At 70.1% G+C, this 55,826-nt stretch carries 52 protein-coding genes (1 of these 52 running past the window's edge); 26 read left to right on the top strand and 26 right to left on the bottom strand.

Annotated features, from left to right (window positions below; genetic code table 11):
* Positions 1–1,295: the 3' portion of an ABC transporter substrate-binding protein gene (locus tag AC2YHJ_RS22295; RefSeq protein WP_487398379.1), read on the top strand. Its footprint begins 289 nt before the window's first position; only the last 1,295 of its 1,584 coding nucleotides appear in the window; the start codon falls outside the window, past its left edge; it ends in the stop codon at positions 1,293–1,295.
* A gap of 73 nt (positions 1,296–1,368) precedes the next feature.
* Here the strand turns inward: AC2YHJ_RS22295 and sugE are convergent, their stop codons facing one another.
* The 4 genes from sugE to aroQ all read right to left on the bottom strand — a co-directional run bounded on the left by sugE (position 1,369) and on the right by aroQ (position 4,090).
* Positions 1,369–1,689 carry a quaternary ammonium compound efflux SMR transporter SugE gene (gene sugE / locus AC2YHJ_RS22290; RefSeq protein ID WP_487398378.1) on the bottom strand — a complete coding sequence of 107 codons (321 nt, stop codon included), beginning with the start codon at positions 1,687–1,689 and terminating at the stop codon, positions 1,369–1,371.
* 106 nt (positions 1,690–1,795) lie between these two features.
* Positions 1,796–3,142 carry an acetyl-CoA carboxylase biotin carboxylase subunit gene (gene accC, locus AC2YHJ_RS22285; RefSeq protein WP_487398377.1) on the bottom strand — a complete coding sequence of 449 codons (1,347 nt, stop codon included), beginning with the start codon at positions 3,140–3,142 and terminating at the stop codon, positions 1,796–1,798.
* A gap of 34 nt (positions 3,143–3,176) precedes the next feature.
* Positions 3,177–3,641, bottom strand: a complete 465-nt coding sequence (gene accB, locus AC2YHJ_RS22280) for an acetyl-CoA carboxylase biotin carboxyl carrier protein (protein ID WP_487398376.1) — start codon at positions 3,639–3,641, stop codon at positions 3,177–3,179.
* Complete coding sequence (aroQ, locus tag AC2YHJ_RS22275) at positions 3,638–4,090, bottom strand: type II 3-dehydroquinate dehydratase (protein WP_487398375.1); 453 nt, start codon at positions 4,088–4,090, stop codon at positions 3,638–3,640. Before aroQ ends, accB begins: the two co-directional genes overlap by 4 nt.
* Before the next feature lie 131 nt (positions 4,091–4,221).
* On the opposite strand from aroQ, the gene thiS reads away from it, so the two are divergent.
* The 3 genes from thiS (at position 4,222) to AC2YHJ_RS22260 (ending at position 5,833) form a co-directional block, all read left to right on the top strand.
* On the top strand, positions 4,222–4,434 hold the full coding sequence (gene thiS, locus AC2YHJ_RS22270) for a sulfur carrier protein ThiS (RefSeq protein WP_487398374.1): 213 nt from the start codon (positions 4,222–4,224) through the stop codon (positions 4,432–4,434).
* A gap of 4 nt (positions 4,435–4,438) precedes the next feature.
* A complete protein-coding gene (locus AC2YHJ_RS22265; RefSeq protein WP_487398373.1) occupies positions 4,439–5,236 on the top strand; it encodes a HisA/HisF-related TIM barrel protein in 798 nt (265 codons plus the stop codon).
* A 162-nt stretch (positions 5,237–5,398) separates the two neighbouring features.
* Positions 5,399–5,833: a VOC family protein gene (locus AC2YHJ_RS22260; RefSeq protein WP_487398372.1), complete on the top strand. Its 435-nt coding sequence runs from the start codon at positions 5,399–5,401 to the stop codon at positions 5,831–5,833.
* Between the two features lie 135 nt (positions 5,834–5,968).
* On the opposite strand, the gene AC2YHJ_RS22255 is transcribed toward AC2YHJ_RS22260, so the two are convergent.
* The 11 genes from AC2YHJ_RS22255 to atpH form a co-directional block, all read right to left on the bottom strand.
* On the bottom strand, positions 5,969–6,835 hold the full coding sequence (locus tag AC2YHJ_RS22255) for a sigma-70 family RNA polymerase sigma factor (protein ID WP_487398371.1): 867 nt from the start codon (positions 6,833–6,835) through the stop codon (positions 5,969–5,971).
* Positions 6,835–7,293, bottom strand: a complete 459-nt coding sequence (locus AC2YHJ_RS22250) for a carboxymuconolactone decarboxylase family protein (protein WP_487398370.1) — start codon at positions 7,291–7,293, stop codon at positions 6,835–6,837. The genes AC2YHJ_RS22255 and AC2YHJ_RS22250 overlap by 1 nt, the downstream gene beginning before the upstream one ends.
* 71 nt (positions 7,294–7,364) lie before the next feature.
* Positions 7,365–8,036 carry a leucyl/phenylalanyl-tRNA--protein transferase gene (gene aat / locus AC2YHJ_RS22245; protein WP_487398369.1) on the bottom strand — a complete coding sequence of 224 codons (672 nt, stop codon included), beginning with the start codon at positions 8,034–8,036 and terminating at the stop codon, positions 7,365–7,367.
* A 32-nt stretch (positions 8,037–8,068) separates the two neighbouring features.
* The gene (locus AC2YHJ_RS22240) at positions 8,069–8,539 is read right to left on the bottom strand and encodes an Lrp/AsnC family transcriptional regulator (RefSeq protein WP_487398368.1); all 471 of its coding nucleotides are present in this window, start codon (positions 8,537–8,539) and stop codon (positions 8,069–8,071) included.
* A 218-nt stretch (positions 8,540–8,757) separates the two neighbouring features.
* Positions 8,758–9,888, bottom strand: a complete 1,131-nt coding sequence (locus AC2YHJ_RS22235; RefSeq protein ID WP_487398367.1) for a type III PLP-dependent enzyme — start codon at positions 9,886–9,888, stop codon at positions 8,758–8,760.
* A 378-nt stretch (positions 9,889–10,266) separates the two neighbouring features.
* The gene (locus AC2YHJ_RS22230; protein WP_487398366.1) at positions 10,267–11,127 is read right to left on the bottom strand and encodes a ferritin-like domain-containing protein; all 861 of its coding nucleotides are present in this window, start codon (positions 11,125–11,127) and stop codon (positions 10,267–10,269) included.
* Positions 11,128–11,342: 215 nt separating this feature from the next.
* Positions 11,343–11,753: an ATP synthase F1 subunit epsilon gene (gene atpC / locus AC2YHJ_RS22225; protein ID WP_487398365.1), complete on the bottom strand. Its 411-nt coding sequence runs from the start codon at positions 11,751–11,753 to the stop codon at positions 11,343–11,345.
* Between the two features lie 193 nt (positions 11,754–11,946).
* Positions 11,947–13,374, bottom strand: coding sequence for a F0F1 ATP synthase subunit beta (gene atpD, locus AC2YHJ_RS22220; RefSeq protein ID WP_487398364.1), 1,428 nt, complete (start codon positions 13,372–13,374; stop codon positions 11,947–11,949).
* A gap of 16 nt (positions 13,375–13,390) precedes the next feature.
* On the bottom strand, positions 13,391–14,275 hold the full coding sequence (locus AC2YHJ_RS22215) for a F0F1 ATP synthase subunit gamma (RefSeq protein WP_487398363.1): 885 nt from the start codon (positions 14,273–14,275) through the stop codon (positions 13,391–13,393).
* Positions 14,276–14,301: 26 nt separating this feature from the next.
* Positions 14,302–15,834 (bottom strand): F0F1 ATP synthase subunit alpha, encoded by a 1,533-nt coding sequence (atpA, locus tag AC2YHJ_RS22210; protein WP_487398362.1) that lies wholly within the window; start codon positions 15,832–15,834, stop codon positions 14,302–14,304.
* 1 nt (position 15,835) lies between these two features.
* Positions 15,836–16,435 carry an ATP synthase F1 subunit delta gene (gene atpH / locus AC2YHJ_RS22205; protein ID WP_487398361.1) on the bottom strand — a complete coding sequence of 200 codons (600 nt, stop codon included), beginning with the start codon at positions 16,433–16,435 and terminating at the stop codon, positions 15,836–15,838.
* Between the two features lie 227 nt (positions 16,436–16,662).
* Between atpH and AC2YHJ_RS22200 the strand changes: the two genes are divergently transcribed.
* The gene (locus tag AC2YHJ_RS22200) at positions 16,663–17,349 is read left to right on the top strand and encodes an RraA family protein (RefSeq protein WP_487398360.1); all 687 of its coding nucleotides are present in this window, start codon (positions 16,663–16,665) and stop codon (positions 17,347–17,349) included.
* On the opposite strand, the gene AC2YHJ_RS22195 is transcribed toward AC2YHJ_RS22200, so the two are convergent.
* Positions 17,336–18,103 (bottom strand): TSUP family transporter, encoded by a 768-nt coding sequence (locus AC2YHJ_RS22195; RefSeq protein ID WP_487398359.1) that lies wholly within the window; start codon positions 18,101–18,103, stop codon positions 17,336–17,338. The two genes, AC2YHJ_RS22200 and AC2YHJ_RS22195, sit on opposite strands and share 14 nt — an antisense overlap.
* A gap of 122 nt (positions 18,104–18,225) precedes the next feature.
* Between AC2YHJ_RS22195 and zapE the strand changes: the two genes are divergently transcribed.
* From zapE to AC2YHJ_RS22145, 10 genes are all read left to right on the top strand, one after another.
* Entirely contained in the window at positions 18,226–19,398 is a 1,173-nt protein-coding gene (gene zapE, locus AC2YHJ_RS22190) for a cell division protein ZapE (RefSeq protein WP_487398358.1), read from the top strand.
* Positions 19,399–19,528: 130 nt separating this feature from the next.
* Positions 19,529–19,957: a hypothetical protein gene (locus AC2YHJ_RS22185; protein ID WP_487398357.1), complete on the top strand. Its 429-nt coding sequence runs from the start codon at positions 19,529–19,531 to the stop codon at positions 19,955–19,957.
* 119 nt (positions 19,958–20,076) lie between these two features.
* Positions 20,077–21,030, top strand: coding sequence for a malate dehydrogenase (mdh, locus tag AC2YHJ_RS22180; protein WP_487398356.1), 954 nt, complete (start codon positions 20,077–20,079; stop codon positions 21,028–21,030).
* Between the two features lie 65 nt (positions 21,031–21,095).
* Positions 21,096–22,292: an ADP-forming succinate--CoA ligase subunit beta gene (gene sucC, locus AC2YHJ_RS22175; RefSeq protein ID WP_487398355.1), complete on the top strand. Its 1,197-nt coding sequence runs from the start codon at positions 21,096–21,098 to the stop codon at positions 22,290–22,292.
* A gap of 3 nt (positions 22,293–22,295) precedes the next feature.
* Complete coding sequence (gene sucD / locus AC2YHJ_RS22170; protein ID WP_487398354.1) at positions 22,296–23,192, top strand: succinate--CoA ligase subunit alpha; 897 nt, start codon at positions 22,296–22,298, stop codon at positions 23,190–23,192.
* A 154-nt stretch (positions 23,193–23,346) separates the two neighbouring features.
* Positions 23,347–26,220 carry a 2-oxoglutarate dehydrogenase E1 component gene (locus tag AC2YHJ_RS22165; protein ID WP_487398353.1) on the top strand — a complete coding sequence of 958 codons (2,874 nt, stop codon included), beginning with the start codon at positions 23,347–23,349 and terminating at the stop codon, positions 26,218–26,220.
* A 31-nt stretch (positions 26,221–26,251) separates the two neighbouring features.
* On the top strand, positions 26,252–27,487 hold the full coding sequence (odhB, locus tag AC2YHJ_RS22160) for a 2-oxoglutarate dehydrogenase complex dihydrolipoyllysine-residue succinyltransferase (protein WP_487398352.1): 1,236 nt from the start codon (positions 26,252–26,254) through the stop codon (positions 27,485–27,487).
* A gap of 275 nt (positions 27,488–27,762) precedes the next feature.
* Entirely contained in the window at positions 27,763–27,951 is a 189-nt protein-coding gene (locus AC2YHJ_RS22155; protein ID WP_487398351.1) for a hypothetical protein, read from the top strand.
* Between the two features lie 132 nt (positions 27,952–28,083).
* Complete coding sequence (locus AC2YHJ_RS22150) at positions 28,084–28,479, top strand: hypothetical protein (protein ID WP_487398350.1); 396 nt, start codon at positions 28,084–28,086, stop codon at positions 28,477–28,479.
* A 3-nt stretch (positions 28,480–28,482) separates the two neighbouring features.
* Positions 28,483–29,136: an HD domain-containing protein gene (locus AC2YHJ_RS22145; RefSeq protein WP_487398349.1), complete on the top strand. Its 654-nt coding sequence runs from the start codon at positions 28,483–28,485 to the stop codon at positions 29,134–29,136.
* 12 nt (positions 29,137–29,148) lie between these two features.
* Here the strand turns inward: AC2YHJ_RS22145 and AC2YHJ_RS22140 are convergent, their stop codons facing one another.
* Together AC2YHJ_RS22140 and AC2YHJ_RS22135 are read right to left on the bottom strand one after the other, a co-directional pair.
* On the bottom strand, positions 29,149–31,263 hold the full coding sequence (locus AC2YHJ_RS22140) for a hydantoinase/oxoprolinase family protein (RefSeq protein ID WP_487398348.1): 2,115 nt from the start codon (positions 31,261–31,263) through the stop codon (positions 29,149–29,151).
* Positions 31,260–32,903 carry a hydantoinase B/oxoprolinase family protein gene (locus AC2YHJ_RS22135; protein WP_487398347.1) on the bottom strand — a complete coding sequence of 548 codons (1,644 nt, stop codon included), beginning with the start codon at positions 32,901–32,903 and terminating at the stop codon, positions 31,260–31,262. Before AC2YHJ_RS22135 ends, AC2YHJ_RS22140 begins: the two co-directional genes overlap by 4 nt.
* A 98-nt stretch (positions 32,904–33,001) precedes the next feature.
* Between AC2YHJ_RS22135 and AC2YHJ_RS22130 the strand changes: the two genes are divergently transcribed.
* The 6 genes from AC2YHJ_RS22130 to AC2YHJ_RS22105 all read left to right on the top strand — a co-directional run bounded on the left by AC2YHJ_RS22130 (position 33,002) and on the right by AC2YHJ_RS22105 (position 38,373).
* Positions 33,002–33,940, top strand: coding sequence for an SMP-30/gluconolactonase/LRE family protein (locus AC2YHJ_RS22130; protein ID WP_487398346.1), 939 nt, complete (start codon positions 33,002–33,004; stop codon positions 33,938–33,940).
* 85 nt (positions 33,941–34,025) lie between these two features.
* Complete coding sequence (locus AC2YHJ_RS22125; protein WP_487398345.1) at positions 34,026–35,156, top strand: ABC transporter substrate-binding protein; 1,131 nt, start codon at positions 34,026–34,028, stop codon at positions 35,154–35,156.
* Positions 35,157–35,166: 10 nt separating this feature from the next.
* Positions 35,167–36,036: a branched-chain amino acid ABC transporter permease gene (locus tag AC2YHJ_RS22120; RefSeq protein WP_487398344.1), complete on the top strand. Its 870-nt coding sequence runs from the start codon at positions 35,167–35,169 to the stop codon at positions 36,034–36,036.
* Positions 36,033–36,908 (top strand): branched-chain amino acid ABC transporter permease, encoded by an 876-nt coding sequence (locus AC2YHJ_RS22115; RefSeq protein ID WP_487398343.1) that lies wholly within the window; start codon positions 36,033–36,035, stop codon positions 36,906–36,908. Before AC2YHJ_RS22120 ends, AC2YHJ_RS22115 begins: the two co-directional genes overlap by 4 nt.
* On the top strand, positions 36,905–37,663 hold the full coding sequence (locus tag AC2YHJ_RS22110) for an ABC transporter ATP-binding protein (RefSeq protein WP_487398342.1): 759 nt from the start codon (positions 36,905–36,907) through the stop codon (positions 37,661–37,663). The genes AC2YHJ_RS22115 and AC2YHJ_RS22110 overlap by 4 nt, the downstream gene beginning before the upstream one ends.
* On the top strand, positions 37,660–38,373 hold the full coding sequence (locus AC2YHJ_RS22105; RefSeq protein ID WP_487398341.1) for an ABC transporter ATP-binding protein: 714 nt from the start codon (positions 37,660–37,662) through the stop codon (positions 38,371–38,373). The genes AC2YHJ_RS22110 and AC2YHJ_RS22105 overlap by 4 nt, the downstream gene beginning before the upstream one ends.
* Positions 38,374–38,379: 6 nt before the next feature.
* Here AC2YHJ_RS22105 and AC2YHJ_RS22100 read toward each other — a convergent pair whose 3' ends face one another.
* The 4 genes from AC2YHJ_RS22100 to AC2YHJ_RS22085 form a co-directional block, all read right to left on the bottom strand.
* The gene (locus AC2YHJ_RS22100; RefSeq protein ID WP_487398340.1) at positions 38,380–38,913 is read right to left on the bottom strand and encodes a DUF5943 domain-containing protein; all 534 of its coding nucleotides are present in this window, start codon (positions 38,911–38,913) and stop codon (positions 38,380–38,382) included.
* Between the two features lie 81 nt (positions 38,914–38,994).
* Positions 38,995–40,389 (bottom strand): MFS transporter, encoded by a 1,395-nt coding sequence (locus AC2YHJ_RS22095; RefSeq protein WP_487398339.1) that lies wholly within the window; start codon positions 40,387–40,389, stop codon positions 38,995–38,997.
* Between the two features lie 22 nt (positions 40,390–40,411).
* A complete protein-coding gene (locus tag AC2YHJ_RS22090; RefSeq protein WP_487398338.1) occupies positions 40,412–41,404 on the bottom strand; it encodes an NADPH:quinone oxidoreductase family protein in 993 nt (330 codons plus the stop codon).
* Positions 41,404–42,369: a Bug family tripartite tricarboxylate transporter substrate binding protein gene (locus AC2YHJ_RS22085; RefSeq protein WP_487398337.1), complete on the bottom strand. Its 966-nt coding sequence runs from the start codon at positions 42,367–42,369 to the stop codon at positions 41,404–41,406. Before AC2YHJ_RS22085 ends, AC2YHJ_RS22090 begins: the two co-directional genes overlap by 1 nt.
* Positions 42,370–42,434: 65 nt before the next feature.
* Between AC2YHJ_RS22085 and AC2YHJ_RS22080 the strand changes: the two genes are divergently transcribed.
* A complete protein-coding gene (locus tag AC2YHJ_RS22080; protein WP_487398336.1) occupies positions 42,435–43,550 on the top strand; it encodes a CaiB/BaiF CoA transferase family protein in 1,116 nt (371 codons plus the stop codon).
* Complete coding sequence (locus AC2YHJ_RS22075) at positions 43,547–44,812, top strand: hydantoinase/carbamoylase family amidase (protein WP_487398335.1); 1,266 nt, start codon at positions 43,547–43,549, stop codon at positions 44,810–44,812. Before AC2YHJ_RS22080 ends, AC2YHJ_RS22075 begins: the two co-directional genes overlap by 4 nt.
* A gap of 4 nt (positions 44,813–44,816) precedes the next feature.
* On the opposite strand, the gene AC2YHJ_RS22070 is transcribed toward AC2YHJ_RS22075, so the two are convergent.
* Positions 44,817–45,791 carry a Bug family tripartite tricarboxylate transporter substrate binding protein gene (locus AC2YHJ_RS22070; RefSeq protein WP_487398334.1) on the bottom strand — a complete coding sequence of 325 codons (975 nt, stop codon included), beginning with the start codon at positions 45,789–45,791 and terminating at the stop codon, positions 44,817–44,819.
* Between the two features lie 193 nt (positions 45,792–45,984).
* Here AC2YHJ_RS22070 and AC2YHJ_RS22065 point away from each other — a divergent pair, with 193 nt between their 5' ends.
* From AC2YHJ_RS22065 to pbpC, 3 genes are all read left to right on the top strand, one after another.
* Positions 45,985–46,962, top strand: a complete 978-nt coding sequence (locus AC2YHJ_RS22065) for a hypothetical protein (RefSeq protein ID WP_487398333.1) — start codon at positions 45,985–45,987, stop codon at positions 46,960–46,962.
* A 117-nt stretch (positions 46,963–47,079) separates the two neighbouring features.
* A complete protein-coding gene (locus AC2YHJ_RS22060) occupies positions 47,080–52,185 on the top strand; it encodes an alpha-2-macroglobulin family protein (RefSeq protein WP_487398332.1) in 5,106 nt (1,701 codons plus the stop codon).
* A gap of 268 nt (positions 52,186–52,453) precedes the next feature.
* Positions 52,454–54,478: a penicillin-binding protein 1C gene (gene pbpC / locus AC2YHJ_RS22055; RefSeq protein ID WP_487398331.1), complete on the top strand. Its 2,025-nt coding sequence runs from the start codon at positions 52,454–52,456 to the stop codon at positions 54,476–54,478.
* A 34-nt stretch (positions 54,479–54,512) separates the two neighbouring features.
* Here pbpC and AC2YHJ_RS22050 read toward each other — a convergent pair whose 3' ends face one another.
* From AC2YHJ_RS22050 to AC2YHJ_RS22040, 3 genes are all read right to left on the bottom strand, one after another.
* Positions 54,513–54,815, bottom strand: coding sequence for an AzlD family protein (locus AC2YHJ_RS22050; protein WP_487398330.1), 303 nt, complete (start codon positions 54,813–54,815; stop codon positions 54,513–54,515).
* Positions 54,812–55,519: an AzlC family ABC transporter permease gene (locus tag AC2YHJ_RS22045; protein ID WP_487398329.1), complete on the bottom strand. Its 708-nt coding sequence runs from the start codon at positions 55,517–55,519 to the stop codon at positions 54,812–54,814. The genes AC2YHJ_RS22050 and AC2YHJ_RS22045 overlap by 4 nt, the downstream gene beginning before the upstream one ends.
* Positions 55,516–55,826: RecX family transcriptional regulator (locus AC2YHJ_RS22040; protein WP_487398328.1), on the bottom strand; the 311-nt coding region annotated here is incomplete at its 5' end. The genes AC2YHJ_RS22045 and AC2YHJ_RS22040, both read right to left, overlap by 4 nt.

Below are 55,826 nucleotides of genomic sequence, written 5' to 3'. Positions count from 1 at the left end.
ACGGGCGCGACTTCACCGCCGACGACGTGGCCTTCAGCATCGAACGCGTGCCGACCGTGCGCAACAGCCCAGGCACCTTCGCCGGGCTTGTCCGCGCCATCACCCGGATCGAGGTGGTGGACCCGACCACCATCCGCTTCCACACCGCCTCGCCGCATCCGCTGTTGCCGATCGAACTCGCCTCGATCCAGATCATCTCCCGCCACGCCGGCACGGGGGCGGAGACGGAGCAGTACAATTCCGGCCAGGCGGCGATCGGCACGGGGCCGTATCGTCTATCCGCCTATCGCTCCGGCGACCGGACGGAATTCACGCGCAACGACAGCTATTGGGGCGGCGCGCAGCCCTGGTCGCGCGTGTCCTACCGCTTCATCGCCAACGACGCGGCACGCACCGCGGGGCTGCTCGCCGGCGATGTGGACCTGATCGACCAGGTGCCTTCCAGCGACCTCGCCCGGCTGCGCCGCGAGCAGCGCATCAGCGTGTTCGAGATCCAGGGCCTGCGGCTGATCTACCTGATCCCCGACTTTTCCCGCACCGACAACCCGGTCCTCGTCACCGACAACAACGGCCAGCCCCTGGCGCGCAATCCGTTCCAGGACATCCGCATCCGCCGCGCCATGTCGATCGCGATCGACCGCACGGCGCTGGCCGATCGCGTGATGGAAGGCACCGCGCGGCCGACCGGTCAATGGCTGCCGCAGGGCGCCTTCGGCTACAATCCGGACGTCCCGGTGCCGGCCCACGACCCGGAAGGCGCGCGCCGGCTGCTGGCCGAAGCCGGCTTCCCGCAGGGCTTCCGCATCACCCTGTCCTGCCCCAATGACCGCTACCCCAACGATGCGCGCACCTGCCAGGCGGTGGCCCAGATGTGGACGCGCATCGGCGTGCGCACGGAAGTCCAGGCACTGCCTTGGGCGACCTATTCCGCCCGCACCTCGCGCCAGGAATTCAACATGCGCATGGGCGGCTGGGGCAGCGTGACCGGCGAGGCGTCCTACATGCTGGTCAACATCTTCGGCACCTATGACCGTGAACGCCGGCGCGGCGCGTCGAATTCGTCACGCTGGTCGAGCGCAGCACTCGACACCCTGACCGAACGCGCGGCGGCGACGCTGGATGACGAGCAGCGCGAGGTGATGCTGCGCGAGGCGGTGCGCATGGTCGCGGTCGATGATGTCGCGATGCTGCCGCTGTTCCAGTTGGTGAACTTCTGGGCGGCGCGGCGCGGCATCACCTACGATGCGCGGATGGATGAGCGCACCACCGCGATGGCGGCACGGCCGGCGCAGTAGCGCGTCCTGGAGAGGGGCTCCGCCCCCCTCCAAACCTCACCTCGCCAGGGGGCAGTGCCCCCTGGACTGCCGGTTACGTCGGGCTGGCCAGTTTCAGGCCGACAATGCCAGCGAGGATCAGGCCGACACAGGCGAGGCGCATCACCGTCGCGGCCTCCCCGAGCAGCACGATCCCGAGCACCACGGTGCCCACCGTGCCGATGCCGGTCCAGATCGCATAGGCGGTGCCGAGCGGCAGGGTCTTCAGCGCGAGGCCGAGCAGGAACAGGCTGACGATCATGCTTGCCACGGTCAGCACTGTCGGCAGCGGGCGGCTGAAGCCCTCGGTGTATTTCAGCCCGACCGCCCAGCCGATTTCCGACAGCCCGGCGCCCAGAAGATAAATCCAGCCCATCACAGGTCCCCTTTGGTCCTGTGGCAGGGTCGTCCCCACCGTTGCGAATGAGGCGCCGGGGTCGTCCCCGGCGGTGATGCCGGCGGCGGACCGCCGGCATGCAGGTTCAGCCCTGGCGGGACGCCACGAAGCGTTCCAGCCAATGGATGGTGTAGTCGCCCGACTGGAACTCCGGATCGTCCATTACCGCCTGGTGCAGCGGCAGCGTCGTGCGGATGCCCGCCACCACCATCTCGTTCAGCGCGCGGCGCATGCGCGCGATCGCCTCGGGGCGGGACGGCGCATGCACCACCAGCTTGGCGACCAGGCTGTCGTAGTGCGGCGGCACGGTGTAGCCCGAATACAGCGCGCTATCGACCCGCACGCCAAGGCCGCCCGGCGCGTGATAGGTGTTCACGCGACCCGGGCTCGGCGTGAAGGTCTCGGGATCCTCCGCGGTGATGCGGCATTCGATCGCGTGACCGCTGAACTCGATGTCCTTCTGCGTGTAGCCAAGCGGTTCGCCCGCCGCGATGCGGATCTGTTCCTTCACCAGATCGATGCCGCAGACCATCTCAGTCACCGGATGCTCGACCTGCAGGCGCGTGTTCATCTCGATGAAGGCGAACTGCCCGTCCTGCCACAGGAATTCCAGTGTGCCGGCATTACGGTAGCCGAGCTTCGCAAGCCCAGCCGTCACGCGCGCGCCGAGCGCCTCGCGATCCGCCGCCGTCAGCACGGGGCTGCCGGCTTCCTCGACCAGCTTCTGGTGGCGGCGCTGCAGCGAACAGTCGCGCTCGCCGAAATGCACGACATTGCCGTGAGTGTCCGCCAGCACCTGCAATTCGATGTGGCGCGGCCGGTCGAGATACTTCTCAAGATAGACGCTGTCATCGCCGAAGGCCGACTTCGCCTCGGTGCGGGCGACGCGCCAGGCTTCCTCGATCTCGGAGGCGTCGCGCGCCACCTTCATGCCGCGCCCGCCGCCGCCCGCGGCCGCCTTGATCAGCACGGGATACTTGATCTGCTCCGCGATGGCGCGCGCTTCCTCAAGCGATTCCAGCGCGCCGGGCGAACCCGGCACCAGCGGCACATCCAGCCGGCGCATCGCGTCCTTGGCCGCGATCTTGTCGCCCATCATGCGGATATGGTCGGGCGACGGGCCGATGAACTTCAGCCCATGCGCCTCCACCATCTCGGCGAAGCGGGCATTCTCCGACAGGAAGCCGTAGCCGGGGTGCACCGCATCCGCGCCGGTGATCGTCGCGGCGGACAGGATGGCTGCGACGTTCAGGTAGGAATCGCGCGCCGCCGGCGGGCCGATGCACACGCTTTCGTCCGCGAGGCGCACATGCATCGCCGTCGCATCCGCCGTGGAATGCACGGCGACGGTGCGGATGCCCATCTCCTGGCAGGCGCGATGGACGCGCAGCGCGATCTCGCCGCGGTTCGCGATCAGGACCTTGCCGAACATCAGGCGCGTCCCGCCATGCTTGTCGTCGCGCGGCTCATTCGATGATGATCAGCGGCTCGCCGTATTCCACCGGCGTGCCGCTCTCGACCAGGATGCGCGTCACCGTACCGGCGCGCGGCGCCTTGATCTGGTTGAAGGTCTTCATCGCCTCGATCAGCAGCACCGTCTGGCCCTGCACGACCTTCGCGCCCACCGTGACGAACTGCGGCGCACCGGGTTCGGGCGCGAGGTAGGCGACACCCACCATCGGGCTGGTCACCGCGCCGGGATGGTCCGCATCCAGGGTTTCGGCCGGCGCGACGGCGGCCGCCACGACCGGGGGCGCGGCGGCGGCGACCGCAACCGGGGCCATGACCGGTGCCGCGACGACCGCCTGGCGCACCACACGCAGCCGCGCCTCGCCGTCGACCAGCTCGATCTCGGTGAGGTCGGTCTCCCGCAGGATCTGCGCCAGCTCGCGGATCGCGGCGGCATCGAATTCGATAAAGTTGCCCATCATTCCTCGTCCTGCTCGACCAGGTCGGCCATGGCGCGCATGGCGAGCGCATAGCCCGTCACGCCCAGCCCGCAGATCACCCCGGTCGCCGCCTTGGAGATAAAGCTGTGATGCCGGAATTCCTCCCGGCGGTGGATGTTCGTGATGTGGACTTCGATCACCGGCACTTCGACGGCGAGCAAGGCGTCCATCACGGCAATGGATGTGGTGGTGTAGCCGGCGGGGTTGATGATGATCCCCGCGGCCCGGCCCCGGCATTCCTGCACCCAGGTCACCAGTTCCCCTTCGGAATTGGTCTGGCGGAAATCGATCGCCAGGCCGAATTCCTCCGCCGTCTCGGCGCACAGCGCCTCGACGTCGTCCAGCGTCGAGGAGCCATACTTTTCGGGCTCGCGCACGCCGAGCATGTTCAGGTTCGGACCGTTCAGCACGGCGATCAGGGGGGGTGTCACGGACGATTCCCGCCAAAATGGGGCGGGACGGGCTAGCACGGGGGGTTTGCAGGGGGCAAGCGGCGGGGCACGCCAGCCATGCAGGCCCCCGGCTTGCCGCGGCCCCTGCCCTTCGCCACATTCCGCCCAGCATGTCCAAGACCATAGCCATCACAGTGAACGGCGAAACGCGGGAGGTCGCGGCGGGTGAAAGCCTCGCCGCCCTGCTGCGCGCCATCGGGCTCGACACCCGCAAGGTCGCGGTCGAGCGGAACGAGGAAATCGTCCCGCGCTCGACCTATCCCGAGGTCGCGCTCGCCGCCGGCGACCGGCTCGAGATCGTGCATTTCATCGGCGGAGGCTGAAGCCATGGACGGAACCCCCGCCACGACGGGCGATGACACCTGGGAGGTGGCGGGCCGCCGCTTCCGCTCCCGCCTGATCGTCGGAACCGGCAAGTACAAGTCGCTCGAGGAGACCGCCGCGGCGATCGCGGCATCAGGAGCGGAGATCGTCACGGTCGCGGTGCGGCGGGTGAACCTGTCCGACCCGAACGCGCCGATGCTGCAGGATTTCGTCTCGCCCAAGGACTACACCTACCTGCCCAACACCGCCGGCTGCCACACGGCGAACGAGGCGGTGCGCACGCTGCGCCTGGCGCGCGAGGCGGGCGGGTGGAACCTGGTGAAGCTCGAGGTCCTCGGCCCGCCGCCCTACCTGTACCCGGACATGGAAGGCACCTTCGAGGCCGCCAAGGCGCTGATCGCCGATGGCTTCGAGGTGATGGTCTATTGCGCCGACGACCCGGTCGCGGCGAAGAAGCTCGAAGACCTCGGCTGCGTGGCGATCATGCCGCTCGGTGCGCCGATCGGCTCGGGGCTGGGGCTGACCAACCCCTTCATGATCCGTTCCATCAAGCAGAACGCGAAGGTGCCGGTGCTGGTCGATGCCGGGATCGGCACGGCGTCGGATGCGGCAAAGGCCATGGAACTGGGCTGTGATGCGGTGCTGCTGAACTCGGCGATCGCGCATGCCAAGGACCCGGTGCGGATGGCGGTCGCGATGAAGGCGGCGGTGGAGGCCGGACGGGGCGCCTTCCTGGCGGGGCGGATGCCGTGGAACTACAGCGCGGATGCGTCGAGCCCGATGACAGGGCTGATCCGGTAGGGCCGCAAAGGTCGGGGGAGAGAACTCCCCCGAACCCCCTCCTTTTTCTGTCTGTTGGGCTGGCGCGCGGCGCGGCGGAGACGCTCGATCGCGGCGGGCTGGCGTTGCCTTGTTGCCGGCTGCTTCGTTAGAACGGAGCCGCAACAAGAGGGGTGACGCCACATGCTGCGGCACTTCGACCACCTCACCATCGTGGTGCGGGATCTGACGCAGGCGAAGGCCTTCTTCGCGGCGCTGGGCTTCAGCGAGGCCCAATCCGTGGTCATCGAAGGGGAGCCCTTCGCCTCCTACATGGGTGTCCCCGGCATCAGGGCGGATCACGTGACACTGGTCCTGGACGGCGCATCACCGCGCACCGAGATCCAGTTGCTGCATTACCTGTCTCCGGATCCCCTGCCCGATCCGCACATTCGCGACCTGAACAAGCTTGGCATGAACCACATCTGCTTCGCCGTGGACGATGTCGCGGCGGAGGTGGCGAAGCTGAAGGCGCTCGGCTTCCACACGCGCAACGAGATCATGGACTTCCACAAACGCAAGCTGGTCTTCATCGATGGCCCGGAAGGGGTCACGATCGAGTTGGCCGAATGGCACTAGGGTCGGAGAAGTGGGGCGCGGCGCGACCAGCCGCACTCCGTGCCCCACACCCACCGCATAGCGCCAAGTAACGGTTTCCAAAGGCCTTTCGGCCTTTGGCGGGGTGGTTTGGAGGGGCGGCGCCCCTCCAACCTTTCACGCCAGCAACCCCCGCAGCTTCTCCGGATTCCGTACCACATAGACCGCCCGGATCAGCCCCGCCTCGACCTCCAGCGCCGTCGTCTGCACCGACCCATCGTCGAAACGCGTGACATAGCCTGGCAGCCCGTTGATCCAGGCCATCTCGTGCACCCGCCCCAGCCGTGCCTTGCGCGCCAGACCGGCGAAGAACCGCGCGACGCGGTCGCGACCCAGCACCGGGTTGATCGCCGCCGAGACCACCCCGCCGCCATCCGTGCGCAGCACCGCGCCCTCGGCCAGCAGCCGGCCAAGGGCCGCCGCGTCGCCGGTCTCGATCGCCGCGCGGAAGGCGCCGGCAATGCGCTGGCCTTCCTCAGGCGTCACGGGAAAGCGCGGTCGCGCCTCCTGCACATGGGCCCGTGCGCGGGCGGCGAGCTGCCGCACCGCCGCGGGCGTCCGCCCGAGCGTGGCCGCCACGTCCTCGAAGCCCGAACCGAACACGTCGTGCAGCAGGAAGGCGGCGCGCTCCAGCGGGGACAGCCGCTCCAGCGCGAGCATCAGCGCGACCGACACTTCCTCCGCCGCCGCGCGTCCGGCGAGCGGGTCGGTCTCGACCACCGGCTCGGGCAGCCAGGGGCCGATATAGGTCTCCCGCTTGCGCCGCGCCGATTTCAGCTCATCAAGACAGAGCCGCGCGACGATCCGCAGCAGATACCCCTCGGCATCCTCGACGGCATCACGATCCGATCCCTCCCAGCGCAGCCAGGCGGCCTGGACCACATCCTCGGCATCGGCAACCGAGCCGAGGAAGCGGTAGGCCAACGCCCGCAGCCGGGGACGCAGGGCGACGAAGGCCTCGGCCCCGGCGGCGGCGCCCGACATCAGGCCGCGACCTTGCCGCCGCGCGCCGGTTCGGCCCGGAAGCCGACGGCGAAGCGGTTCCAGCCATTGATGGTCACGATCGCCAATGTCAGCGCCACCTGTTCCTCCGGGCTAAACTCCGCCGCCAGCGCCGCATGCGCCGAATCGGGGGCGCCAGTCGCGGCCAGCAGCGTCAGCGCGTCGGTCCACGCCAGCGCCGCCCGCTCCCGCGGGGTGTAGCAGGTCGCTTCCTCCCAGGCCGAGAGCATGTAGAGCCGCTCCTCCGTCTCCCCCGCCGCGCGGGCTTCACGGGTGTGCATGTCCAGGCAGAAGGCACAGCGGTTGATCTGGGAGGCGCGGGTCTTCACCAGTTCCAGCAGGGACGGCTCCAGGCCGTTGCTGCGGGATGCCTTTTCCAGCGCCAGCATGGCCTGCATCACCTTGGGGGCCACGGTCCAATGGTTCAGTCGGGTGGTCATCGGTGCTCTCCTGCATCCGGGGTTCGGAAGCAGGACGAGGCAGCCACCGCCCCTGTGACATGGCGCGACGATTATTCCGTACCGGCAGCGCGCAGGCCTCTGATCTCGGCCTCGATGCGCTCGGCCGGCCATTCGGGCTGCCAGCGGGCCGGGACCTCAAGTGCTGCGGCCAACCGGGCCTTGTACTCGGCCTTCGGGATCTCGACCGCGCCGAAGCGCGCCAGGTGGGTCGTCAGGAATTGCGTGTCGCACAGCACGTAGCCGCCCAGGCGCAGCCGCGCGACCAGATGCACCAGCGCGACCTTCGACGCGTCGGTGACGCGGGAGAACATGCTCTCCCCGAAGAAAGCCCCACCCAGGGCGACGCCGTAGAGGCCGCCGACCAGCCGGCCATCGAACCAGGTTTCGACCGAATGGGCGTAGCCCCGGCGGTGGAGGTCGAGGAACAGCCGCTCGATCTCCTCGTTGATCCAGGTGTCGGCGCGGCCCGGCGCGGGTTCGGCGCAGCCGCGAATGGCACCGGCGAAGTCGCGGTCAGCGGTCACGGTGAAACGCCCGGACAGGGCGGTGCGGCGCAGCCGCCGCGACAGATGGAAGCCGGCATCGAGCGGCAGCACGCCGCGCAGCGCCGGGTCCAGCCAGTACATGCGGTCCGACCCGCGGCTTTCGGCCATCGGGAAGACCCCGGCGGCATAGGCACGGAGCACCAGGTCGGGTGTCACCTCAAGCTGCCGGCGGCTCATGGACGAAGCCTGCACCAGCAGCGCGGCACGCGTCACTCCTCGTCGTCGTCGGGCGGGGCGACTGGCAGCATGGCGGTTTCCTTGGCCGTCAGCAGGGCGATGACGGTCTCGGTCCGCTCCACCCCGGCGCGGCGGCGGATATCCTGGGCGACGAAGGTTTCCAGTTCGCGTAGCCCGGCGGCGCGCAGCTTCAGCATGTAGGACCAGGGGCCGGACACGGCGTGGCATTCCAGCACGTGCTCCAGCGGCAGTACCGATTCGCGGAACTTCGGATCCTGCGCGCCCGCGCGGAGTGCCACAAAGACCCAGGCGAGCAGCGGGCAGCCCACCGCGGCGGGGTCGAGATCCGCCCGCCAGCCGCGAATCGTGCCGCGTTCCTCCAGCCGCTTGACGCGTTCCGCCGTGGCGGAGACCGACAGGCCGGCGACCTTGGCGAGTTCCGCCAGCCCCGCCGCACCGTCGTGCTGCAGCGCGACCAGGATGTTCCGGTCTATGCTGTCCATGACCGCATCCTATCCGGCGACGTGGCGGAATGAAACGCGAAATCGGGCGCGGGGTTTTACTGACGGTTCCCGCACGCCAGAATCAACGTGGCCCGAGGCATTCGCCTCGGGCCAGGAGCGCACGGCGCGACCGCGCCCAGACTGTCATCCGCCGCCAGCGCGGCAGTGCATGGCGCGAAGGCAAGCCGGCCGGATGGCCGCCGCCCGCCGTCTGAGGGTCAGATATAATATTCGGCCAGCGGCCGAAATCCGTTGAAGTTCTGCGACGCGTAGCTCGTGACATAGGCCCCGGTCGCCAGCAGTTCGACCCGGTCCCCGCTTTCGAGCGCCAACGGCAGCCGGTAGTTCGACTTCTCGTACAGCGTGTCGGTGCTGTCGCAGGTCGGCCCGGCAATGGTCACGGGGCCATCCGCGCCGCCGTCATGCGGCGTGCGGAAGGTGTATTTGATCGCCTCGCCCTCGGTCTCGGCCAGGCCGCCGAAGCGCCCGATGTCGAGATAGACCCAGCGCACCGGATCGTCCTTGCCCTTGCGGGAGACGAGCACGACCTCGGCGCTGACCACGCCGGCATCGCCCACCATGAAGCGGCCCGGCTCGATCAGCATCTCCGGCAGGTCGTTGCCGAAATGCCGGGTCATCGCACCCATGATCGCCATGCCGAAATCATCGATGCCGGGCACCTCGGCGCGGTAGCGCACCGGGTAGCCGCCGCCGAGATTCACCATGCGCAGCTTCACGCCGGCATCCTTGAGGTCGGTGAACAGCATGGCGACGCGCGCGATCGCCCCTTCATGGGCGGCCGTGCTGGTCTGCTGGCTGCCGACATGGAAGGAGATGCCATAGGGATCGAGGCCGAGCTCGCGGGCCTGCACCATCAGGTCGCGCGCCATGTCCAGCTCGCAGCCGAACTTGCGGCTGAGCGGCCATTCGGCGCCCTTGTTCTCGACCAGGATGCGGCAATAGACGCGCGCGCCCGGGGCGTGCTTCGCGATCTTCAGCAGCTCCGGCTCGCTGTCGAAGGCGAACATGGTCACGCCGGCCTCATGCGCAGCCTTGATGGCCGAGACCTTCTTGATCGTGTTGCCGTAGGAGATCGCCGACGGCGCCGCCCCGGCAGCGAGGCACGCCTCGATCTCCTCCCACGACGCAGCGTCGAAGGAGGAACCGAGGCCGGTCAGGCGCTCAAGGATCGGCGCGGCCGGATTGGCCTTCACCGCGTAATAGATGCGCGCGAGCGGCAGCACCTCATTCAAGCGGCGATAATTCTGCTCGACGCGATCCACATCGACCACGAGGCACGGCGTCGCGGGCACGGATTCGCGCAGGTACTCAGCGATCTTCGGCGTCATCGCCGCACACTCCAGGCTCCGGTGGGTCGCCTGTCACGGCGACGACCCAAGGTTGACGAAACGGTCGAACGAACCAGCGACCAAAGTGGGCCGCCCGGATGCCACCGGACGGGGTTGCCAGAACGCTTGACGTCGTTGCGTAAACCCTTTGGCCGGGACGGCCGGGGGCCAGAGGCACGTGCGTACTGCGTCTAGGGACGCGCATATAGGACCGGCGCGATCGGCCGCAAAGCGAAAAATCCGGCGGGGCCGAATTTTTTTCTCAAACCCGGCGTGATGCCCGGAAAGCGGCCAGGGGAGTTGCGAGGCGCCGGGTGTTTCGACCCGCAGGGGCTACGATTCGCAGGAACCTTGCCGGTCGTTCATGCGGGGTGCCAATCAGGCCGCCTCGGCCTGCGCGCCCGCATTCTCGTTCGCCGCGCGGCGCAGCGCCTGCTGGTAGCGGTCCCGCCGCCAGCACAGCAGCCGCCAGGCGCCCTTCGCGGCGATGTCCGACATACGCCCGCGCGGTTCCAGGCCGACCGTCTTGAAGATCATGCCCATCGCGCGTTCGATATGGCGGAAGCGGTAGAAGCCCATGGCCCGGCCCATGTAGCCGCTGATGCAGCGGTCATGGTTGTAGGGCACGTCCTCGCCCTCATTGCCGCAATGGAAGGCGTAGGCGAGCTCATCGTCCTCGCTTTCCCCGATGCGGCCGAGCGCGATGCGCAGCCGCTTCGGGAAGGACAGGTTCTCGCGCGCCAGGTAGCGCTTCATGTGGTCGTAGAACAGCTTGAAGTGGCGGTATTCATCCGCCGCGATCAGCCGGCAGACCTGCTTCAGCGCGGGCTCGTCGGTCGAGTCGCCAAGGGCCGAATAGTAGGAGGAGGTCCCCGTCTCCACCATGCAGCGCGCGATCAGTTCCCCGGTTCGGGACCCGCGGATCGAGGCATCGGCATCGAGCTGGATCTTGTAGCCGGCGCGGTAGCGCGCGAAGGCCGCCTGGAAGTTCCAGCCGGGATCGGCGATCTCGCCCCAGCGCCCCAGGGCATCGCCATGCTGGGTTTCCTCCACGCCCCAATGTTCGGCCGCGGCGCGGAAATCGGGGTCGTCGACGAAGACGCGGGTCAGATAGGTCACGTAGTCGGCGGCGTTGCGCTCCACCATCGCCGCCGCCTTCACCAGCGGGATGATCTGCGGATCGACCTTCGAGGGATCGAACTTGTCCCAACCCACCTCGTCGATATGCCAGTGCTTCATGCCTACCTCGCGCGCGGGTGGATCGGGACGGAGCGGAATGCCGTCACGGCATTCTGGTCCGGGCCATACCAGTTTCAAGACGGCCTGTCACAAACCGTTCGAGGCGCCAGGCAATGCCCGACGCCTCGCACTGGCCTTCGCAGGGAAATATGCCAGCGGCGTGGCGAAACCGCGCCACCCGAATCACGGTGCCGGCATCGGCACCGGCGGCCGCGTCAGGCCGCCTGGGCGGCGGCCAGCATGGCCCGGGCCGCGAGCAGGCGGGCCATGGCGGCGTCGCGCTTCTCGGGGGTTGCATCCTGGGCCTCGGCGAGCACCTTCTCGCATTCGGCGATGCGCGCCTCGGCATCGCCGCGGGACAGCGAGGCGACCGGCGTCGCTTCATCGGCGAGGATGGTGACGCGGGTCGGCGTCACCTCGGCGAAGCCGCCGGCGACATAGAGCTTCTCGGTTTCCTGCCCGTTCTCACGGACGGAGATCACCCCGCCGCGCAGCGCGACGATCATCGGCGCATGGCCGGGCAGCACGCCCATCTCGCCTTCGGCGGCGGGCAGCACGGCCATCTCCACCGGACGCGAGAGCAGCAGCTTCTCGGGGGAGACGAATTCGAGCTGGAAGGTGGCCATCGCAAACGCTCCCGAACCTACTGTGTAACAGGTGGGCCCGCGCAAACCGGGCACCGCCCTTGGAGGATCCGGCCGCACAGCGGCCGGCGCCGCCCATAAGACTTACCCCCAGGCGCGCCAGCGATGCGGCGGAAGCCAAGGCGGCCGGATGGCCGCCGCCCGGCGTCTGAGGGTCAACTAAAGAAGACGCCGCTCACGCGGCAGCCTTCAGTCCTTCTGCCTTCTTGGCGGCGTCTTCAATCGTGCCGACCATGTAGAAGGCGGCTTCCGGCAGGTGGTCGAACTCGCCCTTGCAGATGGCGGCGAAGGACCGGATCGTGTCCTCGAGCTTCACGAAGACGCCCGGGGAGCCGGTGAAGACTTCCGCGACATGGAAGGGCTGCGAGAGGAAGCGCTGGATCTTGCGCGCGCGCGCCACAACCAGCTTGTCCTCTTCCGACAGCTCGTCCATGCCAAGGATGGCGATGATGTCCTGCAGCGACTTGTAGGTCTGCAGGATCTTCTGCACTTCGCGGGCGGTGTTGTAGTGCTCCTCGCCCACGATGCGCGGGTCCATCGCGCGGCTCGTGGAGTCGAGCGGGTCCACCGCCGGGAAGATGCCTAGCTCGGCGATCGAACGGTTGAGCACCGTCGTCGCGTCAAGGTGCGCGAAGGAGGTCGCCGGCGCCGGGTCGGTCAGGTCGTCGGCGGGCACGTAGATCGCCTGAACCGAGGTGATCGAGCCCTTCTTCGTGGAGGTGATGCGTTCCTGCAGCGCGCCCATGTCGGTGGCGAGCGTCGGCTGATAGCCCACCGCCGAGGGGATGCGGCCGAGCAGCGCGGACACTTCCGCGCCCGCCTGAGTGAAGCGGAAGATGTTGTCGATGAAGAACAGCACGTCCTGGCCCTGCTCGTCGCGGAAGTATTCCGCGATGGACAGGCCCGACAGCGCAACGCGCGCGCGGGCGCCCGGCGGCTCGTTCATCTGGCCATACACCAGGGCCACCTTGGACCCTTCGGTGGTGCCTTCGCCGAGCTTGATGACGCCGGCGTCGCACATCTCGTGGTAGAGGTCGTTGCCCTCGCGGGTACGCTCGCCCACGCCGGCGAAGACGGACACGCCGCCATGCGCCTTGGCGACGTTGTTGATCAGCTCCTGGATGGTCACGGTCTTGCCGACGCCGGCGCCGCCGAACAGGCCGATCTTGCCGCCCTTCAGGTACGGGGCGAGCAGGTCGATGACCTTGATGCCGGTGACGAGGATCTCGGCGGAGGTCGCCTGCTCATCGAAGGACGGCGCATCGCGGTGGATGGTGTAGGACTTCTCAGCATGCACCGGGCCGCGCTCGTCGATCGGCTCGCCGATGACGTTCAGGATGCGCCCGAGCGTCGCCGGGCCGACCGGCACCATGATGCCCGCGCCGGTGTCCACCACCTCGGTCCCGCGAACCAGGCCGTCCGTGGTGTCCATGGCGATGCAGCGCACCGTGCGCTCGCCGAGGTGCTGCGCCACTTCGAGCACCAGCGTGCGGTCCTCGACCTTGGTGTGCAGCGCGTTCAGGATGTTGGGCAGGTCCTGCGGGAACTGCACGTCCACGACGGCGCCCAGCACCTGCGTGACCTTGCCGACGTTGTTCTTCATCGTGCTGTGTCCCTGCTCAAACGGCTTCGGCACCGGAGATGATCTCGATCAGCTCCTTGGTGATGTTGGCCTGGCGTGTGCGGTTGTAGTTGAGGGTAAGCTTGTTGATCATCTCGCCGGCATTGCGCGTGGCGTTGTCCATCGCCGTCATCTGGCTTCCGTAGAAGCCGGCGTTGGTCTCCAGGATCGCGCGGTAGATCTGCACGGCAAGGTTCTGCGGCAGCAGCGCGGCGAGGATCTCGTCCTCGGCCGGCTCGTATTCATAGAGAGCCTGCGGGCCGGCGGCCTCGCCTTCGGCCTGCTCCGGCACCGCGCCGGGGATCAGCTGCTGTTCCGAGGGAACCTGCGTGATCACGTTGCGGAAGCGGTTGTACACCAGCGAGCAGACGTCGAAGGCGCCGTCTTCCAGCAGCTCGGTGATCTGAGCCGCGATCTCGGCCGCGTCATCGAAACCGACGACCTTCTTCCCGGCGAAGGAGATCTCGCCCAGGAAGCGCGAGGCGAATTCCCGCTTCAGGAAGGTCGCGCCCTTGCGGCCGACGGCGAGGATCTTCACCGTCTTGCCCTGGCCCTCAAGCTCCCGGATGCGGGTGCGCGCGAAGCGGCCCACATTGGTGTTGAAGGCGCCGGCCAGGCCGCGATCGCCACTGACCACCACCAGCAGGTGCACGGAATCGCCGCCGGTACCGACCAGCAGACGCGGCGCGTCCGGCTGTCCCGCCACCGCAGCGCCGAGGGAAGCGAGCATGCGCTCCATTCGCTCGGCATAGGGGCGCGCGGCCTCGGCGCGCTGCTGCGCACGCCGCAGCTTCGCCGCCGCCACCATCTTCATTGCCTGCGTGATCTTGCGCGTGGATTTCACGCTGTTGATCCGCATGCGCAGGGCCTTGAGGCTCGCCATCTATGGCTCTCCGCGACCTGCCCGTATCAGCCGAAGGACTTGGCGAAGGCGTCGAGGAACGCCACCAGCTTGTCCTCGGTCGGCTTCTTGATCTCGCGGTCGTTGCGGATCGCCTCGACGATGCCCGGCTCGCGCACCTTGAGGTCGGCCAGCAGGCGGCGCTCGAACTCGCCGACCTGGGCGACCGTGATGCGGTCCAGATAGCCGCGCGTGCCGGCGAACAGCGAGATCACCTGCTCCTCGACCGGAACCGGCTTGTACTGCGGCTGCTTCAGCAGCTCGGTCAGGCGCGCGCCGCGGGCGAGCAGCGCCTGCGTCGTCGCATCGAGGTCCGAGGCGAATTGCGCGAAGGCGGCCATCTCGCGGTACTGGGCGAGCTCGAGCTTGATCTTGCCCGCGACCTGCTTCATCGCCTTGATCTGCGCGGCGGAACCGACGCGCGACACCGACAGGCCGACGTTCACCGCCGGGCGGATGCCCTTATAGAACAGCTCGGTCTCGAGGAAGATCTGGCCGTCGGTGATCGAGATGACGTTGGTCGGGATGTAGGCCGACACGTCGCCCGCCTGCGTCTCGATGACCGGCAGCGCCGTCAGCGAGCCCGCGCCGAAATCGTCGTTCATCTTCGCCGCGCGCTCAAGCAGGCGCGAGTGCAGGTAGAACACGTCGCCCGGATACGCCTCACGGCCCGGCGGACGGCGCAGCAGCAGCGACATCTGGCGGTAGGCGACGGCCTGCTTGGACAGGTCGTCGTAGAAGATGACCGCGTGCATGCCGTTGTCGCGGAAGAACTCGCCCATCGCGCAGCCCGAATAGGGCGCGAGGAACTGCATCGGCGCCGGGTCGGACGCCGTCGCGGCCACGATGATCGAATACTCGAGCGCGCCATTCTCCTCGAGCGTCTTCACCAGCTGGGCGACGGTGGAGCGCTTCTGCCCGACCGCGACATAGATGGTGTAGAGCTTCTTGGACTCGTCGCCCGACGCGTTGATCGGCTTCTGGTTGATGATCGTGTCCACGATCACCGCCGTCTTGCCGGTCTGGCGGTCGCCGATGATCAGCTCGCGCTGGCCGCGGCCGATCGGGATCAGGCTGTCGATCGCCTTGATGCCCGTCTGCATCGGCTCATGCACCGACTTGCGGGGAATGATGCCCGGCGCCTTCACCTCGACGCGGGTGCGCGTCACGTCGGTCAGCGGGCCCTTGCCGTCGATCGGGTTGCCGAGCGCGTCCACGACGCGGCCGAGCAGGCCCTTGCCGACCGGCACGTCCACGATCGAGCCGGTGCGGGAGACGGTGTCGCCTTCGCGGATGCCCTTGTCGTCGCCGAAGATCACGACGCCGACATTGTCGGCTTCGAGGTTCAGCGCCATGCCGCGCAGTCCGGCGCCGGGGAATTCCACCAGCTCGCCGGCCATCACGTTCTGCAGGCCATAGACGCGGGCGACGCCGTCACCCACGGTCAGCACGGTGCCCACCTCGGCGACATTGGCCTCGGCGTCGAACCCGGCGATCTGCTGCTTCAGGATCTCCGAGATTTCCGCGGGACGGATGTCCATATCAGGCGGCCCCCTTCATGGCGTACTGCAGGCGCTGCAGCTTGGATTTGATGCTGTTGTCGTAAAGGCGGGAACCGATCCGGACGATCAGCCCACCAAGAATGGACGTGTCGATGCTTTCGGACAGCCGCACGCCGGAATGGCCGGCTTCGGTCAGCCGGGCGACGATGGCCGCGCGCTGCGTGTCCGTCAGCGGATGGGCGGTCACAACCTCGGCCGTCTGCTGGCCGCGGCGTTCCGCGAGAAGCGCGCCGAAGGCCTGCGCCACGGCGGGAAGCTGCGACAGGCGGCGGTTGGTGATCATCACGCCGATCAGGTTGCGTACCTCGGCGCCAATGCCGGCGCGATCGAGGATGGCGAAGGCGCCGGCGCGCTGCTTCACCGCGTCAAGGCGCGGATCGGCGACGAAGTCGCGGAAGGTGGCATCGTCACGCCACAGGCCGAACAGGGCCTCGAGATCGGCGGCGATGCGGTCGAGCGCGCCGGGGTCGGCCTGGCGCTTGTCGTCGGCAAGGCCGAGCAACGCCTGCGCATAGCGCACGGGGGCACCCCCTGACTTGGGTGCGGAGGAGGCGGTCTGGATGGTCTCGGCGGCGGCCACGGGCGATCGCGGTCCTGTTTCTTGTTGGGAGCAGCGGCATACGACATGGCCGCGCGAGGAAGCCCCCGAGCGGCGGCGGGCGGATAACATAGGGATTGCCGCACCGCAACCGATCCCACCGCGATTTCGCGCCCCGCGGGTTGCGATTCCGCTCCGTCTGCCCATGGCGTCTGGACGCTCCGCCCGCCCCGCGCGAGGCTCCCCGGCCATAACCCAGGGGATCCGCCATGCTCGACAATCCGCCGCTGCTGACCATCCATCGCGGCCACAGGCGCCCCGACCCGGCCCTGGTCGAGGCTTTTCGCGGCGCCCAGACGTCCCATCTGGCCGATGCGATGGATGGGCGCGGGGCACTGGATTACCGGATCAAGCCGATGGACCCGGACAATGCGGCCTTCGCCGGTCCGGCGCTGACCGCCCTGTCGTACCCGGCGGATGTGGTGGGCGTCTTCGGCGCCCTGGCGGAGGCACAGCCCGGCGACGTCGTCGTCGTCGCCAATGACGGCTACACCGGCACGGCGGTGGTCGGCGACATCGTCGCGGGCATGATGAAGAACAAGGGCATCGCGGCCTTCGTGACCGATGGGCTGGCGCGCGACCGCGGCGGCATTGTCGCCGCCGGGATGCCGCTGTTCGCCGCAGGCATCAATCCTGCCTCCCCCGCCGCGAACGGCCCAGGAGTGGTCGGCGCGCCGGTCACGGTGGGCGGACAGCATGTCCGGCCCGGGGATATCATCGTCGGCGATGCGGATGGGGTGGTGGTGGTGCCGCTCGACCGCGCAGCGGCCGTGCTGGAGCGGCTTCAGGCGATCCGCAAGGCGGAAGCCGCGACCATGGCGCGAGTCGAAGCGGGCCTGACCGAGACCGACCGCATCCGCGAGCTCGTCGCTTCGGCGCGCATCATCGGCCCGTGAGCGGGTCCCACAGCGGCATGCCGAGCAAGGCCGCGGCCAGGATCAGGCCGTAGGCGGCGCGGCGGAAGGCGGTCTCGCTGGCCAGGCCGAACAGCGCCGACCCGCCCCACAGCCCGGCTGCGTAGGCCGGCCCCGCTGCCAGGGCGAGCCACAGGCCGCTCCAGCCGAACAGCCCGCGCCAGGCGAAGGCCGCGACGATGGCCGCCGTCAGGATGGCGAAATACAGGTTCATGCTGGCGCGCAGCACGCGGGCGGTGGCGCTGCGCCCCAGCCACCAGACTGCCGGCGGCACGCCTCCCAGCATCGCCGCCCCGCTCATCACCCCGCCCAGCGCGCCGACACCGAGGGTCAGCGGCACCTTCTCCGGCCCGCGATACCGCCAGCCGGAAGCCAGCAGCGCGACCGCGGCGAGCACCAGCCCCGTCAGCCCCCAGCGCAGCGTCACCGGGTCGCTATGCGCCAGGACCATGCTGCCCAACGGTACGGCGAGGATCGCGCCGACCGCCATCACCGCGACCTCCCGCCGGGCCGCATAGGCCCAGGCGCCGGGCAGGAACACCAGGCAGGACACCGTCTCGAGCAGCGCCAGCACCGGGATCGCGGCGCGCGGCCCGACGGCGGCGGACGCCAGCGGCACGAAGACCAGCGCCGCGCCGAAGCCGGAGAAGCCCCGCGACAGGCCGCCGGCCAGCGCCGCCACGGCGATGCCGGCAAGCGCGCCCAGGGGCGGCAGGTGGGTCAGCAGATACTCCATGGTTGCAGCCTCCGGCGCCCCGGGCACCACGTCCAGGGCGCGGCGGACATGGCCGGGCTGCGGTTGTCGCCTGACTTGGCGCGGGCTACAGCGGGCGCGCCATGACCCCTCCCCCGGACGCCATGTCCGCCGCCGCGGACGCGTTCCCGACCTCCGCCCGGACCGAAGGCCCGTTGCCCGCGCTGCGCGCGCGCATCGCCGCGGGCGCCATCGCGGCCGACCCGGCGCAGGAACTCGCCGCCGAGAAGCTGCAGGACCTGTGGCGCCGCACCCGCGGCTACGACCCCAAGGTGGAACCGCCGGAGACCGGCGGCTTCCTCGGCCGCTTCTTCCGCCGCAAGGCGGTGGAGGAGGCACCGTCGGACGCACCGCTCGGCCTTTACCTGGTCGGCGAGGTCGGTCGCGGGAAGTCCATGCTGATGGACCTGTTCTTCGCCTCGGCCGATGTGGCGCGGAAGCAGCGGCTGCACTTCCATCAGTTCATGCAGCAGGCGCACCGGCGCATCCATGCCTGGCGGAAGGAACACGGCGACACCGCGGACCCCATCCCGCCGCTCGCCGATTCGATCGTCGCCGAGGCGGCGCTGCTGTGCTTCGACGAGTTCCAGGTCCACGACATCGCGGATGCGATGATCCTCGGCCGGCTGTTCGAGGCGCTGTTCGCGCGCGGCGTGGTGGTCGTCGCGACCTCGAACACCGAACCGGACAACCTGTTCAAGGGCAAGCCGGGACGCGACGCCTTCCTGCCCTTCATCGCCATGATCAAGAAGCGGATCGAGGTGCTGCACCTCGAATCGGCGCGCGACTACCGGCGCGAGCGCATCCGCGGCCTGCCGACCTGGCATGTGCCGCCCGACGGCCGCGCCGAACGCGCGCTGGACGCCGCCTTCGCCGAGTTGACCGGAGACACGCCCGCCGCGCCGACGAAGCTGACCCTGCTCGGCCGCGCGGTGGAGGTGCCGCAGGCCGCGCGCGGTGTCGCGCGCTTCGACTTCAACGACATCTGCGGCAGGCCGCTCGGCCCGGCCGACTACCTGGCGGTGGCGACGCATTTCCACACCATCGTGCTGGATGGCATCCCCCGGCTCGGTCCGGAGAATTTCGACAAGGCGCGCCGCTTCATCACGCTGATCGACGCGCTGTACGAGCACCGGGTGAAGCTGGTCGCCAGCGCCGAGGACTATCCCGACCGGCTGTATGAGCGCGGCGAGAACGCCGCGATGTTCGAGCGCACCGCCTCGCGCCTCGTCGAGATGCAGTCACAGGACTACCTGGCGCTGCCGCACCTGACCTGAGTATCGGCGCTGACCGTTGCGTCAACGAGTCAAGTGACCAGCCTCACGCTTCCGGCTTCCCCTGTGCCGGATCGGCCCCTAAGGTGCCGCCGCCCTGAAATACCATGAAACAGCTGGAGAGGTGATTCGCATGCGGCTTCTGGCGACCGCCCTGTTTGCCCTCACCGCCCTGGCCTGGACCGCCGCCCCGGCGGATGCCCGCAGCCGGACCCAGCAGGCACAGGCGCAGAGCCGGACGGCAGCGACACCCGCGGCGCGCCCCGCCAGCACCCAGACCACCCGCGCCACCGCCGCCCGCCGGTCTGCCGCGCCGGAGCGCCAGGCCGCCTCGCGTGGCGCTGCTCCCCGCCAGACGGCGAACCGCAGCGCCGGCACGCGGTCCCGCCAGCAGGCCGCGGTGGCCTGCCGAGGGCGCAACTGCGGGTCGGCTCCGCGGCAGGTGTCCTGGCAGTCGGGACTCGCGCCGGCTACCAATGCGCAGGCGCAGGCCTGCCCGGCCGGCACCCTGGCCACCCTCGCACGGGGCCATGCCGATATCGTGCGCTGCATGCCTCTCTGAGCGGCAAAGCGCCGCCGTACCGGGCCTGACGGGCGTCCCAGCATGCCTTGCCGCCGCGCGGGCCAGGGAGTAGGTAGCGGCGCTTTTCCGCACTGCACCACATCCCCCAAGGAAGTCCCATGGCCCGCAAGAAGATCGCGCTGATCGGCGCCGGCAACATCGGTGGCACGCTCGCGCACCTGATCGGTCTCAAGGAACTCGGTGACGTCGTGATGTTCGACGTCTTCCCGGGCGTCGCCGCGGGCAAGGCGCTCGACATCATGCAGTCCGGGCCGGTGGACGGCTTCGATTCCGCGATGGCGGGCACGGGCGACTATGCCGCGATCGCCGGGTCGGACGTGGTGATCATCACCGCCGGCTTCCCGCGCATGCCGGGCATGAGCCGCGACGACCTGGTGTCCAAGAATGCCGGCGTGATCGCGCAGGTCGCCGAGGGCGTGAAGCAGCATTGCCCGAACGCCTTCGTCATCGTCATCACCAACCCGCTCGACGCGATGGTGTGGGTGTTCCGCGAGAAGTCGGGCCTGCCCGCGAACAAGGTGGTCGGCATGGCCGGCGTGCTGGATTCCAGCCGCTTCCGCCTGTTCCTGGCGCAGGAGTTCAACGTCTCGGTCGAGGACGTGACCGCCTTCGTGCTCGGCGGCCATGGCGACACGATGGTGCCGCTGACCCGTTATTCCACCGTCGCCGGCATCCCCGTCCCCGACCTGATCAAGATGGGCTGGACGACGCAGGAGAAGATCGACGCCATCGTGACCCGCACTGCCAATGGCGGCGGCGAGATCGTGAAGCTGCTCGAGAAGGGCTCCGCCTTCTACGCCCCGGCGGCGTCGGCCATCGCGATGGCCGAGTCCTACCTGAAGGACAAGAAGCGCGTGCTCCCCTGCGCCGCCTGGCTGACCGGCCAGTATGGCGTGAAGGACCTGTATGTCGGCGTGCCGGTGGTGATCGGCGAAGGCGGCGCCGAGCGGATCGTCGAGATCGAGCTGAACGCCACCGAGAAGGCGGCCTTCGACAAGTCCTGCGGCGCGGTGCGGGAACTGATCGACGCCTCCAAGAAGCTGGTGGGCTGACCCACCCCGGGCCCGGCGGCGACGCCGGGCCCTTTTCCTGTCTGCGCCCTTAAGGGGAACCCGGCATGAACATCCATGAATACCAGGCGAAGGAACTGCTGCGCCGCTACGGCGTCGCCGTCCTCGACGGCCACGTGGCCTGGACAGCCGAGGAGGCCGAGAAGGCCGCCCAGGCCCTGCCGGGTCCCGTCTATGTGGTGAAATCGCAGATCCATGCGGGTGGCCGCGGCGCCGGGCGCTTCAAGGAAGACCCGAACGGCAAGGGCGGCGTGCGCGTCGTCAAGTCGATCGCTGACGCGAAGGCCGCGGCCGACGCCATGATCGGCAAGACGCTGGTCACCAAGCAGACCGGCGAGCACGGCAAGGTCGTCTCCCGCGTCTATGTGGAAGATGGCTGCGACATCAAGCGCGAGCTCTATCTCGGCCTGCTGGTCGATCGCGACACCTCGCGCGTGACCATCATGGCCTCGACCGAAGGCGGGATGGAGATCGAGGAGGTGGCCGAGCACCACCCCGAGAAGATCCTCAAGGTCGCGGTGGACCCGGCCGCGGGCATCTCCGGCTTCCACTGCCGCAAGCTGGCCTTCGGGCTGGGCCTGACCGGCAAGCAGGTCGGCTCCTTCACCAAGTTCGTGACGTCGCTGTACGGCGCCTTCCTCGAACTCGACTGCATGATCGTCGAGATCAACCCGCTGGTCGTGACCGGCGCGGGCGACATCGCGGCGCTGGACGCCAAGGTGTCCTTCGATGACAGCGCGCTGTACCGCCACAAGGACCTCGAAGCGCTGCGCGACGACAGCGAGATGGACCCGAAGGAACTGGACGCGGTCAAGAACGACCTGAACTACGTCGCTCTCGACGGCGAGATCGGCTGCATGGTGAACGGCGCCGGGCTTGCCATGGCGACGATGGACATCATCAAGCTGTACGGGTCTTCGCCGGCGAACTTCCTCGATGTCGGCGGCACGGCGAATGCCGCGCGCGTCACCGAGGCGTTCCGCATCATCACCTCCGATGCCAACGTCAAGGCGATCCTGGTCAACATCTTCGGCGGCATCGCCAAGTGCGACATGATCGCCGAGGGCATCGTCGTCGCCAGCAAGAACCTGTCGCTGAAGGTGCCGCTGGTCGTGCGCCTCGAAGGCACCAATGTGGAACTCGGCAAGAAGATCCTCGCCGAATCCGGCCTTGCCATCATCCCCGCCGACAACCTGGCCGACGCCGCGCAGAAGGTTGTCGCCGCCGTGAAGAAGGGGGCCTGAGCCATGGCCGTCCTCGTCGACAAGAACACCCGCGTCATGACCCAGGGCTTCACCGGGGCCCAGGGCACTTTCCACGCGTCGCAGGGCATCGCCTACGGCTCGACCTATGTCGGCGGCACGACGCCCGGCAAGGGCGGCACGATGCATCCGGAACTGAACCTGCCGGTCTTCGACACGGTGGCCGAATGCGTCGCGAAGACGCAGGCGAATGCCTCGGTGATCTATGTCCCTGCGCCCTTCGCGGCGGATGCGATCCTGGAAGCGATCGACGCCGAATTGCCGCTGATCATCTGCATCACCGAGGGCATCCCGGTGCTCGACATGGTGAAGGTGAAGCGCGCGCTGTCCGGTTCGAAGTCGATCCTGGTCGGGCCGAACTGCCCGGGCGTGATCACGCCGGAAGCCTGCAAGATCGGCATCATGCCCGGCCACATCCACAAGCGTGGTTCGGTCGGCGTGGTCTCGCGCTCCGGCACCCTGACCTATGAGGCGGTGGCGCAGACGACGGCCGCGGGCCTCGGCCAGTCCACCTGCGTGGGCATCGGCGGCGACCCGGTGAAGGGGATGGACTTCATCGACGTGCTGGAGCTGTTCCTGAAGGACGACGAGACCAAGTCGATCGTCATGATCGGCGAGATCGGCGGCCAGTCCGAGATCAAGGCGGCGGAATACCTGAAGTCCGAGAATTTCGGGCCGGGCAAGCCGAACAAGCCGGTGGTCGGCTTCATAGCGGGCGCGACCGCCCCTCCGGGCCGCCGCATGGGCCATGCCGGTGCCGTCATCTCGGGCGGCAAGGACACCGCGGCGGCGAAGATGGAAGCCATGGCCGCCGCCGGCATCCATGTCGCCGACAGCCCCGCCGCGCTGGGTTCGACCATGGTGCGGGCGCTGAAGGGCTGAATTGCCCGGCAGGCCTTTGGGCTGCCATGAAACGGCCGCACCGCCTATATTAAGGACCGCTGCCGCACCCTGAAGACAGGGGCGGCAGCGACCCGTATCCAGACCAACAGAGCGTGACCCCCGGCGGCGCTGCCTGCCGGCACGGAGACATACGATGGCCGGAGTGGACATCCTCGCGACCGCGATGACGGGGGCGAATGCCGCCTATCTCGCGGATCTCTACGCCCGCTGGGCCGAACGGCCCGACAGCGTCGACGCCTCCATGGCCGAGCTTTTCGCCGCGCTGAACGATGAGGCACGGTCGGTGCTGACGGATGCCACCGGGGCATCCTGGGCCCCGCGCCTGCGCGGCGCCTTCGGCCCGGAACCCGAGAAGCCCGCTGCGCCGAAGGGTGCGAAGCCCGCCGCTGCGACGGACCCCGAGGCCACCCGCCGCGCCGTGCTCGACAGCCTGCGCGCGCTGATGCTCATCCGCTCCTATCGCGTGCGCGGCCATCTTGAAGCGCAGCTCGATCCGCTCGGCCTGACCAAGCCCAAGCCGCATCCCGAGCTCGACCCCAAGACCTACGGCTTCACCGAAGCCGACATGGACCGCCCGATCTTCCTCGACATGGTGCTGGGGAAGGAAACGGCGAACCTCCGCGAGATCATCGCGATCTGCCGCGCCTCCTATTGCGGGTCGATCGGCGTCGAGTTCATGCACATCCAGGACCCCGACCAGAAGTCCTGGATCCAGCGCCGCATCGAAGGCGCGCCCTGGCTCACCGCCTTCGATCCCGCTGCCAAGAAGCAGATCCTGCAGGAACTGACCGAGGCCGAGGGCTTCGAGGCCTTCTGCGCGCGCAAATATGTCGGCACCAAGCGCTTCGGCCTGGAAGGCGGCGAGTCCACCATCCCGGCGATCGAAGCGGTGATCGAGACCGCGGCGAAGGACGGCGTCAACGAGATCGCGATCGGCATGGCCCATCGCGGCCGTCTGAACGTCCTCGTCAACGTCGTGAAGAAGCCCTTCGTGCAGGTCTTCTCCGAGTTCAAGGGCGTCGGCGCCAACCCTGACGACGTGCAGGGGTCGGGCGACGTGAAGTACCACCTCGGCACCTCGGTCGATGTCGAGATCGGCGGTCGCACGGTCCACCTCTCGCTGCAACCCAACCCCTCGCATCTCGAAGCGGTGAACCCGGTCGTCGCGGGCAAGGTGCGCGCGCGGCAGGACATGGCGGGCGACACCAAGACCCGCCGTTCCGTGATGGGCATCCTGCTGCATGGCGACGCGGCCTTCGCCGGCCAGGGCGTGGTGTATGAGACGCTGGCGATGAGCCAGCTCATCGGCTACCGCACCGGCGGCACCATCCACATCATCACCAACAACCAGATCGGCTTCACCACGGTGCCGGTGCATGCCTATTCGGGCCTCTACTGCACCGATGTCGCCAAGGCGATCCAGGCGCCGATCCTGCATGTGAACGGCGACGATCCCGAAGCGGTGGTGTTCTGCGCCCGCATGGCGGCCGAATACCGCATGCAGTTCGGCGCCGATGTCGTGCTCGACATCGTCTGCTACCGGCGCCACGGCCACAACGAAGGCGACGAGCCGGCCTTCACCCAGCCGATCATGTACAACCGCATCAAGGAGATGCGCACGACGCGCACGCTCTATGCGGAACGCCTCGCGCGCGAAGGCAGCCTGCCCGCCGAGGGTTCGAAGGCGATGTTCGACGCCTTCAACGCGACGCTCGAGGACGCCTACCAGGCCGCCCAGTCCTTCAAGCCGAACAAGGCGGATTGGCTGGAAGGGCATTGGACGGGCCTGAAGTCCGCCACCGCCGGCGAGGATGTCGAGAAGCTGCATGAGACGGCCGTCGCGCTCGACACGCTGCGCGAGGTCGGCGACGCGCTCGCCCGCGTGCCGCAGGGCTTCGGCGTCAACCCGAAGGTCGCCCGCCAGCTCGAGGCCAAGAAGCAGGCGATCGATACCGGCGAAGGCATCGACTGGGCGACCGGTGAGGCGCTCGCCTTCGGCACGCTGCTGCTGGAAGGCCATCGCGTGCGCCTGTCGGGTGAGGACGTGCAGCGCGGCACCTTCAGCCACCGCCACGCCTACCTGATCGACCAGCAGACCCAGGCCGAATACGTCCCGCTGAACAACATCCGCGCCGGCCAGCCGAAGTTCGAGGCGTTCAACTCGCTGCTCGCCGAGTTCGGCGTGCTTGGCTACGACTACGGCTACACCCTGGCCGACCCGCATACGCTGGTGCTGTGGGAAGGCCAGTTCGGCGACTTCGCCAACGGCGCGCAGGTCATCATCGACCAGTTCATCGCCTCGGGCGAGACGAAGTGGCTGCGCATGTCGGGCCTCGTGATGCTGCTGCCGCATGGCTATGAGGGCCAGGGGCCGGAGCATTCCTCCGCACGGCTCGAGCGCTATCTGCAGCTCTGCGCCGAGCGCAACATGCGGGTCTGCAACTTCACGACGCCGGCCAACTACTTCCACGCGCTGCGCCGCCAGCTGAAGGCGAATTACCGCAAGCCGATGGTGCTGATGACGCCGAAGTCGCTGCTGCGGCACAAGCTGGCAGTCAGCAGCCTCAGCGAATTCGGTCCCGGGAGCGCCTTCCGCTACGTGATCCCCGAGACCGACGCGATCGCGCCGGAGGAGAAGGTGAAGCGCGTCGTGCTCTGCACGGGCAAGGTCTATTACGACCTGCTGCAGGAACGCCGCGACAAGGGCATCGACGATGTTGCCATCGTGCGTATCGAACAGATGCACCCCTTCCCGGCCACCAGCCTGGCCAAGGCGCTGGCACCCTACAGGAACGCCGAGGTGGTCTGGTGCCAGGAGGAGCCCGAGAACATGGGTGCCTGGACCTACATGGACCGGCGCATCGAGCAGGTGCTGAAGGCGCTCGACATCAAGGCGAAGCGGCCCGACTTCGTGGGCCGTGAAGAAGCGGCGAGCCCGGCCACGGGCCTCGCCAGGATCCACCAGCAGCAGCAGGAAGCCCTGGTGCGCGCGGCCCTCGGGCTGTGACCGCGCGCCGCGCAGACAACGGACGGCAGACATGACCGAAATCCTCGTTCCCACGCTCGGCGAGAGCGTTTCCACCGCCACCGTCGCGCGCTGGCTGAAGAAGGCCGGCGAGGCAGTCGCTGCCGACGAGCCGCTGGTGGAACTCGAGACCGACAAGGTGACGGTGGAGGTCAACGCGCCATCCGCCGGCGTGCTGGAGGCGATCGCCGTCGCCGAGGGTGCGGAAGTCGTGCCTGGTTCGGTGCTGGGGTCCATCGCCGCCGGCGGTGCCGCCGCCGTGGCGAAGCCCGCCGCCGCACCGCAGCCCGTCGCCGCCGCCCCCGCCACGCCGCAGGTCGAGACGCCGCGCGCGGCCTCGGGCCCGGTCGCGGTGCCGGGCACCTCCGCCCACGCCCCCCTGCCCGCCGCAGCGAAGATGATGGCCGAGGCCGGCACGACGGCCGCCGCGGTCGGCGCCGGCACGGGCAAGGACGGGCGCATCACCAAGGGGGACGTGCTCGACTACCTCGCGCGCCCGGCCCCTGCCGCGGCCGCCCCCGCCGCGCCGAAGGCGCCCCGCGCGCTGGAGGAAGGCGAGGAGCGCGTGAAGATGACGCGCCTGCGCGCAACCATCGCGCGCCGCCTGAAGGAAGCGCAGAACACCGCCGCCATGCTGACCACCTTCAACGAGGTGGACATGGGCGCGGCGATGGCGCTGCGCGCGGAATACAAGGACGCCTTCGAGAAGAAGCACGGCGTGAAGCTCGGCTTCATGTCCTTCTTCGTGAAGGCCTGCGTCGCCGCGCTGAAGGAATTCCCGGCGGTCAATGCCGAGATCGCCGGCGACGAGATCGTCTACAAGAACTTCGTCCATATGGGCATCGCGGTGGGCGGTCCGTCCGGCCTGGTCGTGCCGGTGGTGCGCCACGCCGACACCCTGTCCTTCGCCGAGATCGAGAAGACCATCGGCGCGTATGGGAAGAAGGCGCGCGACGGCGCGCTGAAGCTCGATGAACTGGCTGGCGGATCCTTCACCATCACCAATGGCGGCATCTACGGCTCGCTGATGTCGACGCCGATCCTGAATCCGCCGCAGTCGGGCATCCTCGGCATGCACAAGATCCAGGACCGCCCGATGGCCGTCGGCGGGAAGGTCGAGATCCGGCCGATGATGTACATCGCGCTGTCCTACGACCACCGCATCGTGGACGGGAAGGAAGCCGTGTCCTTCCTCGTGCGCGTGAAGGAGAGCATCGAGGATCCGCGCCGGCTGATGCTCGATATCTGATCTGGTCGGCCGCCGCAGGCGGCCGTTCGTAGATCCCTCAGACGGCGGGCGCGGCCCATCCGGGCCGCTTGCCTTCGCGCCCTGCGCTGTTGCGCCGGGGGCGAGGGCTGGTTGGGGTGCGTTCGCGCCTCGCGCTCGTGGATCGCGGCATGGCCGCGGTCCTGGGCGGCCACCGCCGTTCGTCTGACGCCGGCTGCCCGACGAGGGCCGCCTTCGCGTTTCCCGTGGCGCGCGCCCTGCGCGCCGCACCATCGTCACAAGCAGGAGGACCCATCATGCGCAGCCGGGAAGGCCAGTTTTCCGACGCACGTCCCATCCAGCGCAGCCGCGCGGAGAAGGAGAAGCTGCTCCGCGAACTCAAGGACACGCTGGCGGGGCTGAAGCCGCACGCCGTTTCAATGCGGACCACGCTGCAGGCCCGCATCAAGGAGCTGGAAGCGGAGATCGCGGCGAACGCCCGCTGACGCCACGCGGGACCGGGTGGCGGCAATGCCGTCCATCCGGTGCCGCGCGGGACTGTGAAGCACTTCAGCGCGCCATGGCGCATCCAGACGCACACTCCGGCCGTAGGCCTTCCGAAGGGCACGGAGGACGCCATGGCTTTCCATGCAGGACGCATCGCGCTCATCGCGATGCTGGCTGCCGCACCGCTATTCGGGGCAGCCGCCAATCAACTCGCCGGCACGTGGCGCGCGACTCAAGGCGGCGAATCGGTTGAGATCACCCTCTCGCCAGACGGTGCCTTCGCGCGCCGTGATCGTGGGCCGCGCGGGTCCGAAATGACCGTCACCGGCCGCTGGTCGCTGTCGGAGTCGGGCTCCTGGCTGCGACTGACGGTTGAGGATTGGGCCCCGCGCCGCGCCTGCGGCCTGTTCGGCTGCACGGATATCCGCATGCTGCCGGGCGAGACCTATCGCTACCTGCTGCCGGATGGCGACCATCTGGTGCTCGAGGACCCGGGCGGGCGCACCGAATACCGGCGGGCGGGCTGAGCCATGGCCTGCATCGGCACCCCCTCCGAGGCAGCCATCGCCCTCGGGATCGACCGCGAACAGGGCCGCGCCGGCTTCGGCGCGCTGCTCGCACGCGCGGATCTCTCCCCGGCCGCCGCGGCCGAGTTGCGCCGCCGCTACGACGAGCCGCACCGCGCCTATCACGACGCGGCGCATGTTGGGCTGCTGTGGCTACGCCACCTGATGCATGGCGGCGATCCGGGCGATCGTGGCCTGGCGCTGGCGATCCTGTTCCACGACGCGGTCTACGACCCGCTCTCCCGGTTCAATGAGGCGGAGTCGGCCGCCCTGGTCGCGAAGCTGGTGCCGGGGGACACCGCCTGGGTCCAGGCGGCGATCCTCGCCACCGCCGACCACCTCGCCTATGCGGGGGAGGATTGCCGCGTGCTGCGGTTGCTCGACCTCGACCTGACGCCGCTCGCCGAGACGCCGGAGGTCTTCGCCCGCAACACCGCCCTGCTGCGGCGCGAATACGCCACGGTGGCGGAACCCGCCTGGCGGGTCGGCCGGCGGCAGGTGCTGGCGCGCTTCCTGGCGGCCAAGCGGCTGTTCCGTACCCGCCTCGCCACCATCTACGAGGCGCCGGCACGCGCCAACCTGGCGGCCGAGGTCTCGGCGCTGTCCGAGGCCGCCTGAAGCGGGGCGGCGTCACGCCTCCCCGGGCAGCGCCACCACCAGCCACCCACGGCCATCCATCCGCGCGACATCGCCGGCCAGCAACAGCACGGTGGTGGTGTCGCTCTCGATGATCGCAGGGCCGGAAACCTCCTGGCCCGATGCCAGGGCGGCGAAGTCGAAGACCGGCAAATCCTGCCCATTGCCATCCAATCGCGCGCGGCGCGTCGCGAAGGGTGCGGCGGCGGCGCGGCCGGTGGAGGCTTCCGGCGCCGACATCGGCGGCAGCCGGCCGATCACCGCGAGGCGGGCATTGACCAGCACCACCTCCTCCTCGCGGAGCGCGTAGGTGAACAGGCCCTCATGCCGGGCGTGGAAGGCATCGGTGACACGCTGTGTCAGCCCGGGCGCGTCCCAGTCCACATCCTCGAGCGGCACGGCGATCTCGAAGACCTGCTCGCCATAGCGCATGTCGGCGGCACGCTTCGTCTCGACCGCGCCGCCGAACCAGGACGCGACGCGGGCGCGGCCCTCCTGTTCCAGCCCGGCCCAGATGGTGTGCAGCGTGGCATCGTCGGGCACGCCGCCGGTACCGAGCTCGCTGCGTGCCATCTCATACCGCAGGTCGGTGTGCAGCATGCCCCACGCCGACAGGCCGGCGGCGAAGACCGGCACGGCGACGCGCCGCATGCCGAGCTCCCGCGCCACCGCCGAGGCATGCAGCCCCGCGGCCCCGCCGAAGGCGAGCAGCGTGAAGTCGCGCGGATCGACGCCGCGGCGAACGGTCGCGACACGGATGCCATCGGCCATGCGCACATTGGCGAGGCGATGCACGCCTTCCGCCGTCGCCATGGCATCGAGGCCGAGCGTCGCTCCCAGTCGCTCGAAGGCCACGAGCGCGCCGTCGCGATCGAGCCTGCGCGCACCACCCAGGAAGTTGTCCGGATCGAGATAGCCCAGCACCAGATTGGCATCCGTCACCGCTGGTTCCGTGCCGCCCTGGCCATAGGCGACCGGCCCCGGCACCGCCCCGGCGCTACGCGGGCCAACCTGCAGCGTGCCACCTGGTCCGACATGGCCGATCGATCCGCCGCCGGCACCCAGCGTCACGATGTCGAGGCTTTCGAGCGCGATGCGTTCGCCCGCGACAGTGCGGCCGCGGCCGAGCGCGGCCTCCCCATCTTGCACCAGCGCGATGTCGGTGGAGGTGCCGCCAACGTCGAAGGTGATGAGGTCATCGCCGAGGCCCCGTTCGGCCAGCGCCACGCCGGCCGCGACGCCGCCCGCCGGGCCGGACAGCGCGGTGCCGGCGGCGAGGCGCGCGGCTTCCTCGACCGGTGCGACGCCGCCATGCGACAGGATGACGAAGACCGGCCCGTTGTAGCCGGCGTCCGCCAGGCGCCCGCGCAGACGCGCGAGGTAACGCGAGACGATCGGCCCGACATAGGCGTTCACGCAGGCGGTCGAGAAGCGCTCGAACTCCTTGATCTGCGGCAGCACCTCCGCCGATGTCGTCACGAAGACGCCGGGCAGCGCGGCGCGCACCGCCTCGGCCGCCGTGCGTTCATGGGCGTCGTCGCGCCAGGAATGCAGGAAGCAGATCGCCACCGCCTCGACCGCTTCGGCCTTCAGCGTGGCGATGGCGGCGTCGAGCGAGGCGCGATCGAGCCCCGCCTCCACCCGTCCATCGGGGCGGATGCGTTCGCGCACCGGCAGGCGCAGCCGGCGCGGCACCAGCGCGGGCGCGGCCGGCAGGCGCAGATCGTAGCGGTCGGGCTTGAGGCCCTCGCGCATCTCGATGACGTCGCGATGGCCTTCCGTGGTCAGCATCGCGACCTTGGCACCCTTGCGTTCCAGCAGGGCGTTGGTGGCGACGGTGGTGCCGTGGACGATGCGCTCGGTGCGCGCCAGAAGGTCCGGCAGCGCGAGGCCCAGCCGATCCGCCAGCACGGCGAGGCCGTTCACCACGCCCTCGCTCTGGTCAGCCGGCGTGCTCGATGCCTTGGCGAGCGTCGTCGTGCCGTCCGCCGCCACGCAGACCACGTCGGTGAAGGTGCCTCCGACATCGACGCCAATGCGGAAGCTTTGCTGGCGCGACCGATTCAGATCTCCGCGCCCATCGGCGCTCCGATCATCGGGCGCGCTCACAGCAGGCCCTCCGCCGCATCGCGCGCCCGCGCCGCCGGATCGCGCTTCTCCGGCGGCCCCCATCCGCCGCCGCCGCCGGCGCGGACATGCAACACGTCGCCAGGCGCGAGCGGAATGCCGACTTCCTTGGTGCGCAGGTCGCGCGAGGTGCCATCGGCGCGATCCAGCGTGTAGTGGTGCGGAGCCGCATCCTTGCCGCCCAGCATCCCCGCCGCGCCATAGCGCACGCCGTCGCCCGCGGTATTCGCGACCGCCGGGCCGTCCGTCTCCAGCCGCATCAGCAGTTCGCCGCCGAGGCCCCCACGATAGGTGCCATCCCCCGCGCTGCCGGGGCGGAATTCGTGCTTGGCGAAGAACAGCGGGAAGCGGGCTTCCGCCATTTCCACGCTGCCGAATTTCAGCCCGCCGGCCGAATGCCATTCCCCCGCCGTGGACCAGCCATCGCCCTGCGAGGACCCGCCGCCGCCAGGGCGGGCATGGAACAGGTGCCACACGAAGGACCGGCCCGGCCGCCGCGCATCGCTGCCCTTGATCGCGATGCGGAAGCGCCGTCCCCAGCCGCCCATCGCACGTTCGGGGCAGGCATTCGCCAAGGCCTTCACCACGGCCTCGCAGATCTCGTTGGAGCAGTGGGAGGTGCACATCGTCACCGGCGCGCCCTCGCGCGGCAGCACGATGGTGCCTTCCTTGGCAATGATCTCGATGGGGCGGAAGCAGCCGTCATTCTTCGCGACCTCCGGATCCAACAGGAAGGCGATCGCCATGCGCACCGCGCTCGCCGTGTTGGGCCAGGAGGAATTGAGGAAGGAGGGAACCTGCGGATCGGACTCCGACAGATCCACCACGATGGAATCGCCAGACTTCGTCACCGTCGCGCGGATGCCGATATCCTCGTGCCCGAAGCCGTCATCGTCGAGGAAGGCCTCGCCCTTCCAGGTGCCGTCCTTCCAGGATGCGATGATGCGCCGCGCATGTGCCTCGGAGAGTGCAAGGATCGCCGCGACCGCGGCTTGCGTCTCGTCCGCGCCGTGCTTGTCGAGCACCGCGAGCAGTCGCTTCTCGCCCAGATGCGCCGCGCCGATCATCGCCATCAGGTCACCGCGCACCTCCCGCGGCAGGCGGGTGTTGGTGACGATCATGCGCACCAGATCGGGCCGCGGCAGGCGCCCCTGACCCAGCAGGATCGGCGGCAAGCGCAGCCCTTCCTGGAAGATCTCGGTGGCGGCAGGGTTGTAGGCGCCATGCGTGCCGCCGCCGATGTCGGTGTGATGCGCGCGCACCACCGAATAGAAGATCGGCCGCCCCTCCGCGAAGACCGGCACCACGATGGTCAGGTCAGGCAGATGCGACCCGCCGTGATAGGGGTCGTTCAGCAGGTAGATGTCACCATCCGCGATGGCGTCCCCGAAGGCATCCAGCACCGCCTTCACCGCGAAGGGCATCGCCCCGACATGGATCGGGATGTGGTCCGCCTGCGCCAGGAGCCGCGCCTGCCCGTCGCAGATCGCGATCGAGAAGTCGCGCGAGGAATTGAGGATCTGGGAATAGGCGGTGCGCAGCATCGCCTCCCCCATCTCCTCCACGATGGCGCGGAAACGGTTGTCGAGGACGGAAAGCGTCACGGGATCGGGGGCTGTCATGGCGCGAACGCTCAGGCGCGGCGGCGCGGCCGTCAAGGCTTCGCAGCCCGGCCGAGCCGGGCCATCATCGCGGCCAAGACCCAGGGGAAGGAATCGCCATGACCGTCACCGTCGACACGCCCGACCTGCGCGTGGTCACCGAGGGGCTGCGCTTCCCCGAAGGACCGGTCTGCATGCCGGACGGATCCGTGGCGCTGGTCGAGATCGAATCCCGCCGGATCACGCGGGTGGCGGCGAACGGCACCAAGACCACCATCGCGACCGTGACCGGCGCGCCGAACGGCTTGGCGCTGGGTCCGAACGGCATGCTGTATGTCTGCAACAATGGCGGCTTCTCCTGGCATGAGGAGCCGGGCCTGCTGCGCCCGGGCTTCCAGGCGCCCGACTATTCCGGCGGCCGGATCGAACGCATCGACCCCGCCACCGGCGCCATCGAGACGCTGATCCGCGCCGTGGATGGCCGCCCGCTGCGCGGCCCCAACGACCTGATGTTCGACGCGCATGGCGGCTTCTGGTTCTCCGACCTCGGCAAGGTGCGGGCGCGCGACCGCGACCATGGCGGCGCGTATTGGGCGAAGGCCGACGGATCGGGCGCGGTCGAGGCCGCCTTCCCGGTCTTCGGCGGCGCCAACGGCATCGGCATCAGCCCGGACGGGAAAACGCTGTATGTCGCGGAGACCGAGACCGGCCGCCTCTGGGCATGGGACGTGGAATCGCCCGGGAAGTTGAAGAAGGAACCCTGGCCGTCATCGAATGGCGGGCGGGTGCTGTGCCAGTTCCCGGGCTATCGCCGGCTCGACAGCCTAGCCATCGCGGCGTCGGGCAACATCATCGTCGCCACGCTGGTGGCGGGCGAGATCACCACCATCTCGCCATCGGGCGAGATCCTGCGCGTGGTGAAGATGCCCGAGCGCATGCCGACGAATATCTGCTTCGGCGGCCCCGACATGCGCACCGCCTACATCACGCTTTCGACCAGCGGAAAGCTGGTGGCGATGCAGTGGGATGAGCCGGGATTCCGCCTGCCGCACGGTTGACAGCGCGCCCGCAGCGGGCCGACGCTTGACCCCATAAACGGATCGGCGCCCGAGCAGGCGCCGGCCCCTCAAGGGAGTTTCATCCATGCCCGGTCCCGTGATCGGCCGTCGCGGTGCGCTGGCCGCCGGCCTTGCCCTGCCCTTCATCGGCCCCGCCCTCGCCCAGCAGGCCGAGCCCTATGTCATGGGCTCCCTGTTCCCGATGAGCGGCCCGAACGCGGAATTCGGGGAGGCCTTCACCCGCGGCGCGCAGGTCGCGCTGTCCCATATCGCCGCCGACAACATGCTGCGCCGCCCGGTCCGCCTGCAGGCCGAGGACAGCCAGGCGCTGCCGCAGCCCTCCGTCGTCGGCATGAACAAGCTGATCAGCGTGGACCGCGCCTCCTGGGTGCTGGTGTCCTGGACGGCGACCTCGAAGGCCGTCGCACCCATCGGTGACCGCGCGAAGGTCATCATGGTCAATGGCGGCGCGGTGGGGCCGGACCTCGCGGCGCTGTCCCCGTATTTCTGGAACGTCATCGCGCTCGCGCATCTGGAAGTGCAGGTCATGGTGCCCTTCCTGGTGCGCCAGCGGAATGCGAAGCGGGTCGCGCTGATCTATGTCGATGACCCGCTCGGTGACGGCATCCTGGCCCAGCTGCGCGAACAGATGCCGCGCAATGGTGGCGAGCTGGTCGGCAGCTTCTCCGTCCCGCGCGCTGCGCAGCAATTCGGTCCTGTGGTCGCCCGCGTGCGGCAGGCGCGGCCCGATGCGGTCTATGTCGCATCCTTCGGTGCGCAGAACGCGCAGATCGTGAAGGCGCTGCGCGACAACGGCGTGACGCAAGTGATCTGTTCCTATTCCGGCTTCGGCATCGACAGCCTGCGCACCATGCCCGAGGCCGAAGGCGCGCTGTTCACGTCGCAGAAGCTGGAATTCGCCGGCAGTCACGCGCTGACGCGCCGCTTCGCCGCCGACTTCCAGTCCCGCTTCGGTGCGGCACCGCTCGTCTATCACGCCAACTACTACAACGCGGCCTATCTGTTCGGCCTGCTGGCCCGCCAGGTGGAACAGGCCGGCGGCACCGTGAACGGGGAGACGCTACGCGCCGCGATGCTCGCCACCCGCAAGTTCGACCTGGTCGGTGGCGAGGGCGAGTTCGACGAGAACGGCAACATGCTGACGCAGATGCAGGTCAACGAGATCCGCGGCCAGCAATTCGTCCCGGTCGGCTGATCGCCGCCACATGCTGTTCCTGCAACTGCTGCTCAACGGGCTGCAGGTCGGGGCGATCTACGCCCTGACCGCCGCGGGCTTCGCGCTGATCTTCGGCGCGACGAAGATCTTCCACGTCGCGCATGGCACGGCCTTCACCATCGCGGGCTATGTCTTCCTGTTTGCCTGGCGTGCCGGCTGGCCGGGCTGGGCGGGCACGGCCGCGGCAATCGTCGCGGCGACCGTCTTCGGCATCGCCATGGAACGCTTCGTCTATCGCCCGATCCAGCGGCATGAGGGTTCCTTCTTCACCGTCTTCGTCGCCGCCTTCGGGGTGGGCATCGTGGTGCAGAACATCATCGGCATGATCGCCGGGCGTGGCTTCGCGACGGTGGACACGCCGCTCTCCTTCTCGGCCGAGATCATCCCGGACATCTTCGTCGCGCCCATGCTGTGGATCGCGCTCGGCACGGCGGCGGTGCTGTTCGCGGCATTGACGCTGTTCCTCACGCGCCATCCGGCAGGCGTGGCGCTGCGCGCGCTGGCGCAGAACCCAGACCTGATCCGCACCTATGGGCTGTCGTCCAACGGGTTGTCCGTGCTCGCCTTCGCGATCGGCTCCGCGCTCGCGGCACCCGCGGCGATCGTCACCGTCATGACCACCGGGCTGAACGAGGCGATTGGCCATCAGGTGATGCTGATCTCCATCGCCGCCACCATCGTGGGCGGCATCGGGTCCCTGCGCGGGGCGGCACTCGCGGGGCTTATGCTCGGCATCGCGGAGAGCCTCGCGCTGCAATTCGTCGATACGCAATGGGCGGAAGCGGTGTCCTTCCTCGTGCTGTTCGGCTTCATCATCTTCCGCCCGGCGGGGATCTTCGGCGTGGTTCAGACGCGATGACAGCGTTCCTCATCAACCTTGCGACGCTCGCGGCCATCTCGGGCATCCTCGCCTCGACGCTGAACTTCATCGTCGGCTATGCGGGGATCTTCTCGGTCGCGCATGCGGTGTTCTTCGGGCTCGGCGCCTATGGCGGCGCGCAGATCGCGCTGTTGCTGGTGCCCGATCCCTTCCTCGCCTGCCTGGCCGCGGCGGTGATCGCAGGCGGGCTCTCGCTGTGCCTCGCGCTACCGGCATTGCGGGTGCGTGGGGAGTATTTCGTCGCCGCATCCCTCGGCCTGCAGATGGTCGCGGCTACGTTGTTCGCCGAGTTGAAGCCGCTGACCGGCGGCATAGGCGGGCTGGTCGGTATCCCGCGCCCCGAAATCTTCGGCGTGGTGGTGCCGGTGCTGCCGCTGGCGCTGGTGGCTCTGGCGCTGATCCTCTGGGCGACCGCTCGGCTGCAGGGCGGAGCCTTCGGGCGCACGCTGCAATCGATCCGCGATGCGGACAGTGCGGCGGAATCACTCGGCAAGAACGTCAATGCGGCGAAGACGCTCGCCGTCGCCTTCGCCTGCGCGGGGGCGGGCATCGCCGGCGCGCTCTATGCGCTGCACCTATCCTTCATCAACGTCGAGTCCTTCACCCTCGACCAGTCGATCCAGATCATGGCGATGGTCATCATCGGCGGGGCGGGGACGCTGTGGGGGCCACTGGTCGGCGCGGTGCTGCTGCTGTCGCTGCCGGCGGTGATCTCCTTCATCCCCTTCATCCCGCCGACCGAGGTCGGCGCCGTGCAGCAGATCATCTACGGCGGTGCGATGACGCTGCTGATGATCTTCCGACCCGCCGGGCTGGTGGGCGACCTGTCCAAGGGGAAGTCCACGGCATGACCGAGGTGGTGCTGCGCAGCGAGAACCTCGCCCGCGCCTTCGGCGGGTTGCAGGCGGTGGCCGGCGTCTCGCTCTCGCTCCATGCCGGCCAGGTCACAGCCCTGGTCGGGCCGAACGGGGCGGGCAAGACAACGACCTTCAACCTGATCACAGGCAATCTCCGCGCCGATTCCGGCACGGCGGAGATCCGCGGCAGGCCGATCATGGGGCTGAAGCCCTGGCAGGTCGCGCGGCTCGGCGTCGCGCGGTCCTACCAGGACCTGCGGCTGTTCACGCATATGACGGTGCGGGAAAACGTGCTCGCAGCGACCGAGGTCTCGTCCTGGTTCTGGCAGCCTGGAGGCAGGCAGGCGCAGCAGCGGCGCGCGACGCGCGCCGAGGCAGCGATGGAGGCGACGGGGCTCACCGCGCTGGCCGATGCGCGCGCTGTGGACCTCGCCTATGCCGAGCGCAAGTTCCTCTCCATGGCGCGCATCCTCGCGGCCGAGGCGGATATCTGGCTGCTCGACGAACCGGCCTCGGGGCTCGACCTCGCCTCCCGCATCCGCTTCGGCACATTGCTGAAAGACGCGCAGGCGCACGGCGTGGCGATCTGCCTGATCGAGCACAATCTCGACGTGGTGGTGGAACTGTCGAACCGCATCGCCTTCCTCGACCAGGGCAAGGTGCTCGCGGAAGGCGACCCGGACACCATCCTCAAGGATCCCGCCCTCGCCGCCATCTATTTCGGCGACCGGCCGCAGGAGGCGGCGTGAGCACCACCGCAATCCAGGCATCCGGCCTGTCCGCCGGCTATGGCGGGCGGGAGGTGCTGCAGGATGTCTCCCTCACGCTCAAGGCCGGGGAAATCCTGTGCCTGATCGGCCATAACGGCGCGGGCAAGTCCACGCTGCTGCGCGTGCTGTTCGGGCTGCACCGGCCATCGGCCGGCAGCACCACGGTGTTCGGGCAGGCGCTGCCGAACCACACCCCCGCCGCACTCGGCGCGGCCGGCGTCGCGCTGGTGCCGGAAGGCCGCGGCGTCTTCCCGGACCTGACGGTCGAGGAGATCTTCGGCCTCGCCTTGTGGTCGGCCGGCGTGCCGAAATCCAGCCAGCGCGAGCGCATCGAAGAAGTGCTGGAGGTGCTGCCGCGTATCAAGGAGTTCCGGACGCGGCGCGCCGGCACGCTGTCGGGCGGGCAGCAGCAGATGGTCTCGATCGGGCGCGCGCTGCTGACGCGTCCGCGGGCGCTGCTGCTCGATGAACCGTCCATTGGCCTCGCGCCCAAGCTGTTCCAGGACCTGATCCGCCCGATCGCCGAGTTGCGCCGGTCCCACGGCATGGCGATCCTGCTGGTGGAGCAGAATGTCCGCGAGGCCTTCGCCGTGTCCGACCGCGTGCTGGTGATGCGGTCGGGCAAGTTCATCTTCGAAGGTGCGCCCGGCGAGCTCGACGACCACGCGAAACTGATGGAATTGTTCTGAGGCGGTTCAGCCCACCGGGTCGCAGCGCAGTTCGAAGCGGCATTCGGGGTCCCCGGCCGCGGCACACGCGACTTCCCGGCAGCGCGGTTCTGCGGCGCGTCCCGCAATCTCCAGGATGTAGCGCATGCCGCCGGCGAAGCTGCCCTCGAAGGTGTAGCACACGCAGCGTCCCGTCTCCGGCCCATAGCCGAGCGCGAAGGCGGAATGGCGCACCACGACCTCGGCGCTGCCCGTCGCTTCATCGAGCGCGGTGATCTCCATCCGCCCATAGCCGCGCTGGGACAACCGGCGGAGGTAGTGGCGGAAGGTGTCGACCGGGGACAGGCCGTGCGTCTTCGCCTCCGCCCGGCACCATTGCAGCGCCGACAGGTCGCTCGACGCGTAGAGGATGCTGCGATAGGCCTCGGCGCCGATGGCGGTCTCGATGCCCTTCTGCATGTTCACCAGGAAATGCCGCGGCAGATAGATCATCGGCAGGCCGTCGGTGCGCCAGATCCCGGTTTCAGGATCGACGTCGATAGGAACCTCCGGCTGGGCCATGAATTCTCCTGATGCGGCTGGCCCGAAGGCCATGGTGACGCGCCAAGGTGACGGTCGATGCGGGCTTCTGGCAACTGCGCGTCAGCGCCGGTGCCCCGACACCTCTTCCCCCGCATCCGGTGCCAACCGCGCATGCAGCGGCACCGACATCACCGCCACCAGCGCCGCGATGAGGAAGCCGCGCGAGAAATCCACCGGCAACAGGTCGGCCCGGCCGGCCAGGGTGGAGGACACCTCCAGCGTCGCCGTCGCCAGCACCACGCCCAGCGCAGGCGTCAATTGCTGCAGCGTGCCGTAGAAGGCGGTGGCCGCCGACATGCGCTCCGAGGGCACATCGGCGAAGGCGAGCGTGTTCATCGCCGTGAACTGCAGGCTGCGCGCCAAGCCACCGGCCGCCAGCAGCGCGAAGATCGCGATGGAGGGCCAGCCCGGCCCCACCAACGCCAGAGTCGCGATGCCGATCGCCGCCACCACGCCATTGATCATCAGCGCGCCGCGGAAGCCGGTACGCTTCAGCAGCGGCCTCACCAGCGGCTTCATCGCAAAGGCGCCGAGAGCCGTGGCGAAGGAAACGAGGCCGCTCTGCGAGGCGCTCATCCCGAAGCCGATCTGCAGCATGACAGGGATCAGGAAGGGGATGGCCCCCGCGCCGGTGCGGAAGATGCTCCCGGCCAGCGCCGCGTCGCGAAAGGTCGGGATCGACAGCAGCGACAGATCGACCGCCGGCCGCTTCACCCGCAGGCAATGGCGGATGGCGAAGCCCCCGGTCACCAGGCCCAGCGCGAGCCCGGCCCATGACACGACCGGCGGCGCGACATGCCGCCCGACCGTCTCCAGCCCGAACATCACCAGGGCCAGTGCGAGGCCGGTCAGCGCGAGGCCCACGACATCCGGCGGCCCCGGCTTGGTCGGCGGTACCGGCGGGATCTTCCAGGCGACCAGCGCGAAGCCCATCAACCCGATCGGCACGTTGATCCAGAACACCGCGCGCCAGGAAAACAGGTCGGTCAGGATGCCGCCCACCGGCGGTCCGGTCACCGGCCCCAGCAGCGCCGGCATGGTCAGCCAGGCCATGGCCGAGAGCATGTCCTTCTTCGGCACGTCGCGCAGCAGCAGCAGCCGCCCGACCGGCACCATCATCGCCCCGCCGAGGCCCTGCAGGATGCGGAAGGCGATCAGCTCGCCGAGACCCTGCGCGCGCCCGCACAGCACCGAGGAGAAGACGAAGACCAGGATCGCGAACATGAAGACGCGCTTCGCCCCGAAGCGATCCGCGATCCAGGAGGAGAAGGGGATGAAGACCGTCAGCGCCACGAGATAGGAGGTGATGGCCGCGCCGAGCCGCGCCGGATCCTCGCCGAGGTCCCGCGCCATGGACGGCAGCGCGGTGGCGAGCACCGCGCTGTCGAGATTCTGCATGAACAGCGCCGAGGCGACGATCAGCGCGATGCCGCGATGGTCGCGGGTCTCGGTCATGCCGCCGATCCCGGCCGGCGCGTCACGGCCGCAGCACCACGCGCCCGGCGCTGCGCCTCTCGCGCACCTCGGCCATGGCCTCGCGGAACTGCGCGAGGGGATAGGCCGCATGCACCTCCGGCTTCAGCGCGCCATCCTGCCACCATGTCACCAGCCGCGACCACAGATCCCGCACGCGCGGCGCGTGCAGCCGGCGATTGTCGCCCGGCGACCAGCCGACATAGGTGCCCCAGTTCACCCCCGCCACCGCGATGTTCTTCAGCAGCAGGATGTTCGCCGGGACGGTGGGAATGCCGCCGCCGGCGAAGCCGATCACCACCAGCGTCCCGCCATCGCCGAGGCAGCGCAGCGAATCGTCGAAGGCATCGCCGCCGATCGTGTCCAGCACGCAGGCGACCCCTTGCCCCCCGGTCGCATCCTTCACCGCATCGCGGAAGGGCGCGGCGCTGTCGAGCACAACGTCGGCGCCGCGGGCGCGCAGCAGCGCATGCTTGCCGGCCCCGGCGCGGGCGATGACGCGCGCGCCCATGGCCTTGGCGATCTCCACCCCGGCCAGCCCAACGCCGCCCGCCGCGCCATGCACCAGCACCCAGTCGCCCGGCGCCGGCCGCGCCCGCCACAGCAGCCCGGCCCCGGCGGTCGGGTAGGAGATCGGGAAGGCCACCGCCGCCTCGGCCGGCAGCCCGTCAGGGATGGCGGTGACGTGGATGTCGTCCACCACCACTTCCTCGGCATAGCCGCCCCAGTCGAGCACGGCGAAGACCCGCGTGCCGATGGGTGGCGCCGCGGCGTCCGGCGCGACCTCGATGATGGTGCCGACCACCTCCGTGCCCGGGGCGAAGGGCAGCGGTGGCTTGCGCTGGTACTTCCCGGCGACCACGAGCTGCGTGGCGAAGGACACGCCCGTCGCCTCGATGCGCAGGCGCACGCAACGTGGGCGCATCGGCGGCGGCGGGACGTCCTTCAGTTCCAACGCATCGAAGTCGCGCCAGGATTCACAGATGATCGCGCGCATCATTCCATCCGGATGTTGGCCGAGCGCACGATGGCGCCGAACTTGTCGTACTCGCTACGGCAGAAGGCGGCAAAGTCGGCCGGCGTATCGGCGACCGGATCGGCCCCCAGCGTCGCGAGCCGCGCCCGCACCTCGCTGTCCTGCACGGCCACGGCAACCGCGCGCTGCAGGCGCTCGGCGATCGCCATCGGCGTGCGCGGTGGCGCCCAGAAGCCATACCAGGTGGAGATCACGAGGTCCGGGTACCCCGCCTCGGCCGAGGTCGGCAGGGCGGGATACACCGTGATCCGGCGCGCGTTCAGCGCCGCGAGCGGCCGCAGCAGGCCCTCCCGCACCGCGCCGGCGCCGGCCGGTACGCTGTCGAACATCACCTGCACATTGCCCGCGATCAGGTCCTGGATCGCCGGCCCGGCGCCGCGATAGGGGATGTGCACCATGTCCACGCCGGCGATCTGCTTGAACATCTCGCCCGCCAGGTGCTGCGCACCGCCGATCGAGGAGGAGGCGTAGCTCACCCGCCCCGGATTCGCCTTGGCGTGATCGGCGAGTTCACCCAGGGACCGCACCGGCAGACGCGGGTTCACCAGCGCGACCAGCGGCACCATCGCGATGTTCGTGACCGGCAGGAAATCCGCCAGCGCGTCATAGGGCAGGCTGCGGTTGAGGTGCGGGATGATGACATGGGCCGAGGCGTTGACCAGGATCACCTGGCCATCCGGCGCGGCGCGCGCGACCTCCGCCGAGCCGATCGTCCCCGAAGCGCCGGGCTTGTTCTCGATCACCAACGGCTGCCCGAGGTCCTGCTGCGCGCGCTGCGCCGCCACGCGCCCCACCAGGTCGGTCGGCCCGCCGGGCGGGTAGGGCACGATGCAGCGCACCGGCCTGCTGGGCCAGTCCTGCGCCAGGGCGGGTGCGGCCAGCGGCGCGACTGGCAGGGCCATTGCGGCCCGGCGGCTGATCCTCATGGCGTCCCCTTCCCAATGCGTCGCTTCGCGTCAGGATAGGCGCGGACCGTCACGGAGGAAATGCGATGGACGAGGCGATGAGGCCCTATAAGGGCCTTCGGGTGCTGGACGCCGGCCAGGGGATAGCCGCGCCCTATTGCGGCATGATGCTGGCTGCCTGCGGCGCGGACGTCATCAAGCTGGAACCGGCGGAAGGCGACTGGTCACGCGGCCTCGGTACGGCGAAGGACGGTGTCTCGGTGATGACGGTGTCCTTCAACCGCGGCAAGCGGTCGGTCGTGCTCGACCTGAAATCGGCCGAAGGGCGCGCTGCGGCGGCGAAACTCGCCGCATCGGCCGATGTGCTGATCGAGGCGTTCCGCCCGGGCGTGGCCGCACGCATCGGCCTGGGGCCGGAGAATGCGAAGGCGGACGCAGTGTGCCTGTCGATCTCCGGCTTCGGGCAGTCGGGGCCCTACGCCGAACGCCCCTGCACGGATTCCGTCGCGCAGGCCTTCTCCGGCCTGGTGGCGCTGAATGACGGCGCAGACGGCGTGCCGCACAAGGTCGGCGCCTTCGTCTCGGACATGGCGACGGGCATCTACGCCTTCTCGGCGGTGCAGGTCGCGCTCGCCGCCCGCGCGCAGGACACGACGCCGCGCCGGCGCGTCATCGACATGTCGCTGATGGCCGCGACCTCCAACCTCCTGATGCAGCAGATCGGCGAATGGGGCGTGCAGGGTGGCGCAGCCGCGCCGCCGAATGCACCGGCCGGTGCCTACCAAGCGTCGGATGGCGCCTGGGTGATGGTCACGCTGGTGCGGGAAGCCGAATGGATCGCCATCGCCGAGGCCCTCGGCATCCAGGACGCCGCACGCGATCCACGCTTCGCGACCTTCCCGCTGCGCTGGGAAAATCGCGAGGCGCTGTACGCCATCGTGCGCGCTGCCTTCATCAAGCGTCCCTCGGCGGAATGGGTGCAGATCCTGCAGGGCGCGCGACTGCTGGCGGATCGCGTCAATTCGCCGCTCGACTGGCTGTCGAACGAGCATGTCGTCGCGTCCGGCGCGGTGACGCATGTGAAGCAGCCGCAGCTCGGCGAGGTGCCGCTGCCGATGCTGCCGGGCCTCGGCCACTGGCATGCGCTCGCACCCACGCTCGGGCAGCACACCGCCGAGGTACTGGCCGAGATCGGCGCGTGAGCCTGCCCGCCGCCATCGCCGCCGAGCAGCCGCGCATCGCCGCGCTGCTCGACCGGCTGGCGGCGATCGGCGCCGATGCGCCGGGCATCACGCGCCACGCCTTCGACGATCGCGAGAATGCCGCGCATGCGCTGGCGGTCGGGGAAGCGCAGCGCCTCGGCTTCGACGTGTCGCGCGATGCCGTGGCGAATCTCTACCTCACCTGGCCGGGCGCGAATCGCGCGGCACCGCGCGTGATGCTGGGATCGCATTTCGACAGCGTGCGGCATGGCGGCAATTTTGACGGCGCGGCGGGCGTGCTGGCGGCGCTCGCCGCGACATCGGCCTTGCGCGCCACGGGCTTCGCGCCAGGCGCCGACATCACCATCGCCGCCTTCCGCTGCGAGGAAGCGGTGTGGTTCGGCCTCGGCCTGATCGGCAGCCGTGCGGCACTCGGCATCCTGCCGCCGGACGCGCTGGATCGCCGCCGCGCCGATACCGGGCTGACGCTTGCCGAGCACATCGCGCGCTGCGGCGGCGATCCCGCCGCCATCGCGCCGGGCCACCGCCTGCTGCCGGCAGGGCCGATCCGCTGCTTCCTCGAAGCCCATATCGAGCAGGCGCCGAGTCTGGTCGAGGCCGGCCTGTCGCTCGCGGTGTGCACGGGCATTCCCGGCAATATCCGCCACGCCGCCATCCGCATCAGCGGGGAGGACGCGCATGTCGGCCTGCCGCGCCGCTTCCGCCGCGACGCCGCGCTGGCCGGCGCCGAGTTGTTCACCGCGCTCGACGCGCTGTGGGCGGAGGAGGAAGCCGCCGGCCGCGCCATGGCCTTGACCATCGGGCGCTTCCACACCGACACGACGAAGCACGAGCTCACGGTCGTCGCGGGTGACTTCACGCTCTCGCTCGACCTGCGTGCCTATGACGCGGCGCATCTCGCGGGTCTGGAGCAGCGCCTGCACGCCATCGTCGCTGCGGTCGCGGCCCGGCGCGGCGTGACGATCAACCTCGGCCCGCGCAACGCCGCGCCGGTCGGGCCCTGCGACCCGGCACTGCGACGCGGATTGGCCGAGGCGGCCTCGCGCATGGGCATCGCGACCATGAAACTCGGCTCGCCCGCATCGCATGATGCGGCGAATTTCGCCGCCGCCGGCATCCCCACTGGGTTGCTGCTGATCCGCAACGCGCATGGCAGCCACAACCCGCGCGAGGCGATGGATGTGCCCGACCTGATGGCGGCGGCCGCGACCTTCGCCGAATGGCTCCGCGCCGAAGCCTGACCGCTCAGGACGGCTGGATGCCGAGCTTGCGCACCAAGGCACCGTAGACCTCGCGTTCGCGGGTCAGGCGATTGGCGAAGACCTCGCCGCGCTCGAAGGTCGGCGCCATGCTCATCAGCGCCATGCCGGATGCGGCCGATGGCAGTGCCAACGCCTCCCCGATGGCGGAAGCGAGGCGGTCCACCACAGCATGCGGCGTGCCCGCCGGCGCCATCACGCCATACCACGGCACGGCGAGCGCCCGCGGATACCCGGCCTCGGCCAGGGTCGGCACATCCGGCAAGTCCGGGTTGCGCCGCTCGGCGATCGTCGCGATCGGCACCAGCCGTCCGTCCCGCACCGCCGGAAGTGCGACGGCATCGAACAACAGTTGCACCCGCCCGCCGAGCAGGTCGGTCAGCGACGGCGCCGATCCGCGATAGGGCACATGTTCCAGCCGGATGCCGGTCGCGTCCGCAAACAATTCGCCCGACAACTGCGTGATCGTCCCGTTCCCGGCCGAGCCAAAGCGCAGCGCGCCGGGATTGGCGAGGGCATAGGCCACCAGCCCCGCCAGGTCGCGGAACGGCACGGTGGGGTTCGCCGCGACCACGCCATAGGCGAAGCAGGTCATCGCCACCGGCACGAAGGCGGTCGCCGGATCGAAGGGCAGGTTCATCACATGCTGCGCGATCACCATCACCGCCGTCGGGAATGCGAGGAAGGTGTGCCCGTCCCGCGCCTGCGCCACGTATTGCGCCCCGATCGTCCCGCCGGCGCCGGCACGGTTCTCGATGACGATGGGCTGGCCGAGGATGCGCTGCAGCGGCTCGGCGATCGGACGGATCGACAGGTCGGTCGTGCCGCCGGGTGGATAGGGCGCGACCATGGTGATCGGCCGGTTCGGCCAGGCGCCCTGCGCATGCAGGGCGCGCGGGGCCGCGAGCGCGCCGGCAACGGCCAATAGCGGCCGCCGCCGCAGGGGCGTGGTGATCGGCATCGCATCCTCCCTTCCCGGCGGCTGCTGCGCGGGCTTGGTGCCATCCTGGAACCTCGGCCGCCGCCGCGGCAACGACTTCCACCCGTCGCGGCAATGTCATCACGACGCCTGCAGGGTTTCGTAGACCGCTGCGTTGCGGCCGGGGCCAACTCCGCGACCCATGCCATGCCACCCAAGGACTGACCGACCCGTGATGACTGTTGCCTCCCTCGCGCGCGGCGGCCTGCTCGCCGCCTTGCTCGGCCTCGCCGCACTGCCGCCGGGTACCGCCCATGCCGCCACGCCCGATTGCCGCGCACCGGGCGATGCCTTCGACCGGACCCTCTGCGCCGATCCCGGCCTGGCTGCGCTTGCCGCGGAGGTGGAGGCCTATCGCCGCGACATGGCCTCCATCCCCTGGCGGCGCGGCCTGCGCGAACGCCACGATGCCGCGATGGCCGCCCTGCGGCAGAACGCCGCCCGGGGCGCGGCCGCCATCCGCCAGGGCCTCCAGGCGCGCCTCGCCGCGCTGCGCGAGGAGAATGGCTGGTTCTCGACCCATGGCCTCGAGGAAGCGCCGGAACGCCGGCTGCGCACGACCTGCCTCGCGCTGCCGTCGTCGGAAGGTGCCGCGGCGCAGCGCCGTGCCTGCCGCGTGGCGGCGTTCGGCATGCTCGGCACCGTCGATGGCCGCCGCTACGCCTTCGCGCAATACGAATACCCGGCCGACCCGACCGGCGAATTGCCGCATGAGACCGCGGTGCTGGTGCTGTCGGCCGGCCAGCCCGGCGAATGGACCGTCGATATTGCCGAGCGGCTCGGCGAGGCGAGTTGCCTGCGCCCGCGCCTGGTCCGCCACGGCCAGGACAGCCTGCTCTACCTGCCCTGCGAGGAAACCGGCACTGCCGGCGGGCCGATCCCGCTGCTCTATCGCCGCGCGGGGCCGCAGAGCTTCCGCATCTGGCAGGACATCGACGCCGAGGCCTGGCTTGCCACGCTGCCGCAGCTCCTGCCGGCCGGGACGGAGACGCGCGGCTCGCCCACCCTCGACCCCGAGCGCATGGTCGTGACGTTCCGGCTGTCGCGCGACGACCGCCCGGCCGGCCAAGGCGAGGCGCGCCTCGCGATCGAGGGCGACCGCGTCGTGCTGCGCGATGTGACGATGCTCCCTGCCGCGCAGCAGCGCCGCTGATGCGGTGCCCGGCCGGATCGTGATGCGCGTCACACCGGCCACACCGCCTGCCCGCGTGCGCGCCATCCCGGCGCGTGCCATGATCCGCGCCGCCGCAAGAATGACCGGAACGCCCCCATGCGACTGATCCGCCTGCTCCTCCTGCTGGCCCTCGCCCTGCCGGGCGTCGCCGCGGCGCAATCCTTCGACCTGCCCGGGCTTGGGCGCGACAGCAGCGCCTACCAGCAGGAGATGCAGCGGCGCTTCCCTGCGGGCGGCAGCCCGCAGCAGCGCAGCGCGGCCGAGCAGCGTGCCCTGCAGGCCGATGGCCGCCGCGACTTCGCCGCCGCCGCCGCAGCGTGGGAGGAACGGATCGGCATGGGGCAGCCGACCGGCGATCATTGGCTCGCGCTCGCCCAGGCGCAGCTGAACCGCAGCCCGCCCAACAACCAGCGCGCGCTGCAGGCGGCGTGGCGCGCCTTCCAGCTTGCCCCGTATGGCGAACCCGAAGTGCCGGCACTTGCCGTGATTGCCGAGGCGCTGCGCCGCATGGACCGCCCCGTGCAGCAGATCGAGGCGCTGGAAGCCATCCTCGAACGCAGCGACAGCCCCGAGCATCGTCAGCGCCTGGAAGCCGCGCGCCGCGCCGCCGGCATGCTGGTCCGCCGCGTCACGCCGGAATCCGAGGCCGAGCCGGCCCGCGCCTGCCTGACCTTCACCAACCCGCCGGCACGCCGCACGGATTGGCAGCCGGGCGATTGGATCCGCGCCGATCCGCCGATCCCCTCGCTCGCGGTGGAACGTGAGGGCGATCAGCTCTGCGTCGCCGGCCTGCCCTGGGGCGCGACCACGCGGCTGATCCTGCGCGCCGGCCTGCCGGGCGAGGACCGCCAGAACCTGCGCCAGGACACCACGATCGGCGTCGCGATGCCGAACCGCGACCCGCGCATCGCCTTCGACACCCGCGCCTTCATCCTGCCGCGCGGGCAGGATCCGCGCGTCGGCGTCGCCACCATCAACATCAACGCCATGACGATGCGCATCGTGCGCGTGGCGGAACGCAACCTGGTGCCCCTCCGCCGCGACTGGACGCCGGGCGAGGCGCTGGAATCCTATTCCGCCGATTCGATCAGCGAGGATATGGGCCGCATCCTGTGGGAGGGCCGCGCCGAGCTGCGCGGCGTGCAGGCCAACCGCACGCTGCGATCCGCCCTGCCGCTGCCCGATGTGCTGCGCAGCGCCGGGCCGGGTGCCTATCTCGTCGTGCTGCGCAACGCCGATGCGCGGCGCGGCAGTGGCGAGACCGCCGCTCTGCCGTTCTTCGTCACCGATATCGGCCTGACCGCGTGGCGCGGGGCGGATGGGCTCGCGGTGCAGGCGCGCAGCCTGCAATCGGCCGCCATCACCACCGGGCTGCGCGTGATGCTGATGGCGCGCAACAACGAGATCCTGGCCGAGGCCCGCACCGACGCCGATGGCCTCGCGCGCTTCCCCGCGGCGCTGATGCGGGGCACGGGTCCGCTCGCGCCGGTCGCGGTGCATGCGGAGACAGCCGACGACCTCGCCGCGCTGTCGCTCGAAGCCGCGTCCTTCGACCTGTCCGACCGCGGCGCGACGGGGTTGCCGCAGCCAGGGCCGGTCGATGCCTTCCTCTGGCTCGACCGCGGCATCTTCCGGCCGGGCGAGACGGTGAACGCGGCGGCGCTGATCCGTGATCCGGCCGGCCGTCCGCTCGACCTGCCGGTGCGCCTCAGGCTGCGCCGCCCGAACGGGCAGGTCGCGGCCGAATATGTCCCGCCACGCCAGGATGGCGGCGCCATCTACTGGCCGGTGCGCCTGTCCGCCGGCGCCACCTTCGGCGTCTGGACGCTGGAGGCGCTGACCGATCCCGACGCGCCGCCGGTCGGCCGCACCACCTTCCGCGTCGAGGCCTTCCTGCCAGAGCGGCTGGAAGTGATCGCCGGTCCCGCCCCCGGTCCATTGGTGCCCGGCCCCAACGGGCTGCGCGTGCCGGTAACCGCGCGCTTCCTCTACGGCGCACCCGGCACAGGCCTGTCCGGCCAGGCCGAGATGCGCCTGCTGACCGACCCCGAACCCTTCCCCAACTGGCGCGGGTGGCGCTTCGGCCTGGCGCAGGAACAATTCGCCCCGGACCTCATCACCTTCGACATTCCGGAGACCGACGACCAGGGCCGCACCACGCTGACGCTCGACCTGCCGCAGGCGCCCGATACGACGCGCCCGGTGAAGGGCGAAGTCACCGTCTCGATGAGCGAGCCCGGTGGGCGGGAGACGCGCACGCGCTTCTCCGTCCCCGTGCGCCCGCGCGGCACGCTGGTCGCCGTGAAGCCCGCCTTCGAGAACGACGCCATCGATGCCGGCACGGAAGCCGCGTTCGACATCGCCGCCGTCTCCCCTGAAGGCCGCGCGACCAACGCCACGCTGCGCGTGCGCCTGGTCCGCGAGCGGCCGAACTGGCGCATCGTGGTGCGCGGTTCCATCGCGCGCTGGGAAACCGTGTGGCGTGACGAGCCGGTGGATGCGCAGGAGATCCGTGTCACCGCCCAGCAGCCCGCGCGCTTCGCGCGTTCCCTTGCCTTCGGCCGCTACCGGCTGGAAGTGACGGATGCCAATGGCCTCGGCATCACCTCCATCCGCTTCCGCTCCGGCTGGGCGGGGGTGGAGAGTGCGGAGATCCCTGACCGCGTGGACGTCGCCGCCGATCGCCGCGCGTACATGCCCGGCGACACCGCGCGCATCCGCATCACGCCGCCCTTCGCCGGTCGTGCCTCGGTCGCCGTGATGACCGACCGGCTGGTGTCGGTGCGCGAGATCCAGGTCGCCGAGGGCGGCACCGATGTCGAGGTTCCCGTCGATGCCGCCTGGGGTCCCGGCGCTTATGTAACCGTGACCGTCTTCCGCGCCGGCGAGACCCGGTCCGGCCAACCCGGCCGTGGCCTCGGCCTCGCCTGGGTGGGTATCGACCCGGCGCCGCGCACGCTGGGCGTTGCGATCGACACGCCGACGCTGGTGCGCCCGCGCCAGCGGGTCGAGATCCCGGTGCGCGTGACCAACGCAGCGGGGCCGGTGCAACTGACCCTCGCCGCGGTGGATGAGGGCATCCTGCGCCTGACCAACTTCGCCAATCCCGATCCGATGGCGCATTTCCTCGGCCGTCGCCGGCTCGGCGTCGATATCCGCGACGATTACGGTCGCCTGATCGCGCCGGCCGAAGGCGAGCTCGCCCTGCTGCGCCAGGGTGGTGACGAGAATGACGGGGCGGACGCGATCCAGCCGCCGCAGCGTCTCGTCTCGCTGTTCTCCGGCGTGGTGCGCGCCGGGCCGGATGGGGTGGCGATGGTGCCGCTCGACATTCCCGACTTCGCCGGCGAACTGCGCCTGATGGCAGTGGCCTGGGAAGGCACGCGCGTCGGCGCCGGCGCCCGTGCGATGACGGTACGCGACCAGGTGGTGGCGGAAGCGCTGCTGCCGCGCTTCCTCGCCCCGGGCGATGAGGCGCGTCTCGCCGTGCTGCTGCATAACGTCGAATTGCCGGCGGGCGAGATCGCCGCCGAGTTGAGCGCGACCGGCGGGCTTTCCATCGCCGGGCCGACACGGCTCGCGGCGAACCTCGCCACCGGCGCGCGCGCGCAGCCCTTCACCACGCTGCGTGCGACGGAAGGCGGCGAAGGCGTGCTGCGCCTTGCCGTCACCGGCCCGAATGGCTTCCGCGTGGAACGTGAGAGCCGCATCACCATCCGGTCCTCCCGCCCGCGGGTGACGGAAGTGGCGGGCGCGGAATTGCCGCCCGGTGTCGAATTGCCGCTCACCGTCCCGGCCGATCGCTTCGTCAACGGCGCCTGGCGCGCCAGCGCGTCCTTCGGCGCGGTGGTGCGCTTCGACGTCGCAGCGATGCTGCGCGCGGTGGAGGACTTCCCCCTCGCCTGCCTCGAACAATCCGCGTCGCGGGCGCTCGCACTCTCCGCCGGCCTTGCCGGGGAAGCCGATCCCGAACGCGCGATCCGCTTGCAGCGCGCGGTGGATGCCATTCTCGACCGCCAGCGCTTCGATGGCTCCTTCAGCATGTGGAGCGCGAGCGGCGAGACGCAGCAATGGCTGACGCCCTATGCCGTCGAGGCACTGATCCGCGCCCGCACCGCGGGTGCGACGGTGCCCGAAGGCGCGCTGCGGGAGGCGCTGCGCTTCCTCGACGAAGCCATCGAGGATGCCGGCGGCGACAGCCCGATGGAACGCGCTGCGCAGGCCTATCGCCTGCACGCCATGGCGCTCGCCGGCCAGCCGCGCCTCGGTGCCGCACGGCGGTTGATGGAGAGCCTCAACGAGTTGCCGACGCAGCTCTCCCGCGCGCAGCTCGCCGCCACCTTCGCGCGCGGCGGCGACACTGTCCGCGCCGAGCAAGCTTTCACCGCCGCCCTCGCCGCGACGGGCCGGCGCTTCTGGTCCTTCGACTACGGCAGCGCGCCGCGCGACGCGCTGGCGACAACCTTGCTGCTGCGCGAAAGCGGGCTGCTCACCGACCGCCTGAACCAGGCGCTGTCCGTGCTGCCCGGCGCGGAGTTCACGCCGATGCGCAGCAGCACGCAGGAACAGGCCTGGGCGGTGCTCGCCGCACAGGTGCTCGGCCAGGGCACACGCGCCGCCACCGTCGCGGTGAACGGTTCCGCCCTGCCGCCGGGACCCGTGGTGGTCACACCGCTGACCGCGTCGGGAACCGCACGCAACCTCGGTGGCGCGCCGGTGTGGCAGGCGGTGTCGATCACCGGCATCCCGCGCCAGGCGCTGCCCGCCGCGCGCGAGGGCTTCCGCGTGACGCGCCGCTTCTTCGCGCTGAACGGGGAGCCGCTGAACCTCGACACGCTGTCGCAGAACACGTCGTTCATCCTGCTGATGGAACTGCGCAGCGAAACCAACGACCGGCATGAGGCAATGCTGACGCAAGGGTTGCCCGCAGGATGGGAAATCGCCTCCCGCCTGCCCGCCGGCGATGTCGCCGGCATGCCCTGGCTCGGCACGCTGACCGAGGTGGACAGCCAGCCGGCACTCGACGATCGCTACGCCGCGGCGGTGACAATCACCCAGCCTCGGCCCTTCGCCCGCGTCGCGGTACGGCTGCGGGCGGTCACGCCAGGGACGTTCGAACTGCCCGGGGCGGAAGCGCAGGATATGTACCGGCCGGGGATCTTCGCGCGGCAGAACACGGCGCGGATTACGGTGCTGCCGTGATGGCTGTGGGTGGGCATTGGAGGGGCGCTGCCCCTCCAAACCACCCCGCCAGGGGGCAACAGCCCCCTGGACCGCGGGAACCTGGTTTTGGGCACGGAGGTACCGCTGCCTTGGACGCGGCGCTCCTGTGCCCGGCGCCCGGAAAATCTGCTGGCCACCATTCCCTGTGCGCGCCCCGCCCAGCACCAAGTATCGGTTTCCAAAGGCCCTTAGGCCTTTGGTGGGGAGAGGTTCGGAGAGGGGCGACGCCCCTCTCCGACGCGCCGTCATGCGCCGCCTGATCTGGCTTCCCCTCGCTGTTGCCCTCCTCGCCGCGCCTTTCGCGCTTGACCGCGCCTTCCCGCTCGATCTCACGCGCCTGAACGCGACAGGCGCCGAGGTGCTGGACCGTGACGGCCGTACGCTTTCCGTCCTGCCCGCGCCGGGCGGCACCTGGCGTCTGCGCACGACGACCGGTGATGTGCCGGCGTCGCTCACCGACCTGCTCATCGCCGCGGAGGATCGGCGCTTCCGCAGCCATCCCGGTGTCGATCCCATCGCGCTCGGGCGTGCGACGGTGCAGTGGATCCGCGCGGGGCGGGTCGTGTCGGGCGGATCGACGCTGACGATGCAGGCGGCGCGGCTGCTGGAACCGCGGCCGCGCAATCTGCGCTCCAAGGCGATCGAGATCTTCCGCGCGCTGCAACTCGAAGCGCAGTTCAGCAAGGATGAGATCCTCGGCATCTGGCTGACGCTGGCACCGCAGGGCGGGAACATTGAGGGGCTGCGCGCGGGCAGCCTCGCCTGGTTCGGCCGGCCGGCGGCGCGGCTGGATGCGGCGGAATCGGCGCTGTTGATCGCGCTTGCCCGGCGGCCCGCCTCGCTGCGGCCGGACCGGCACCCGGACGCGGCGCGGGCAGCGCGGGATGCGGTGCTGGCGCGGCGCGGTGGGCCGGCGGCGGGGATCTCGGCCGAGGATCGCGACCTGGCGATGGCGACCGCCATGCCGGCGCGGCGCCTGTCGATGCCGCGCCTTGCGCCGCATCTGGCCCGCGAGATGGCGCGCGGTGCTGCGGGCAGCGTGACGCTGACCCTCGATGCCGGGCTGCAACGCGCGACGGAACGCCTCGCGGCCGAGGTGCTGGAGACGCTGCCCGACCGTGCGGCGCTCGCCATCGTCGTTGCCGATGTCGCGACGCGGGAGGTGCGCGCGCTGATCGGCGGGGAATGGGGGGCGGAATCGCGCGCCGGGGCGCTGGACCTGACGCGGGCGGTGCGCTCGCCGGGCTCGACGCTGAAGCCGTTCCTGTATGCGATGGCGTTCGAGCGCGGCATCGCCACGTCATCGACCATCGTGGCCGACCTGCCGCGGCATTTCGGAGCCTACGCGCCGGAGAATTTCGGCCGCGACTTCGCCGGGCGGGTGACAGCGGCCGATGCACTGCGCATGTCGCTGAACCTGCCTGCCGTGGCGCTTCTCGATCAGGTCGGGGCGCTGCGCTTCGCCTCGGCGCTGAAAATGGCCGGGGCGGCGCCGCGGCTGCCGCGCGGGGCGGATGCGTCGCTGCCGCTCGCGCTGGGTGGCGCGGGGACGACACTGCGGGAGATGACGGCGCTCTACGCGACGATCGCCGATCACGGCCGTTCCCGGCCGCTGCGCCTGACCCCCGGCGAACAGCCTGAACCGCAGCAGGCGGTGGAACGCCGCGCCGCGGATGCGGTTGCCGCCATCCTCGTTCAGAACTTCCCTGGCGGCGGGCCTTCGGGCATTGCGTGGAAGACCGGTACCTCCTGGGGCGGGCGGGATGCCTGGGCGCTCGGCTTCGATGCGCGGCACGTGGCGGGCGTGTGGATCGGGCGGCCGGACGGCACGGCGATGCCGGGCGCGACCGGGCGGCAGGCGGCGCTGCCAGTGCTGGCGCGCGTCTTCGCGCTGCTGCCTGAAGCGCCGCGCGAGCGCCTGCGGGTAATGGCCGATGCTGCACGTCGGCAGGCACCGGCCGATCGGCTGCGGTTGCTGTTCCCGCCACCCGGCGCGGCGCTCACCGAGGGCGCAGGGCCGGTCACGCTGCGCGCGGCGGGTGGGCGGCGGCCGCTCGCCTTCCTGGTGGATGGCGCGCCGTTGGCGGTGGAACCGGCACGGCGGGAAGTTGCGTGGACGCCACCGGGCCCAGGCTTCTATCGCGTCACCGTGCTGGATGCGGAGGGCGCGGCGACCTCGGTTGCGATCCGCGTGCGACCAGCCGATGCGCCGCCAGTGGGCACGCCTTCGGTTGTGCTCATCCCCGCATCCGTTCCGGCCGCTGCGCCATAGCGCGTCGTCGGGCCGCGCCGCACGCGCGTGGGTGTCACATCACCATGCCGAGCAGCCACATCGCCGCCACCCCCGTGGCGATGGCGGCGGCCAGGTTGCGCGTCGCCGCCTGCGCCACGACGACGATCGCCGCGGCGATGAAGCCCCTTAGCCCCTGCATCGCGAGCGCCGGCGCGACATAAGCGACGAAGATCGGCCCCGGCAGGTGCTGCAGCGTCACCTCGACGTAGCGCGGTGGGCGCAAGGCGCGGAACAGCGCATAGCCCCCCGCCCGGCACAGATAGGTCGCCAGCGCCATGCCGAGGATCGCGAGCAGGACATCGAGCCGCAGCGTCATGCCCGCCGCAGCTCCATCCACGCGCCTAACGCCGCCCCCGACAGCGCGCCCGCCAGCAGCGGCCAGGGCGCGCCGAGCCCCGCCTGCCACGCCGCGAGCGACACGGCCGCCGCCAGCATCCAAGGCAACAGGTCCCGCCGCACGCCCTGCCACACCGGCACCAGGATGGCGCAGAAGGTCGCGACCGCGGCGAAATACAGCGGGTGCCCCGGCGGCAATCGCACCACCGCGCCGAGCACATGCCCGGCCGAGACTGCGATCATCCAGAAGAACCACAGCGCCAGCGCGACGCCGAGCAGGAAGCCCGCATCCCGCCCGCCGCGCCGCATCTCGGCAGCCGACAGCGCGTAGGAATGGTCCACCAGCGTCGCCAGCGTCCCCCAAAGCCGCCAGCCGCGCAGCCTGTCGAGCCACGGCGCGAGTGCCGCGCCCATCGGCGCGAGGCGCATGTTCACGACCAGCGCGGCCAGCGTCGCCGCGGCGACCGGCGCCGGTTCAGTCCACAGCTCCAGCGCCAGCAGCTGCGAGGACCCGGCGAAGACCAGCCCCGACATCACCAGCGTCTCGAGCATCGACAGCCCCTTGGCGTCGGAGATCACGCCGACCACCAGGCCGAAGGGGAAAGTGCCGATCACCAGCGGGATGGCCTGCCGGGCGCCGCGCAGCACGCCGCCGCGGGTGAAGACGATGCCGGGCCCGCTCATCCGCGCCGCGCCGCGAGCAGCCGTTCCTCGGCCTCGGCCGGATCCATCCCGAGCACCCGGCGGGCCAGGCCCTGCGCGAAGCCGCCGCGGGCGAGCGCGCCGAGCGCCTTGCGCCGCGCCTCGGCATCGACCTCCTCGCGCGCGAAGGGACCGATCCGGCGGCGGCGGCAATAGGCGAGCGCGGCGGCGAGTTCCGCCTCCTCGCCTTCGGGCATCGCCGCGGCGGCGGTCTCGGCCGCGACACCCTTGGCCGACAGATGCGCGGCGATCGCCCGGCGTGACCGCCCGGCGCGGGACAGACGCCGCG

The organism is Roseomonas sp. SRI_022 (genome assembly GCF_057586215.1).
This window is presented reverse-complemented; position numbering and strand designations above follow the sequence as displayed.

What these genes read in the sequence shown, in the direction of transcription:
- AC2YHJ_RS22145 (WP_487398349.1), top strand. Translation starts at nt 28,483, where the DNA reads ATGGCCTGCATCGGCACCCCCTCCGAGGCAGCCATCGCCCTCGGGATC.
- atpC (WP_487398365.1), bottom strand. Translation starts at nt 11,753, where the DNA reads ATGGCCACCTTCCAGCTCGAATTCGTCTCCCCCGAGAAGCTGCTGCTC.
- sugE (WP_487398378.1), bottom strand. Translation starts at nt 1,689, where the DNA reads ATGGGCTGGATTTATCTTCTGGGCGCCGGGCTGTCGGAAATCGGCTGG.
- AC2YHJ_RS22090 (WP_487398338.1), bottom strand. Translation starts at nt 41,404, where the DNA reads ATGCGCGCGATCATCTGTGAATCCTGGCGCGACTTCGATGCGTTGGAA.
- AC2YHJ_RS22065 (WP_487398333.1), top strand. Translation starts at nt 45,985, where the DNA reads ATGACTGTTGCCTCCCTCGCGCGCGGCGGCCTGCTCGCCGCCTTGCTC.
- AC2YHJ_RS22070 (WP_487398334.1), bottom strand. Translation starts at nt 45,791, where the DNA reads ATGCCGATCACCACGCCCCTGCGGCGGCGGCCGCTATTGGCCGTTGCC.
- AC2YHJ_RS22110 (WP_487398342.1), top strand. Translation starts at nt 36,905, where the DNA reads ATGACCGAGGTGGTGCTGCGCAGCGAGAACCTCGCCCGCGCCTTCGGC.
- zapE (WP_487398358.1), top strand. Translation starts at nt 18,226, where the DNA reads ATGTCCGCCGCCGCGGACGCGTTCCCGACCTCCGCCCGGACCGAAGGC.
- AC2YHJ_RS22095 (WP_487398339.1), bottom strand. Translation starts at nt 40,389, where the DNA reads ATGACCGAGACCCGCGACCATCGCGGCATCGCGCTGATCGTCGCCTCG.
- AC2YHJ_RS22195 (WP_487398359.1), bottom strand. Translation starts at nt 18,103, where the DNA reads ATGGAGTATCTGCTGACCCACCTGCCGCCCCTGGGCGCGCTTGCCGGC.
- AC2YHJ_RS22235 (WP_487398367.1), bottom strand. Translation starts at nt 9,888, where the DNA reads ATGACGCCGAAGATCGCTGAGTACCTGCGCGAATCCGTGCCCGCGACG.
- AC2YHJ_RS22120 (WP_487398344.1), top strand. Translation starts at nt 35,167, where the DNA reads ATGCTGTTCCTGCAACTGCTGCTCAACGGGCTGCAGGTCGGGGCGATC.
- aat (WP_487398369.1), bottom strand. Translation starts at nt 8,036, where the DNA reads ATGAGCCGCCGGCAGCTTGAGGTGACACCCGACCTGGTGCTCCGTGCC.
- AC2YHJ_RS22165 (WP_487398353.1), top strand. Translation starts at nt 23,347, where the DNA reads ATGGCCGGAGTGGACATCCTCGCGACCGCGATGACGGGGGCGAATGCC.
- mdh (WP_487398356.1), top strand. Translation starts at nt 20,077, where the DNA reads ATGGCCCGCAAGAAGATCGCGCTGATCGGCGCCGGCAACATCGGTGGC.
- AC2YHJ_RS22100 (WP_487398340.1), bottom strand. Translation starts at nt 38,913, where the DNA reads ATGGCCCAGCCGGAGGTTCCTATCGACGTCGATCCTGAAACCGGGATC.
- AC2YHJ_RS22115 (WP_487398343.1), top strand. Translation starts at nt 36,033, where the DNA reads ATGACAGCGTTCCTCATCAACCTTGCGACGCTCGCGGCCATCTCGGGC.
- AC2YHJ_RS22130 (WP_487398346.1), top strand. Translation starts at nt 33,002, where the DNA reads ATGACCGTCACCGTCGACACGCCCGACCTGCGCGTGGTCACCGAGGGG.
- AC2YHJ_RS22230 (WP_487398366.1), bottom strand. Translation starts at nt 11,127, where the DNA reads ATGAAGCACTGGCATATCGACGAGGTGGGTTGGGACAAGTTCGATCCC.
- AC2YHJ_RS22045 (WP_487398329.1), bottom strand. Translation starts at nt 55,519, where the DNA reads ATGAGCGGGCCCGGCATCGTCTTCACCCGCGGCGGCGTGCTGCGCGGC.
- thiS (WP_487398374.1), top strand. Translation starts at nt 4,222, where the DNA reads ATGTCCAAGACCATAGCCATCACAGTGAACGGCGAAACGCGGGAGGTC.
- sucC (WP_487398355.1), top strand. Translation starts at nt 21,096, where the DNA reads ATGAACATCCATGAATACCAGGCGAAGGAACTGCTGCGCCGCTACGGC.
- AC2YHJ_RS22155 (WP_487398351.1), top strand. Translation starts at nt 27,763, where the DNA reads ATGCGCAGCCGGGAAGGCCAGTTTTCCGACGCACGTCCCATCCAGCGC.
- AC2YHJ_RS22080 (WP_487398336.1), top strand. Translation starts at nt 42,435, where the DNA reads ATGGACGAGGCGATGAGGCCCTATAAGGGCCTTCGGGTGCTGGACGCC.
- AC2YHJ_RS22085 (WP_487398337.1), bottom strand. Translation starts at nt 42,369, where the DNA reads ATGAGGATCAGCCGCCGGGCCGCAATGGCCCTGCCAGTCGCGCCGCTG.
- AC2YHJ_RS22125 (WP_487398345.1), top strand. Translation starts at nt 34,026, where the DNA reads ATGCCCGGTCCCGTGATCGGCCGTCGCGGTGCGCTGGCCGCCGGCCTT.
- AC2YHJ_RS22260 (WP_487398372.1), top strand. Translation starts at nt 5,399, where the DNA reads ATGCTGCGGCACTTCGACCACCTCACCATCGTGGTGCGGGATCTGACG.
- accC (WP_487398377.1), bottom strand. Translation starts at nt 3,142, where the DNA reads ATGTTCGGCAAGGTCCTGATCGCGAACCGCGGCGAGATCGCGCTGCGC.
- AC2YHJ_RS22240 (WP_487398368.1), bottom strand. Translation starts at nt 8,539, where the DNA reads ATGGACAGCATAGACCGGAACATCCTGGTCGCGCTGCAGCACGACGGT.
- accB (WP_487398376.1), bottom strand. Translation starts at nt 3,641, where the DNA reads ATGATGGGCAACTTTATCGAATTCGATGCCGCCGCGATCCGCGAGCTG.
- sucD (WP_487398354.1), top strand. Translation starts at nt 22,296, where the DNA reads ATGGCCGTCCTCGTCGACAAGAACACCCGCGTCATGACCCAGGGCTTC.
- AC2YHJ_RS22215 (WP_487398363.1), bottom strand. Translation starts at nt 14,275, where the DNA reads ATGGCGAGCCTCAAGGCCCTGCGCATGCGGATCAACAGCGTGAAATCC.
- AC2YHJ_RS22060 (WP_487398332.1), top strand. Translation starts at nt 47,080, where the DNA reads ATGCGACTGATCCGCCTGCTCCTCCTGCTGGCCCTCGCCCTGCCGGGC.
- AC2YHJ_RS22150 (WP_487398350.1), top strand. Translation starts at nt 28,084, where the DNA reads ATGGCTTTCCATGCAGGACGCATCGCGCTCATCGCGATGCTGGCTGCC.
- AC2YHJ_RS22185 (WP_487398357.1), top strand. Translation starts at nt 19,529, where the DNA reads ATGCGGCTTCTGGCGACCGCCCTGTTTGCCCTCACCGCCCTGGCCTGG.
- AC2YHJ_RS22200 (WP_487398360.1), top strand. Translation starts at nt 16,663, where the DNA reads ATGCTCGACAATCCGCCGCTGCTGACCATCCATCGCGGCCACAGGCGC.
- atpA (WP_487398362.1), bottom strand. Translation starts at nt 15,834, where the DNA reads ATGGACATCCGTCCCGCGGAAATCTCGGAGATCCTGAAGCAGCAGATC.
- AC2YHJ_RS22050 (WP_487398330.1), bottom strand. Translation starts at nt 54,815, where the DNA reads ATGACGCTGCGGCTCGATGTCCTGCTCGCGATCCTCGGCATGGCGCTG.
- odhB (WP_487398352.1), top strand. Translation starts at nt 26,252, where the DNA reads ATGACCGAAATCCTCGTTCCCACGCTCGGCGAGAGCGTTTCCACCGCC.
- AC2YHJ_RS22135 (WP_487398347.1), bottom strand. Translation starts at nt 32,903, where the DNA reads ATGACAGCCCCCGATCCCGTGACGCTTTCCGTCCTCGACAACCGTTTC.
- AC2YHJ_RS22250 (WP_487398370.1), bottom strand. Translation starts at nt 7,293, where the DNA reads ATGACCACCCGACTGAACCATTGGACCGTGGCCCCCAAGGTGATGCAG.
- atpD (WP_487398364.1), bottom strand. Translation starts at nt 13,374, where the DNA reads ATGAAGAACAACGTCGGCAAGGTCACGCAGGTGCTGGGCGCCGTCGTG.
- pbpC (WP_487398331.1), top strand. Translation starts at nt 52,454, where the DNA reads ATGCGCCGCCTGATCTGGCTTCCCCTCGCTGTTGCCCTCCTCGCCGCG.
- AC2YHJ_RS22265 (WP_487398373.1), top strand. Translation starts at nt 4,439, where the DNA reads ATGGACGGAACCCCCGCCACGACGGGCGATGACACCTGGGAGGTGGCG.
- AC2YHJ_RS22255 (WP_487398371.1), bottom strand. Translation starts at nt 6,835, where the DNA reads ATGTCGGGCGCCGCCGCCGGGGCCGAGGCCTTCGTCGCCCTGCGTCCC.